The organism is Polaromonas sp. P3_A5, assembly GCF_056403055.1.
Window position 1 is genome coordinate 612269 of record NZ_JBFUGF010000001.1, and the last position, 57671, is coordinate 669939.

Below are 57671 nucleotides of genomic sequence, written 5' to 3' on the forward strand. Positions count from 1 at the left end.
GCATTGCACTGATCCTCTCAGGCTGGCGCGGCTTTTACACCTGGCTGGGCCGCGAAGGCCTGATCAGCGGCAACCCTGTGCAGGACGTGCGGGCGCCCAAAGCCCCCAAGCCCTTGCCCAAAGCCCTGAGTGTGGACGAAGCCGTGCAGCTGGCAGGCTACCAGGCCGATGCCGCCGATGGCGACCCGCAGCTGGAGCTGCGCGACCAATGCATCACCGAACTGCTGTACGGCTGCGGGCTGCGTATCGGCGAACTGGTGGGCCTGGATGTGAAGGCCAGTGCGCAGGCGCGCGGCTGGATCGACACGGATGCGGCCGAAGCTTATGTGCTGGGCAAGGGTTCCAAAAGGCGCAGCGTGCCGGTCGGCCGGGCTGCGCTGCAATCATTGCAGCAGTGGCTTGCCGCGCGGGCCAACTGGGCGCGTGAAGACCATGCGCTTTTTATCAACCAGCGTGGCACCCGCCTGACGCCGCAGCACATCCGGGTGCGGCTGAAGCAGCGCTCGCTGAAGGCGGGGCTGGCCACGCCGGTGCATCCGCACATGCTGCGCCACTCCTTTGCCAGCCATGTGCTGCAGTCCAGCGGTGATTTGCGTGCGGTTCAGGAGCTGCTGGGCCATGCCAACATCACGACCACGCAGGTCTATACCCGGCTGGATTTCCAGCACCTGGCCAAGGTGTATGACGCGGCGCACCCGCGGGCCCTGTCGAAAGCCGGAAAGGCCGGCGCGGGCGCGCCGGCATCACCAGGAAGCCTGGCGAAGCCCGACAAAGACGCTAAAGACAAAGCCTGAGCCTGGCACCAGCACTGGTGCCAGGCTCAGGCTGGACTGGGGCGGTCGCGCCTTGCCGGCCGTGCCGGTGGCATTTCCCCGAGCATGAACACCGCCCGCTTGCTGTCAGCCGGGGCGGCGGCCAGGCGCTCTTCAAGTTGGGTCAGCAGGCCCTGGGCGTTGGAGCCCTGGTAAGGCACCAGGGCGTACGCGACATGAACCTGTGCGACGCAGTCCACGTGCAGGCCCTTGTAGGGCATGAGGCAGCGCGCCACGATGCGCGGCCCGAGCGTGCCGGCGTCCTCGGCATTGAAGGGGCCTTCGACCAGCATGCCGAAGCGCCGCTCCGACAGCCGCGCAGCGCTGTCGATCTCGCGCGCGGTGGATAAAAGGCGTTCGGCCACGTGCAGCGGCAATTCTTCGGCGGCCTTGCGCCCGAAGTCGCGCTGGATCTGCTCGGAATTGACCAGGTCGATGATCATCACCGCGCTTTGGTGGCGCAGCCGTTCGGAACGCGCAATCATGCGGATCAGGCGCTCGGCAAACACGTGGCCGTTGATGAGACCCGTGGCCGGGTCCACCCGGTCCAGGCCCTGGATGCGGCGGATGTTTTCGCGCCGGTGCTGGCTGCGCAGCATCAATACCAGCATGGCGATGGGCAAATGCAGCGCCACGCCCAGCTGCATGCCGTGCTGCGTCAGGAAACCGATGGGCACCAGCTCGGCATTGCGGGCCATGGTCCATCCAGCGGCGGCCAGCACCGGCACATACGCCAGCATCAGCCAGGGCGCAAACCGGTCGCCGCGGCGCCAGGCCCAGCCCATGACCAGCACGCTGCTGAATTCCAGCAGCAGCACGATGGGGATGAACAGGCCCATGCGCGATGCAGATGGAACCAGCGCCAGCACCACAGCCGCCAGCACGCCCAGCGCGGCCTGGCCCGCCATCAGCCAATGCAGGCGCAATGAGCGTTCGGGCAGGGCCACCACCGCGGAAATGAACAACAGGGTGGCCGACACCGCCAGCATGGGCAGCACGGATGTCGAAATGTCGTTCCACCCCGGCCACGCCGGCCACAGGTGCAGCCCCGCGATGCCGGTGACGGTCGCCTGCGTCAGGCCCATCAGGGTCACGCAGAGGGCGTAGTAACCGTACGCGGTGTCGCGCAGTGAAATGGCGCCCAGCGCCGAGATCAGCGCCGCCAGCCCCGTCAGCCCGAAAAAGATGCCCAGGATCAGGGAAACACGCTGTTCTGAGTGGCTCAGGCGCCCCTCGCTGATGAACTGCAGTGGCGCGCTGAATGCGTGGCCGTTCTCCAGGCGCAAAAGGTAATGGGTGGGTACCTCGGCCGACAGCGCGATGGGCAGCAGGGGATGGCGGTGCGGCACTGGCCACTTGTCTACCGCCACCAGGTCGCCGGCGCGCTGCTCGTTCCACCGGCCGACACCGTCCGGGGTATACAGCGAAGCCCGGTCGATGGACGGGTAGGGAACCTCAAGGTACCAGCGCTCTGTGTCTGGCGCCGGCGGCACGTTAAAGCGCACCCACATGGCCTGGCCGCTGGTCACCGGGTAGATCGCATTGCCGTGTGTCGGCTTCCAGGGGATGTCGGGGGCGGCGGCAACCTGCTCGGGAGTGAACTGGCCGGTTGTGTCTATCCAGTAATCGCCCCAGTCCTGCAGTGCGACAGGTTCTGTCTGGGTGTCCAGGTCCAGTATGGTGCGCGACCGTGCATCCAGGCTGGTCAGCGCCAGCAGCGAGCCCATGAACAGGCTGATAACCAGCCCCAGCAACAGGGTGCGGACGGGGGCGGGCGTGCGCATGGCCGGGCTTGCCAGCGGCCCGTGTTTCTTCCATCGCCGCGAAAATGAGGTCAAAAACATTAACCTGCGATTGTCGCAAAACTTTCACGAAAATTACACCGAGCTGTCAAATCGCTGTCGGTCGGCTCATTTGCCCGGGTGGACGTCCGGTGCTCAGGAGGGGGCGATACCATCAGCCGCGACAATAGCGCCATGAAAATAATTCGACTGCGGGACGGCAAGGAGCGCTCATTGCTGCGGCGCCATCCCTGGATTTTTGACGGCGCCATCGCCAAAGGGGGCGGTGATGCGGGCGAGACTGTGCGGGTGGAAAGCCACGCCGGCGAATTTTTGGGCTGGGCAGCGTTCAGCCCGGCCTCCAGGATCCGGGCCCGGGTCTGGAGCTTTGACGAAGCCCAACGCATCGACGCTGCCTTCTTTTCAGCGCGCATCGCCCAGGCCCTGAAGGCACGGGAGCTGTTTGACATCCAGAGCGACGGGCGGCGGCTCATTCACGGCGAATCCGACGGCCTGCCAGGCCTGGTGGTGGATCGCTATGCGGACACGCTGGTGGCGCAGTTTTCCAGCTGCGGCGCAGAAAAATGGAAAAGTGTGATTGTCGAAGCCCTGCTTGCCCAAACCGGCCTGACGCGCCTTTATGAACGCTCCGACGCCAGCTCCCGTGCCCTGGAAGGTCTGCCGGAGGTCACCGGCTGGCTGGCCGGCTCGGGCGAAACCGGCATCACCATTACCGAACACGACTGGAAGCTCAGCCTGGACGTGGCCGAAGGCCATAAAACCGGCTTTTACCTGGACCAGCGCGACAGCCGGCAGAAGTTTGCCGCCTACACGCGCCGCCTGCGGTTCGGCCAGGTGCTCAACTGTTATTGCTATACCGGCGGCTTCACCGTGGCTGCGCTGGCCGGCGGCGCCGGGCACGTCACGTCGATCGATTCGTCCGGCCCGGCGATCGAACGGGCCCGGGCCAATGTGGCACTGAACGGCTTTGACGCCAGCCGCACCACCCTGCTGGATGCCGATGTCAACGCCTCGCTGCGCCAGTACCAGAAGGAAGGCCGGATGTTCGACGCCATCGTGCTGGACCCGCCCAAATTCGCGCCCACGGTGACGCATGCCGAGCGTGCCGCCCGTGCCTACAAGGACATCAACCGGTTGGCGTTGTCGATTCTGGCGCCCGGCGGCGTGCTGTTTACCTACTCGTGTTCGGGCGGGGTCAGCGCCGACCTGTTCCACAAGATCGTGGCTTCGGCCGGCATCGATGCGGGGGTGGACGCTTTCATCTCCGAGCGCATGGGTGGCGCACCCGACCATCCCATGACGGTCGCCTTCCCGGAAGGCGAGTACCTGAAGGGGCTCGTACTGGTGAAACGGGTGGGCGGCTGATTTTTATATAAATAGTGGCTGCAGGCTAATAAAGACGGGCGCAAGCAGCTATTAAAAATATAGCGGATACAGGACGGAAATTACCGGCCTGCGCTGTTTTTGGGGCCCCTGCGCTTGACACGACCTGTAAAGTAACTGCTGGCCAAGGTGGTATTCACGGGGGCTGCGTGGCGGGCTTGAACCCGCCGCTAAACTCCCCCACCTGTGTGGCTGCGACCTGCTTCGCCCTTCGCGCTACCCCTGCAATTCCTGTTTTTAGGTAACACCATGAGCTTGATCCCCGTCACCATCCTCACCGGCTTCCTGGGCTCCGGCAAAACCACGCTGCTCAAGCGCGTGCTGACCGAGGCGCACGGCCAGAAAATCGCTGTTATCGAGAACGAGTTCGGTGAAGAAAACATCGACAACGAAATCCTGGTAAATGACACCGAAGAAAACATCATCCAGATGAACAACGGCTGCATCTGCTGCTCGATCCGCGAAGACCTGCGCGAAACACTGCAGTTGCTTGCCGCCAAAAAGCGCAAGGGCCTGCTCGACTTTGAGCGCGTGGTCATTGAAACCACCGGGCTGGCCGACCCGGGGCCGGTGGCGCAGACGTTTTTCATGGACGAAGAAATTGCCGAGCAGTACCTGCTTGACTCGATCCTGACCCTGGTCGACGCCAAACACGCCGCGACCCAGCTCAACGACCGCCAGGAGGCGCGCCGCCAGGTCGGGTTTGCCGACCAGATATTCATCAGCAAAACGGACCTGGTGGCCAGGGACGAAGTTGACGCGCTGATGCACCGCCTGAAGCACATGAACCCGCGCGCGCCCCAGAAAGCGGTGCATTTCGGGGAAGTCGCCATCAAGGACGTGTTTGACCTGCGCGGCTTCAACCTCAATGCCAAGCTGGACATCGACCCCGACTTCCTCAAGGAAGACGACCATGCCGGGCATGACCACGATCATGACCATGAGCACGGGGAGCACTGTGATCACCCTTCACATGCGCACGACGCCAAGGACGGGCATGAGGGCCATGGCCACCATCACCACCACGACGATGACGTCAAGAGCTTTGTGTTCCGGTCGGACAAGGCTTTCAGCCCAGCCAAGCTGGAGGACTTCCTGGGTGCGGTCGTCAACATTTACGGCCCGCGCATGTTGCGCTACAAGGGCGTGCTGAATATGGAAGGCACCGACCGCAAGGTGATTTTCCAGGGGGTGCACCAGCTCATGGGCAGCGACCTGGGGCCCGCCTGGGCCGAGGGCGAGAAGAAAAACAGCAAGATGGTCTTCATCGGCATCGATTTGCCCAAAGATATTTTTCTGCAGGGCCTGGAGCAATGCCTGGTTTGAGGTAGGCTGTCCGCCTGTGGCCTGTAAAAGGCGGAGGGCTTCATGTTTGTCTCGATTCTCCAACGATTTGTTCCAAGGGTGCTACGGCAGGCTGCGCAGCCGCTACAATCGCGCGCCGACCAAAATACCCGGAAAATCAATTCGGGAGGCAAGCCAGGCACAAAATCGGCTACAAAGCGGATTGAAAGCCACCCAGGTGTGGTTTTCGAGGCTGGCAGGCGGCAGACAAACCAGGAAATCTGGCAACAGGTAGGGTTGAACTGCGCTGCAGCGGTTTGGCCAGGAAGCTGCCGCGGAGGGCCATGGGCCATTCCGGGGCTGCTTCCCAGAGGAGACACATTGTGAAAGCCCAAGCAAAAAAGACCAAGACACCTGCCAAACCGGCCGCCAAGCCTGCATCGAAAGCCAAGCCGGCGCCAAAGCCCGCCGCCAAAGCTGTGAAGAAAGCGGCCAAACCTGTTGCCAAAGCCAAGCCGGCACCCAAACCCGTTGCCAAAAAAGCCGCCAAGCCGGCTGTCAAGGCTGCTTCCACGAAAAAGCCTGCCACCGCAGCTGTCAAGAAAACCGCTGCCAAGCCCTTGCCCAAAGCAAAGGCCGTCGCCAAACCCGTCAAGCCCGTGCTCAAATCTCCCCCAAAACCTGCGGCAAAGCCTGTTGCAAAATCAGCTGCCAAGCCCGTTGCAAAACCGGCCGTAAAACCTGCAAGCAGCGCCAAGCCGGCCCCCGCCGCCGTGGTGGTACCCGCCCCGGCACCGGTCAGGGCCGGGCTGATGGCCCCGCCTCCACTGAAACCCGGCAGGCGCAGCTCCGCCCGCGTAGCCACCCAGTCACCCCCTCCCGCACCCATGGTGCCAACCCATGCGCCTGACGCAGCCAAAGCCAGTTACTCCACAATGACCGAACGCGTGATCGCGCCGCCACCCCAGGCGGCGGCCAAAAAAGACCCCAAGCTCGCCAACAACTGGAAGACCAAATCCGCCGAGCAGCTGACCGACGACGAAGTCAAGGCGATGCCGGACTCCGAGTACATGAACGAAAAGCAGCTGGCTTTCTTTCGCCACAAGCTGTCGGTGCTCAAGCAGGACATCCACAACAGCGCCGGTGAAACCACCGAGCATCTGCGGGAAGACACCGTTGTGGTGCCCGACCCGGCGGACCGCGCTACGATTGAAGAAGAACATGCCCTTGAATTGCGCACCCGTGACCGGGAACGCAAGCTGCTCAAGAAGATCGAACAGTCGATTGCCCGCATCGACTCCGGCGACTACGGTTATTGCGATGAAACCGGCGAACCCATCGGCGTAGGCCGGCTGATCGCCCGTCCCACGGCCAATTTGTCCCTGGAAGCACAGCAACGCCGGGAACTTAAACAGAAGATGTTTGGCGATTGATCCCAGATTACCGGTTGAAGTTTATTTAATCGTCCTGCCATGTCCAAAGAAGATACCGCTTCAGGCTTGCTCTCCAAGATGGTGAAGTTCGTCCGGAATCCGGCCACGAACTGGTCGGATCTGGACGGCGCGCAAACAGACCGCGACGAAGCCATGAGCAAGCAATTGCTCAAGGAAATGATTGAGCGCAAGCGGCAAAACGACTTCGTGCGCAAGCGCGAATTCGACATGCTGCGCAAGATGCGCAAGCGTGAAGCCATGGTGGGTGTGGGCCAGGACCCAGGCGGCCGGCCTTCGTTCTTCCAGAGCAGCATGCCCTCCAAGCCCGACGACAGGGCCACCACGCTCAAGAAGATCGACGAGATCGAAGCGCAGATGTCCATGCAGTGGTGGAAAACCAAGAATGGCGGCATGCCGGACAACTCGGTGCACGCGCCCTTGCATAGCCCATCGACGCAGGCGCCCCCCATGCTGGACAATGCATTGCCCACCGCATACAGGGCCACGGCGCCGGCAGGTTTGCAGCAGCTGAACGCAGCCAGGTTGGCCGCCGAGCAGCAGGCGGCCCGGGAAGCCGCTCACGAGCCCTCCCAGACCCAGCCCGATTCCCTGTCTGTTGCGCTGGCCGCAGCCCGATCTACGCCTCCCGCCCAACCTCCTGCCAAACCTCCTGCAATCGGCGGCCTGGCGGGTATCGGCGGCAGTTACGACAGCGGCGGCGGTTCCAGCTTTTCTCCTTCCAAGCTCACTGCGGTGGATGTGGAGGAAGTGGTTGCCCATGATGCAGAGCTGGAGGAGGCCGCTATCCGGTTTGCCAATGGCGACGATGCGGGTGCCGAAGCCGGCCTGCTGGAAATTCTTGCCCCCGGTGCCGTACGCGCGGGCCACCCGGATACCTGGCTGACCTTGTTTGACCTGTACCGGGCCACGGCCCAGCAGGATAAGTTTGAAACGGCAGCCATCCAGTTTGTCGAGCGGTTTGACCGTTCGGCACCGCAGTGGTTCTCCATGCCTGACATGGTGAAAATGCTCAGCGTTCCGGCGGCGGGCAAGGCTGCCGCCAATCCGAATGGTCCTGCTGTTGATTGGGTCTGTCCCTCTGTGCTGGGTATACAGACCGTGGCAGCCCTCAAGGCGGCCACCGCCAAGGCGCCCATGCCGTGGCGCCTGAACTGGAACAACCTCAAATCCATCGAACCTGATGCTGTCGAGCCTTTGTACAAGGTCTTCAGCGGGTGGGCGACCCAGCCTGTTCAGCTGCGTTTCATGGGTGATGCGCAGTTGCAGAAGGTACTGCAGAACGCCACCCCTTCAGGCAGCCGCGATACCGCCCAGCAATGGTGGCTTTTGCGCATGGAGGCGCTGCGTGTAACGCATCGCCCCGACGACTTTGAATTGGCCGCACTCGACTTCTGCGTTACCTACGAGGTCTCCCCGCCAGCCTGGGACAGTGCACGTTGCGAATACAAACCGATCGATGCGCAGGGCGGCGTCACGGATGGGTCGGCCATCATTGGCGACGTGTACCGTGATTCCGTGTCCTCCAGTCTGAGCGCCATTGATGGAGACACCCAGATGGATGCACCGAGTTCACAGATGAGCAATGTGCTGTCGGTCGAACTGTCAGGCCAGATCCAGGGTGATGCGATAGCGGTGCTGGACAAACTGGAAGTCAAGCTGATGGGTGCAGACATGATGCTGATCTCCTGTGCCAAGCTCATTCGCGTGGATTTTTCGGCTGCGGGAACGCTGCTGAACTGGGTGTCAGCCCGCGAAGAAGAAAACCGGTCAGTGCAATTCACGGAAGTCAATCGCCTCGTTGCAGCGTTTTTCAATGTGATCGGCATCACTGAGCACGCAAGGGTCACAGTCCGCATCGACTGACCTTGCGGCCTTTCTGCTGGCCGATTTGGGTAGTGTTGTCATGCCATTCGGCGTCTAGTCGGATTGGTCCGACAGGTCTTCCGGCGCCCTGTGCTTTCTGCACCGTATCCCTTCAAAAAACACGCTATCCCTGCGGTCACGCCCATTCTTGTTATGTGGCGGCCGTTACCTGCTATATTTTTCATAGCTATGCCATGCTTGCACTGTGTAAAAACAGGTTGCTGAGCGTTTGAATGGATGGAAATAGTTCCTCTTTTTTCCATTTTGGCGGGTGCTCAGTTGCTGGCGCTTAAAGCAATACTTTCAGTGCACCGTCTAAGTGCTTAATTTAGAACACTTTTTAATATAGGCCCTGGATCCGAAGATACTCCTAAGTCCTTGATTTCATTGAAAAAATTTGTTTCAAATCCCTTGTTTGCAAATGGTTTCCTGCTAAAGTGGGGAAAAGTGCAATTTAGTGGTGAAAAGTGTTTTTCAAGGGTTTGTAGCAGTGTTTCAAGGCGCTTCATCGTTAGTTCTCGATACCAAGGGTAGGCTCTCCGTGCCTACCAGGCATCGTGACGTGCTGAGCGCCACAGCTTCCGGCCAACTCACCATCACCAAGCACCCGCACGGTTGCCTCATGATTTTTCCCCGCAACGAGTGGGAGAAATTCCGCGACCGCATCGCTTCGTTGCCGATGCAGGCGCAGTGGTGGAAGCGCATCTTCCTCGGCAACGCAATGGACGTCGACATGGACGCCACCGGCCGTGTGTTGGTGTCGCCCGAATTGCGGGCGGCTGCCGGCATCAGCAAAGACACGGTGCTACTGGGCATGGGTGGTTATTTTGAGCTTTGGGACGCCGCCACCTACGCAGCCCAGGAGGCCGAGCAGATGAAGGGCGAGATGCCCGATGTCTTCAGAGACTTCTCGTTCTGAAAGAAGACGGTGAACGGCACATGGACACACCGCACCGTCTTGTTGAACGAAGCCATAGCGGCGCTTCTTGTCAACCCGGACGGCCACTACGTCGACGCGACCTTCGGGCGCGGCGGCCATTCGCGGTTGTTGCTGTCGCAGCTCTCACCCCAAGGGCGGCTTACCGCCTTCGACAAGGATCTCGACGCCATTGCCGAGGCGCACACCATCACCGACCCGCGGTTTTCCATCCGTCACGAGGGTTTCATGCATTTGGGTCTGTTGCCCGTCGCCAGTGCGGCCGGTGTCCTGATGGATCTGGGTGTGAGCTCACCGCAGATCGACAACCCGGTGCGCGGTTTTTCTTTTCGGCAAGAGGGGCCTTTGGACATGCGCATGGACACCACGCGTGGCCAGAGCGTGGCCGAGTGGCTGGTGGATGCATCCATAGAAACCATGGCGGAGGTGATTCGTGAATATGGCGAAGAACGGTTTGCTCAACAGATTGCAAAGGCGATTGATCGTCGCCGACAGGAACGGGGCCCTCTTCGAACCACCGCTGAGCTGGCCGAAGTCGTGGCTGGCGCGGTCAAAACCCGCGAGCCGGGCAAGGACCCTGCAACGCGCACATTTCAGGCTCTTCGGATTTTCATCAACGCCGAGCTTGAAGAGCTGCAACAGGCGCTAGCTGCGTCGCTGAAAGTTCTCCAACCGGGAGGCCGTCTGGTGGTGATCAGTTTTCATTCGCTCGAAGACCGCATCGTCAAGCAGTTCATCGCCGCACATTCGCGCGAGGTGTTCGACCGTCGCGCGCCTTTCGCCGAACCCAAGGCCATGCAGCTCAAGGCGCTTGGCCGCACCAAGCCCAGCGCAGAAGAGGTCGAAGGCAATCCGCGCTCGCGCAGCGCCGTGATGCGCGTCGCCGAACGCACGGGGGTGGCGGCATGAACCCCGTAGTACGCGAAGCGACAAACGTGGGGGACCTACAAAGGGCGACAGGCATTTCATGCCAGCCGGGGCCGCGGAACCGGCTTTGCCGGGCCGCAGGCGCGGCGGCCCCCTCGGGGGGCAGCGCAGTACGCGAAGCGACAAGCGTGGGGGTCATATCATGGCCAGGCTGAACCTCGTGTTGCTTCTCGCCGTGTTGGCCAGCGCGCTTTACCTCGTGCGCACTCAGTACGAGTCGCGACGCCTCTATGTCGAGCTGGAAAAAGCGACGGCCGAAGCCCGCAAAATCGAAATGGACAACGAGCGTTTGCAGGTGGAAAAGCGCGCCCAGGCTACGCCGCTGAAGGTCGAGAAGCTTGCGAAGGACAAGCTGCAGATGCGCACGGTGACACCTGCCATCACGCAATATGTGAGCTACAAGGACGCTCCGGTAACGGCGGCTTCGGCGCCGGAAGGGCCCAGGCCATGAGCCGCAGCGTGCTTTATTCGTCCAGCCCCCTGCTGGCCAGCAAGACTCCCGTCTGGCGCAGCAAATTCATCGTGGCCGGTATCGCGTTGGCTTTTGCCGGGCTAGCGGGTCGTGCGGCCTATATCCAGATTTTTGGCAATGAATTTTTCCAGCGCCAGGGTGAGGTGCGCTTTGCCCGCACACTGGAGCTGCCCGCCAACCGCGGCCGCATCCTGGACCGCAATGGGCTGATCCTCGCATCCAGCGTACCGGCATCCAGCATCTGGGCCATTCCCGAAGACGTCGAAGCCAGCAAGTCGCAACTGGCCGAGCTGGCCGTGCTGCTGGAAATGCCGCTGGTCGAGCTCAACAGAAAACTGGGCGAAGAGGACAAGACCTTTGTCTGGCTCAAGCGTCAGGTCGACGAGCCGGTGGCAAAAAAAATCCATGCCATGGGCATCAAGGGCATCTACCAGCGCAAGGAGTACAAGCGTCAATATCCCGAGGGCGAAACCGTGGCCCACGTGGTGGGCTTCACCAACGTTGAGGATCGCGGCCAGGAGGGCATTGAGCTGGCCTTCAACAAGGACCTGGCCGGTAAGGCCGGTTCGCGCCGCGTGATCAAGGACCGCCTGGGTCGTGTCGTCGAGGATGTCGGCGAACAGATGCCGCCTGTCGAAGGCAAGGACATTCAGCTGAGCATAGACAGCAAGGTGCAGTTCTTCGCCTACCAGAAGCTGCGCGACGCGGTCATTGCGCGCAAAGCCCGGGCCGGCAGCGTCGTGGTGCTGGACTCCACCACCGGCGAGGTATTGGCATTGGCGAACTATCCCAGCTACGTGCCCGACAGGCGGAAAAATCTGACCGGCGAGCAGTTGCGCAATCGGGCCCTCACCGATACCTTCGAGCCGGGTTCCACGATGAAGCCGATCACGGTGGCCATGGCGCTGGAGGCCGGTCGCATCAAGCCGCAAACCGTCATCGAAACCGGACCCGGCCGTTACAGCATCGGCGGCTTCACCATCAGTGACACCCACAACTACGGCACGCTGACAGTGGAAGGCGTCATCCAGAAATCCAGCAACGTCGGCGCGCTGAAGATCGCACAAAAGATGAGTCCGCAGGAAATGTGGGAGACCTACATGGCACTGGGTTATGGGCAAAAGCCGCAGATCCAGTTCCCAGGCGCGGTCACCGGACGTGTGCGACCCTGGAAGACCTGGCGCCCTGTCGAGCAGGCGACTATGGCCTATGGTTATGGGTTGTCGGCCTCGCTGTTCCAGATGGCGCACTCCTACACTGCTTTCGCGCATGACGGTCAGATCATTCCCGCCACCATGCTCAAAAGCAGCGAGCCCGCCGTGGGTGTACAGGTCTTTTCTGCAGAGAACGCGCATGCCGTTCGCCGGATGCTGCAAATGGCCGCCGCACCCGGTGGTACTGGCCCGTTGGCGCAAACGGTGGGTTATTCGGTAGGCGGAAAATCGGGAACGGCGCACAAGCAGGTCGGCAAAGGTTATGCCACCAACAAATACCGCGCATGGTTCACAGGCATGGCGCCTATCGAGGCCCCGCGCATCATCGTTGGCGTGATGATCGATGAGCCCAGTGACGGCAATTACTTTGGTGGCGTGGCCGCTGCACCTGTCTTCAGCGAGGTGGTGCAGCAAACGCTTCGCATGATGGGCGTGCAGCCTGACATGAGCGTCAAGCCCCAAATCACCACCCAGGCCGTGGAGGAGTCGTTTTGAGCATGCAACTCCACACCCCTGAACAAGCCGCCGGCTGGTTGCGCGAACGCGTGAGCGGCAGCCTGTGCACGGACAGCCGCAGGCTGACCCCGGGCGACGGCTTTGTCGCCTGGCCCGGCACCGTGACCGACGGGCGCAAGTTCGTGGGCAGTGCGTTGACTGCGGGTGCCACTGCCTGTCTGGTCGAACAGGAAGGCGCGGCCGCCTTCGGTTTCCAGGACGAAAAGATCGCCGAATACGCCGGTCTCAAGGCCGCCACCGGGCCTATCGCCGCCGTCTACTTCAACCAGCCGAGCCGGCAATTGCGGATTTCCGCTGTGACCGGCACCAACGGCAAGACCTCCACCGCCTGGTGGCTGGCGCAGGCTCTGGGCCGGCTGGGTCACAAATGCGGCGTCATTGGCACGCTGGGCATAGGTGAGCCTGGTGCCATGGTTTCCAACGGCCTGACGACGCCGGACCCGGTGCTGCTGCAACAGGAACTTCGGCGCTTCGCCGACCAGGGCTTTGTCGCCTGTACGCTGGAGGCCTCCTCCATCGGCGTGGTCGAACACCGCCTGGACGCGACCGCCATTGAGGTCGCGATATTTACCAACTTCACGCAGGACCACCTCGACTACCACGCTTCCATGCAAGCCTACTGGGAGGCCAAGGCCGCGCTGTTCGCTTGGCCGGGTCTGAAGGCGGCGGTCATCAATATCGACGATGCCAAGGGTGCAGAACTGAAGGAGTCGCTCGCGGGGAGCGGCCTGGACCTCTGGACGGTATCCTGCGCGGAACCGGCACGCCTGCAGGCGCGCAAGATCGAGCACGGCACCGAAGCATTGAGTTTTGAGGTGACCGAGGGTGCCGAAAGCCATACGCTGGCTGCCCGGCTGGTGGGCCAGTACAACGTGTCCAACCTGCTCGGTGTGCTCGCAGCCCTGCGCGCCATGGGTGTGTCGCTGGCCGATGCGGTCAAGGCCTGTGCCGGCCTGCTGCCCGTGCCTGGGCGCACCGAGACGCTGGCCGTCCCGGGCCGGCCGCTGGTGGTGATTGATTACGCCCACACGCCCGACGCTCTTGAAAAGGTGTTGCTCGCGCTGCGGCCGGCTGCGGCACACCGCAATGGCCAGCTCTGGTGCGTGTTCGGCTGTGGTGGTGACCGCGACACCACCAAGCGTCCGTTGATGGCGGCTGTAGCTGAAAAAAATGCCGACCAGGTGGTAGTGACCAGCGACAACCCGCGTAGCGAAAACCCGCTGGCCATCATTTGCCAGGTCTTGCTTGGCCTGAGCCGCCGCGATGCTGTGCACGTTCAGGCCGACCGGTCAGCCGCCATCACGCACGCCTTGAGCCTGGCTTGCCCCGAAGACATCGTGTTGCTGGCCGGCAAGGGCCACGAAAGTTATCAGGAAGTGGGCGGTGTGAAGCTTCCCTTCTCCGACCGCGAGCATGCGCAGGCGGCGCTCGATGCCCTGGCTTCGCCCAAACAAGGAGGCCGGCCATGATGCGCCTGCAGCAAGCCCTGGGCTGGTTGTCCGCTGCTCGCCTTGTGGGTGACGGCGGCGTGCAGGCCTTGCGGGTCAACACCGACACGCGCAGCCTGCAGGCGGGCGACCTTTTTGTGGCGCTCAAGGGCGAGCGCTTCGATGCTCATGATTTCCTCGCGCAAGCCAAGGCACAGGGCGCAGTCGCGGCGATTGCCCATCATGGTCTGGTGCAAGCTGGCCTGCCGGGGCTGGAAGTGCCCGACACGCGCCTGGCGCTGGGTCAACTGGCCGCCGGTTGGCGCTCGCAGTTCCGTCTGCCGCTGGTGGCTGTGACGGGCAGCAACGGGAAAACCACCGTCACGCAAATGATCGCGGCCATCTTGCGCGCCTGGAAGGCCAACAAGGCCTTCGCCACTGAAGGCAACCTCAACAACGACATCGGTGTGCCGCTCACGCTGCTGCGCCTGTCGGCCGAGCACGAAGTAGGGGTGGTCGAGCTGGGCATGAACCACCCGGGCGAGATCGCTTATCTGGCTGAAATTACCAGGCCCACCGTCGCGCTGGTCAACAATGCGCAGCGCGAACATCTGGAATTCATGGCCACGGTGGAAGCGGTGGCGCGCGAAAACGGCTCGGTATTTGCGTCGCTGGATGCGGGCGGCACGGCGGTCTTTCCGGCCGACGACGACTACACCCCCCTGTGGCGTGAACTGGTCGGCACGCGCAAGGTACTGACCTTCGCGCTCGCGGGCGCCGCCGACATCACAGCTACCGCGCAATGGGATGACGGCTGCTGGAAGGTGGTGGCTACGACCCCGGCGGGCAACACTGATTTCTCTTTGCACATCGCCGGCCGGCACAACGTCAAGAACGCCTTGGCCGCCGCGGCCTGCGCGCTGGCTGCGGGCGTTCCCCTGGCATCCATCTCCGTGGGCCTCTCGGCTTTTGTGCCGGTCAAGGGCCGTTCCCGTGCCATCGCCGTGGCCCTGCCGGGCCGGGTGTTGACGTTGGTCGACGACAGCTACAACGCCAATCCCGACTCCATGCGCGCCGCCCTGGAGGTCCTCGCCGAACTGCCCGGCCCGCGTCTGATGGTGATGGGTGACATGGGCGAGGTCGGCAACCAGGGGCCGCAGTTCCACGATGAAGCCGGCCGCCATGCACGCGCGCTGGGTATTGAAAAATTGTTCACATTGGGCGAGCAGTCAAAGCAGGCAGCGGCCGGATTTGGCGGTGCGCAGATTTTTGGCGGCATGGACGAACTCGCCGCCGCCGTGCTGGCCGAGCTGCCCCACACCGGCAGCGTGCTGGTCAAGGGTTCTCGCTTCATGAGGATGGAGCGTGTGGTCCAGGCCATCACGGCCAATGCGCAAGATCAAACACAACATCAACAACATCAGAAGGAAGAGCCCCATGCTGCTTAGTCTGGCCCAGTGGCTCCAGTCAATCTCCCCCGAATTCGGGTCCTTCAGGGTGTTCCAGTACCTGACGTTCCGTGCAGTCATGGCCGCGCTCACAGCCCTGCTGATCGGTCTGCTGGCGGGCCCCTTTGTGATCCGGCGGCTGATCTCGCTGAAGATCGGGCAGCCAATTCGGGAATACGCAATGCAGACCCATTTGAGCAAGAGCGGCACACCCACCATGGGCGGTGTGCTGATTCTGCTGTCCATCGGAATTTCCACATTGCTATGGTTCGATTTGTCCAACCGTTTCGTCTGGATCGTCCTCATCGTCACGTTGGGCTTTGGCGCCATAGGCTGGGCAGACGACTGGCGCAAGGTCGTGCTCAAAGACCCGGAAGGCATGCGGTCACGTGAGAAATATCTGTGGCAATCCATCATCGGCCTCATCGCGGCGCTGTACCTGGTGTTTAGCATCTCCGAGAGCTCCAACATGCGCGTGCTCGAACTGTTCTTCAGCTGGGTGCAGTCGGGCTTTGACGTGAACCTGCCGCCCAAAGCTGGCCTGCTGGTGCCTTTCGTCAAGGAAATCAGCTACCCGCTGGGCGTGTTCGGCTTCGTGATCCTGACTTACCTCGTGATCGTGGGCTCCAGCAATGCCGTCAACCTGACTGACGGCCTGGACGGCCTGGCCATCATGCCGGTCGTCATGGTGGGCTCGGCGCTCGGTGTGTTTGCCTACGTCACCGGCAGCTCGGTCTACTCCAAATACCTGTTCTTCCCGCACATCCCCGGCTCGGGTGAGCTGCTGATTTTTTGCTCGGCCATGGCAGGCGCCGGCCTGGCCTTTCTGTGGTTCAACACGCACCCGGCCCAGGTCTTCATGGGCGACGTGGGCGCGCTGGCGCTGGGCGCCGCGCTGGGCACCATCGCGGTCATCGTGCGCCAGGAAATCGTGCTGGCCATCATGGGCGGCATCTTCGTCGTCGAGGCGCTCTCCGTGATGATGCAGGTGACCTGGTTCAAGTACACCAAGAAGCGCTACGGCGAAGGCCGCCGCATCCTCAAGATGGCGCCGCTGCACCATCACTTCGAGAAAAGCGGCTGGAAAGAAACGCAGGTGGTCGTGCGTTTCTGGATCATCACCATGCTGCTGTGCCTCATCGGCCTTTCCACCTTGAAGCTCAGGTAACAGGCATGCGGCATTTACAAGACCAAACCGTGTTGATTCTGGGCCTGGGCGCGTCCGGCCTGGCCATGGCGCGCTGGTGTTCGCGCCATGGGGCGCACGTGACGGTCGCCGACACGCGCGAAGCGCCACCCTTGCTCGCCACCTTGCGCGAAGAGCTTCCGGGTGTGAAATTTGTGGGCGGTGTCTTCACGCCCGAACTGGTGCAGGGCACGTCCGTACGCGCCGTCTATCGCTCGCCCGGTCTGACGCCCGAGACCATCGCGTCCGTGGCTGATGCCGCGCGCGCCATGGGATTGCCTGTGGGTGGAGAACTGGATTTGTTCGCGCGGGCTTTGGCGGATCTGCGCGAGCCACCGACCATTGAGGTAGTCGAAGAATCCGACCAAGCTGTTGTAGCTCCCGAGCCAATGGCTGACGTGCCCTTGCCCGATGCGCCCGAAGCTGTTGACGAAGCCGCTGTAGCCGATGCCGCTGATTCACCCGAAGACCAGGCCGCTGTGGCGGCCGACACTTCAGGCGATCTGCAAGAGACGGTCATTGCCGCACCGGATGCCGCGGACGACGCGCCGGTTCCAGATGAAGCCGGTGAAGATGCCACACTGCCCGCGGCCCTGCTGGCCCTGGTGCAAGTCGAACCTGTGCCGGGCTACCGCCCCGCAGTGCTGGCCATCACTGGCACCAATGGAAAAACCACGGTGACCTCGCTGCTGGGCCAACTGGTGCAGCGCGCCGGAAAAACCGTGGCCGTGGCCGGCAACATAGGCCCGACGCTGCTCGACACGCTGTCGGCCCATATGGACGCCGAAACCCTGCCCCAAGTCTGGGTGCTGGAGCTGTCCAGCTTCCAGCTGGCCGATGTGCAAGGTTTTGAGCCGACGGCTGCCGTGGTGCTCAACATCACGCAGGACCATCTGGACTGGCACGGCGACATGGACGCCTACGTCGCGGCCAAGGCCAAGGTCTTCGGTGTCAGCACCTTTATGTTGCTCAACCGTGACGATGCCCGCGTGATGGCCATGCTGCCACCGCCTGTCAAGGTGCGCCTGAAGCCACCTCAAGTGCGCGCCCATGCGACCTTCGGTGCCGGCGAGCCGCAGCGTCCCGGCGACTACGGCATTGAAACCGTCAACGGCATGACCTGGTTGGTGCGCGCGGCCGAGGCCGACGAAACCATCAAGCGCCGCAAAGACGAAGAGGTAGAGCTGCACGTGCAGCGCCTGATGCCTATCGAAGCCCTGCGCATACGCGGGCGGCACAACGCCACCAACGCCCTGGCGGCGCTGGGCCTGGCTGTGGCTGCGGGCTGCAACCTCGCCCCCATGCTGCACGGCCTGCGCGAATACCGCGGTGAGCCCCATCGCGTGGAGTCGGTGGCTGTCGTCAATGACGTTGAATACTTCGACGACAGCAAGGGCACCAACGTGGGCGCCACCGTGGCGGCTCTGACAGGGTTGGGACTGGAGCGCAAGCTGGTGCTCATTCTGGGCGGCGAAGGCAAGGGGCAGGACTTCTCACCGCTGGCCGACCCGGTGCAACGCCACGTCCGGGCCGTGGTGCTGATAGGGCGCGATGCGCCTCTCATCAAGGAGGTCTTGCCCCGCAATATTCCAGTGTTCGACGCCGTATCCATGGAGGAAGCGGTCACCCTGGCCGCGCAGCAGGCACAGACCGGTGACGCCGTCCTGATGTCGCCGGCCTGTGCAAGCTTCGACATGTTCGACAACTACGAGCACCGGGCCAAGGTCTTTTGTGAAGCCGTGCAGGCGCTGGCGCAAGAACAGGGGCAAATGCTGTGACGGCTGCCGCACGCTTTTTCGGCTGGTTCTCCGGTTTCGGCAAGGCCGCGTCGGAAGTCCTTCCCGTGCGGCTTGGCGGACACAGCCGGCCACAGACGCTGGCCGCACCTCCTGTTCGCATGGCCGGTTTTGACCAGGCGCTGCTGTGGGTCACCGTGGCCTTGTTGATGTGGGGCCTTGTGATGGTGTATTCAGCTTCCGTGGCCATGCCCGACAACCCCAAATTCGCGCGCTATGCGCATACCCATTTCCTGCTGCGCCATGTGTTGTCGCTGGTGGTCGCTCTCATCGTTGCCGTCCTGGCATTCCAGGTGCCGCTGGCCACATGGGAAAAACTGGCGCCCTGGCTGTTTGTCCTCTCCCTGTTGCTGCTGATACTGGTCCTGGTGCCCTTTATCGGAAAAGGCGTGAACGGCGCCCGCCGCTGGATTTCGCTGGGCATCATGAACTTTCAGCCTTCAGAGCTCGCGAAATTCGCGGTGCTTCTCTATGCGGCCGATTACATGGTTCGCAAGATGGAAGTGAAAGAGCGCTTCTTCCGCGCGGTGATGCCCATGGCTGTGGCCATAGCAATTGTCGGATTGTTATTGCTGGCCGAACCCGACATGGGCGCGTTCATGGTGATCTCGGTCATTGCGATGGGTATTCTCTTCCTGGGCGGTGTCAATGCCCGCATGTTCTTTGTCATCGCGGCTGTGGTGGTGGTTGCCTTCAGCTTGATGGTGATGCTCAGCGAATGGCGGCGTGAGCGCATCTTTGCCTACCTCGACCCGTGGAGCGATAAATACTCCATGGGCAAGGGCTACCAGCTCTCCCACTCCCTGATTGCCTTCGGCCGCGGCGAGATTTTCGGTGTGGGTCTGGGCGGCAGCATTGAGAAGCTGCATTGGCTGCCCGAAGCGCACACCGACTTCCTGATGGCCGTGATTGGCGAAGAGTTTGGCCTGTTGGGTGTGCTGGCTGTGATCGGCATGTTCATGTGGATGACCCGCCGCATCATGCACATCGGTCGCCAGTCGATTGCCCTGGACCGCCTGTTTGCCGGTCTGGTGGCGCAAGGCGTTGGCATCTGGATAGGTTTCCAGACCTTCATCAACATTGGCGTGAACCTCGGTGCGCTGCCTACCAAGGGTCTCACACTGCCGCTGATGAGTTATGGCGGTTCGGCGATTTTGATGAACCTGATTTCTTTGGCCGTGGTGTTGAGGATTGACTATGAGAATCGCCTGCTCATGAGAGGAGGCCGCGCATGAGCAAGCAACACTGTGCTTTGGTGATGGCCGGAGGAACGGGCGGGCACATTTTTCCGGGCCTGGCAGTGGCTGAGGCCCTGCGGGAGCGCGGCTGGCGGGTGCACTGGCTGGGCGGGCGTGGCAGCGCAGTCCGCCCCAGCATGGAAAGCCAGCTGGTGCCGCCCCGCGGCTTCCCTTTCGAATCGATTGATTTTTCCGGTGTGCGAGGCAAAGGGCCGGTCACGCTGGCATTCTTGCCCCTGCGCCTGCTCAAGGCGTTTTGGCAAAGCATCCAGGTGGTACGCCGCGTCAAGCCCGATGTGGTGGTTGGCCTGGGTGGCTACATCAGTTTTCCGGCCGGGATGATGAGCGTGCTGTTGGGTAAGCCCCTGGTTTTGCACGAGCAGAACTCGGTGGCGGGTATGGTCAACAAGGTGCTGGCGAGTGTGGCTGACCGCGTCTTCACCGCATTTCCGGGCGTGTTGCCCAAAGCCGAATGGGTAGGCAACCCCCTGCGGCCAGCATTTACCCGGCAGCCCGGCCCGCAAGAGCGTTTTGCCGGACGCAGCGGTCCCCTGAAACTGCTGGTGGTCGGCGGGAGCCTGGGCGCCCGGGGGTTGAACGAGCTGGTACCCAAAGCCCTCGCACTGATCCCTGAAGCAGAACGACCACAGGTCCTCCACCAAAGCGGCGCGCTGCAGATTGAAGAATTGCGCGCCAACTATGCGGCGGCTGGCGTATCGGCCGAGCTCACGCCTTTCATTGAAGACACCGCGAAGGCCTTCGCCGATGCCGACCTGATCATTTGCCGCGCTGGCGCCAGTACGGTCACGGAAATCGCCGCGGTGGGCGCTGCGGCAGTGTTCGTGCCTTTTCCCGCTGCGGTCGACGACCACCAGACAGTCAACGCGAAGTTCCTGGTCGACCAGGGAGGCGGATGGCTGATCCAGCAGCGCGACCTCAGCGCCGGAATGCTGGCAGAAATGCTACAAAAAACAGAGCGGCTTGCGCTTGTCCAGAAAGCCTTACAGGCCAAAACGATGCAAAAAACTGAAGCCACGGCCCGTGTGGTGGCCGCTTGTGAGGAGCTGGCGACATGAAACACGCCATCAAAAACATTCACTTCATCGGTCTGGGCGGCGCCGGCATGTCTGGCATCGCAGAGGTGCTGCACAACCTGGGATACGTCATTTCGGGGTCTGACCTGTCAGACAGCCCAACGCTGCGACGCCTGGGCAAGCTCGGCATCAAGACCTTCGTCGGCCACACCGCCGGCAACCTTGAGATGGTCGACGCCGTGGTGACATCCACCGCCGTACAGGCCGACAACCCCGAGGTTCTGGCGGCGCGTGAAAAACGCATTCCCGTGGTGCCGCGCGCGCTGATGCTGGCCGAACTGATGCGCCTGAAGCAGGGCATCGCGATCGCGGGGACCCACGGGAAAACCACCACCACCAGTCTCGTCGCCAGCGTGCTGGCCGAAGGCGGCCTGGACCCGACCTTTGTCATCGGCGGGCGCCTCAACAGCGCCGGCGCCAACGCCAAACTTGGTTCCGGCGACTACATCGTGGTCGAGGCTGACGAATCGGACGCTTCATTCCTGAACCTGCTGCCCGTGATGGCCGTCGTCACCAACATTGACGCCGACCACATGGAAACCTATGGCCACGATTTCGGCAACCTCAAGAAGGCTTTTGTCGACTTCCTGCACCGCATGCCTTTTTACGGTACGGCGATCTTGTGCACCGACGACCCGGCCGTGCGCGACATCCTGTCGCAGGTTTCCTGCCCCATTACCAGCTATGGTTTCGGCGAAGATGCGCAGGTGCGCGCCGTCAATGTGCGGCCGGTGGGCGCACAAATGCATTTCACGGCACAGCGCCGCAATGGCGTGACCTTGCCCGACATGGACGTGGTGCTCAACCTGGCCGGCGAGCACAACGTGCTCAATGCCCTGTCGGCCATTGCCATTGCCGTTGAGCTCAACGTGCCCGACGCGGCAGTACAGAAAGCGCTGGCTGAATTCCGGGGCGTCGGACGGCGCTTCCAGAGTTACGGGGACATGCCGGCCAAGGGCGGCGGGCATTTCACCGTGATAGAAGACTATGGCCATCACCCGGTGGAAATGGCCGCGACGCTGGCTGCCGCGCGCGGCGCCTTCCCCGGCCGGCGACTGGTGCTGGCTTTCCAGCCGCACCGCTACACCCGCACGCGTGACTGTTTTGAAGATTTCGTCAAGGTCATCGGCAACGCCGATGCGGTTCTGCTGTCCGAGGTATATGCCGCCGGTGAAGCACCCATCGTGGCCGCAGACGGACGCTCGCTGGCGCGGGCTTTGCGCGTGGCCGGCAAGGTAGAACCTGTCTTTGTGGACGAGATCGATGCCATGCCGCAGGCCATCCTCGACAACACGCTGGATGGCGACATCGTGATGTGCATGGGTGCCGGATCCATCGGCATGGTGCCCGCAAGGGTTGCAGAAATGCTGGAGCCGGCAGGGCATGGCGGCACCAGGGAGGTCCGGACATGAAAGCAGACATGTTGAATTTTGGAAAAGTCGCCGTCCTGATGGGCGGGCTATCGGCCGAACGCGAAGTTTCGCTGATGTCTGGTAACGGGGTACTGAAAGCGCTTCGCTCGCGTGGCGTGGATGCCCACGCCTTCGATCCTGCCGAGCGCGACCTGAGCGAGCTGAAGGAGGATGGGTTCGAGCGTTGCTTCATCGCATTGCATGGACGCTTCGGCGAGGATGGCACGGTGCAAGGCGCGCTCGAATTGCTGGGCATTCCCTACACCGGCTCCGGCGTCATGGCTTCCAGCATGGCCATCGACAAGGTCATGACCAAGCGCGTGATGATCTCCGAAGGATTGCCGACACCTCAATACCGCCTGTTGCGCCGCGGCACTTATGGCGCTGCCGACATTGCCGCGTTGCCGGATGCGCTCGGCCTGCCGTTGATCGTCAAACCGGCACGCGAAGGTTCATCGATCGGGCTGACCAAGGTGACGGAACGCTCCGCCATGGCCGGCGCAGTGGCACAGGCCGAAAAACTCGATGCCGATGTCCTGTGCGAGCAATTCATCAGCGGTGACGAAGTGACCTGCCCGGTGCTGGGTACCGGTGCCGGCGCGCGCGCGCTGCCGGTCATCCGCATAGTAGCGCCCGACGGTAACTACGACTACCAGAACAAATACTTCACCGACAGCACCCAGTACCTGGTTCCCTGCGGGCTGCCCGAGGGCGAAGAGGCGGTCATCCAGCAGCTTGTGCTGGACACCTTTCGCATTCTCAATTGCCGCGGCTGGGCCCGCGCCGACGTGATGATAGACAAGGCCACGCGCAAGCCCTACCTGCTGGAGATCAACACGTCGCCGGGAATGACCGGGCATTCGCTGGTGCCCATGTCCGCCCGTGCGGCCGGAATCTCGTATGAAGACCTTTGCATCGAAGTGCTGAAGACTGCTTCGCTCGATCACCAGAAACACGGAGGAGCCGCCACTTGAGCAGAGCCCTGCCACTGCCGCCTTCCTTGCCGCTGGACGTCAAGCTCATGAACACCTTCTCGGTGGTTCTGGGCCTGGCGTTTGCCGCCATGGTTGCGTCACTGGCTGTGGCGTGGCTCATGCGCCAGTCCCTGTTCAGCCTGAGCGCGATCCGTGTGGAGGGCGACCTGGCGCACAACAACGCGGTGACGCTGCGGGCCAATGTGGCGCCCAGGTTGTCCGGCAATTTTTTCACGGTGAACCTGGGTGCCACGCGCGCGGTGTTCGAGTCTGTTCCCTGGGTGCGCAGGGCGCTGGTGCAGCGCGAATTTCCCAACCGGCTGAAGGTGGTGCTGCAGGAACACAAGCCGGTGGCGTTCTGGGGGGCTGAGGGCGATGCCCGGCTCGTCAACAGCTTTGGTGAAGTGTTTGAGGCCAACCAGGGCGACGTCGAGGCAGAAGACCTGCCGGTGCTCAATGGGCCGCCGGGTCAGGCGGCGCAGGTACTGCAGGCCTACCAGGCGCTTGCGCCGATGTTCGATGAAACAGATGCCACGCTGGAGCAATTGCAGATGACCGGCCAGGGTGGCTGGCGTGCCCAGCTGGACAGCGGCGCCGTGATCGAGCTCGGGCACGGGTCACTGGACGAAATACAGGCACGCACCCGCCGCTTTATTGCCACGGTGACGCAGGTGTCATCCCGGTACGGGCGGGACCTGGAGTCCGCCGACCTGCGTTACGGCAATGGTTATGCGATCAGGCTCAGGGGTGTCACCACGGGAAGCCCCGCTGACAAAGACGACGGAAAGAAAAAAAGGTAAACATATGGCCAAGGAATACAAAGATCTGGTGGTCGGGCTGGACATCGGAACCAGCAAGGTCATGGCGGTGGTGGCCGAGGTCATGCCGGGCGGGGAGCTCAAGCTTGCCGGCCTGGGCATCGCGGCGAGCAACGGGCTCAAACGCGGGGTGGTTGTCAATATTGACGCCACGGTGCAAAGCATCCAGCAGGCCCTGAAAGAGGCCGAACTGATGGCCGATTGCAAGATCGCCCGCGTCTACACCGGCATTACCGGTAGCCACATCCGCGGCATCAACTCCAGCGGCATGGTGGCGGTCAAGGACAAGGAAGTCACGCAGGCCGACGTGGCGCGCGTGATCGAGACGGCCAAGGCCATCAACATCTCGACCGACCAGCGCCTGCTGCTGGTGGAGCCGCAGGAGTTCGTGATCGACGGCCAGGACGTGCGCGAACCCATCGGCATGAGCGGCATACGCCTGGAAGCCAAGGTGCACATCGTGACGGGCGCCCAGAGTGCTGCTGAAAACATCATCAAATGTGTGCGGCGCTGCGGGCTTGAAGTCGATCAACTCATGCTCAATCCGCTGGCTTCGAGCCTGGCGGTATTGACACAGGACGAGCAGGAGCTCGGTGTGGCCATGGTCGATATCGGTGCCGGCACCACCGACGTGGCCATCTTCACCGGTGGCGCCATCCGGCACACCGCGGTGATCCCGATCGCCGGTGACCTGATCACCAGCGACATCGCGATGGCGCTGCGTACGCCCACCAAGGACGCAGAAGACATCAAGGTGGAAAGCGGTTACGCCAAGCAGCTGCTGGCCGACCCCGACACGCAGGTGGAAGTGCCGGGTCTGGGAGACCGGGGGCCGCGCATGCTGAGCAAGCAGGCACTGGCGGGCGTGATCGAGCCGCGCATCGAGGAAATTTTTTCGCTGGTCCAGCAGGTGATCCGCGAGTCGGGCTACGAAGAGGTGTTGTCTTCGGGCATCGTCATTACCGGTGGCAGTGCCGTCATGCCCGGCATGGTGGAGCTCGGCGAGGACATCTTCCTCAAGCCCGTGCGACGCGGCATACCGCGCTACAACAGTGCGCTGTCAGACATGGTGGCCCAGGCCCGGGCAGCCACGGTCATGGGCTTGCTCGAAGAAGCCCGGCTTGCGCGCATGCGGGGCTACAAGGTGTCGCAAAAGGCAGGCAGTGTGCACAACGCATTCGGCCGTGTCAAAGACTGGTTTGTGGGGAACTTCTGATGAAAACCTACTTCACTTTTATCGGCAGACCATCCCGTTGTATGCATTCCGGCGGGGCGGATCCCCCTGCATGAAGAAGCCATGTCAACCATAAATACAAATTTCCGATTATTGGCAACTGCAGTTTATTGATTAGGAGGCTCCCAATGAGCATCGAAATGATTGAAATCGAAGAATTTAACCAGGGCACACAGATCAAGGTGATCGGTGTGGGCGGCGGTGGCGGCAATGCCGTTGGGCACATGATCGAATGCGGCGTACAAGGCGTCGAATTCATCTGCGCCAATACCGACGCGCAGGCGCTCAGCCGCGGCAGCGCGCACAAGACCATCCAGCTGGGTGCCAGCGGCCTGGGCGCGGGCAGCAAGCCCGACAAAGGGCGCGATGCAGCCGAGCTGGCGGTGGACGATATCCGCAGCGCCATTGCTGGCGCGCACATGTTGTTCATCACCGCGGGCATGGGCGGCGGCACCGGTACCGGTGCGGCTCCTGTGATCGCGCGCGTGGCCAAGGAGATGGGCATCCTGACCGTCGGCGTGGTGACCAAGCCGTTTGATTTTGAAGGCGGGCGCCGCATGACCAATGCCGACCTCGGCCTGGCCGAACTCGAAGCCAACGTTGACTCACTGATCGTGGTGCTCAATGAAAAGCTGCTCGAAGTGCTGGGCGACGACGTCACGCAGGATGAGGCTTTTGCCCATGCCAACGACGTGCTGAAAAACGCCGTCGGCGGCATCGCCGAAATCATCAACGTGCCCGGCCACGTCAACGTCGACTTTGAAGACGTGCGCACCGTGATGGGTGAACCCGGCAAGGCCATGATGGGAACGGCCAAGGCCAACGGTCCTGATCGTGCGCGCATCGCCGCCGAACAGGCTGTAGCTTGCCCGCTTCTGGAAGGCATTGACCTGTCGGGCGCCAAAGGCGTTCTGGTGCTGATCACCGCGGCCAAGGGCTCGCTCAAGCTGAGCGAATCCAAGCTGGCGATGAACACCATCCGCGCATACGCTTCCCCCGATGCGCATGTGATCTACGGCACGGCCTACGACGATGAGCTGGGCGACGACATCCGTGTGACCGTGGTCGCAACCGGCTTGTCCCGCCAGGGCGTGCGCCGCCATGCGCCGCCGCTGCAGGTGCTGCGCACGGGTACTGACAACGTGCCGTTCAACGTCCCGACGCTGAACACAACGGCCAATGGCGCCGGCACGGCGCAGACGGCCATGGGATCGGCACAGCCTGACTACGGCAACATGTCGGTGCCCAGCGTGTGGCGCACCAACCGGACCCAGGCGGCGGCAAAAGTCGATGCCCTGGCTTCTGGCGGGATGGACGACTTCGAGATTCCTGCCTTTCTGCGCAAGCAGGCCGATTAAGGTTCTCGCAAGTGGATCATTAAAAGGGTGGACTGGTTGCAGTCCGCCCTTTTTTCTGGCCTTTCCAATTCGGAGCATCTCAGGAAGAAAGAGGTCGCCATGGACATGCGAGGGCTTTGCGCCGCGCTGGTCGTTCTTTTCGCACAACCTGCGGTTGCCCAGACCGCCAGGCCCGAGGCGGCCGAAAAAGTGAGTTGGCCCAGCATGGTGTGTGCGGGTACTCCCTTTGTCTGCAACAAGCTCCATGCGCAGGGCTACCTGTTCAGCCAGCCCGGGCAGACGAAGATTGTGCTGATCTCGCACGGATCGCAGGGTATCGACAGCCGCATGTTCGACTATGTGGACAGCCTTCAGAAGGAGGGTTTCGCAGCGCTGGTGATCGATCACTGGAAGCCTCGAGGCATCGACGTGACGCACAACGACTATCCGGCGGCATCGCGCAAAGGCGGTAACGAATTCAATATGGCCATTGACAGCCTCGCAGCTGCCGGCTGGTTGCGCGGCCGCGGTTTCGAGAAGGTCGGCAGCATCGGTGAGTCGCAGGGTGGCGGTGCCGCAGTCATGATGCAGCAGAAATTCGCCCACGCACTGATTGAGCGCAACATGCGGCGCTTGTACGCCGACGACTTCAACCTCAAACCCGTCGATGCGGTGGTGGGTTTGTATGGCTACTGCGGTTACCGCAATGCCCGGCGTGACGCCTACGTGAATTCCCCATTTCTTTTCATCACGGGTGAAGTGGACGACGAAACCCCGAGCCGGTACTGTGAACGCCACGTGGGCTGGATGAACGGGCGCGGCGGCAACGCGAAGATCGTGGTACTGGAAGGCGAGGGCCACAGTTTCGACGCGCCTTACAAACGGCAACGCAATGTCTTTGGGCCGCACTATGCCAAATGCGATGTTTTGGTCGACGAATCGGGCGTGACCGAACTTAACAGCGGCATCACCATGCCCGGCGACGACGTCAACGCCGTGATGGCCCGATGTGTCAGCAAGGTTTTCCACACGGGCTACTGGAAGAATCGCTTCGTCGCGGTGCCGCACTGGACGGCATTCTTCAGGCAGCACCTGTAGCAGGGCAAGACTTGTAGCACTTTGGCTATGGTGGCCATCAAAGACTCCAACTGCGGCAATCGGCTGCAACACTTAAAATCACCCATATGCTTCAGCAACGTACCCTTAAATCCCTGACCAAAGCCGTGGGCGTGGGCCTGCACAGTGGCCAGCGGGTGGAACTTACCTTGCGCCCCGCCGCGCCGGACACGGGCATCGTGTTTCGCCGTGTGGATTTGCCGCAGCCGGTGGACATCGCCATCTCCGCGCAGGCCGTGACGGACACACGGCTGGCTTCCACCATTTCCAGCGGCAACGCCAAGGTGCACACGGTAGAGCATTTGATGTCGGCTTGCGCGGGCCTGGGGATTGACAACCTGTATGTGGACATCACGGCGGAAGAGGTTCCCATTCTGGATGGTTCGGCTTCCTCTTTTGTATTTTTGCTGCAATCTGCCGGCATTGCGCTGCAGGCCGCGCCCAAGCGCTTTATCCGCGTGATCAAGCCTGTGGAAGTGCGCGAAGGCGAGGGCGCCACGGCCAAGTGGGCGCGTTTGAGTCCCTACGAAGGCTACAAACTCAGTTTTGAAATTGATTTCGACCACCCTGCGGTGGACTCCACCGGTCAGCGCGTGGAGTTCGACATGGGTTCGGGCGCCTACACACGCGACATCGCGCGGGCCCGTACCTTCGGTTTCACCAAGGATGTGGAAATGATGCGCGCCAATGGTCTGGCGCTGGGTGGCGGACTGGACAATGCCATCGTCATGGACGACTACAAGGTGCTCAACAGCGACGGGCTGCGTTACAACGACGAATTCGTGAAGCACAAGATCCTCGATGCCATGGGCGACCTCTATTTGCTGGGCAAACCGCTGCTGGCCGCCTACAGCGCATTTCGCTCCGGCCACGCAATGAACAACAAGCTGCTGCGCGAGCTGCTGTCGCACCAGGACGCCTACGAAGTCGTCACCTTCGAGGACGAGAAAAAAGCACCGCAGGGCTTCGCCACGCTGGCGCGTGCCTGGTAGGGCCGGCGGAACACGCCATGCTGCTGTTTCGCTGGCTCATCCTGCTGTTTTTGCTGGCCGCGGTGGTGTCGTTCATGTTTTACGCCGGTACTGGGCAGCCACGGTTCAAGCAGTTCGGGCTCACCATTCTCAAGTGGACGCTGATCGCCGCGTTTGGCTTTTTCGGCGTATTGGTACTTGAGCGTCTGGCATAGCGTCAGCCATCGTGACTGCGATGGCGGCCCAGCCGCTGCCTGTTGGCGATTGTCGGCTGGTCCGTTTTATGGTCCTTACCGCTATAGTTCGCTCATAACGATTTGCCCCTGCACCGGGCGGTAACGCTGAGGCGCCGTGTGCATGCGCCTGTGGTGTTCGATGACCTGCCCCCCGGCATAACTCCCGGAGATGACCCATGAGCTTCATCAAAGTCCTTATCGTGCTCGGCCTTGCTGGTTTTGGGTATCAATACTGGACCAAACACCGTGAGGGCCAGCCGGTGGTGGCCTCAACTGGCTCTGCGGGAAGCTCAGGTTCAAATGGATTTGTGGCGTTGCCCGGAACGAGCAGTACCGCTTCCAATGCGGTACAGGTTATTGCCGCCGAGGATTGCCCGGAAGAGGCGGCCCAGCGCGCAAATAGCCTGGCCGAGCAGCTTTCGGGCAAGGGGATTCCGGTTACCCGCACCCACAGTATCAGCTTCACCGTGACAAGTGGCGATGCCGCCGACGCCCAGCGCATCTCGTCCATCATGAGTGGCGAACTGCCCATAGTGCTGGTGCGCGGAAAAGCCAAGTCGAACCCTTCATTGGATGAGGTGGTCGCTGAATACCGCGGCCGCTAAGGCGCAGATCACCGCGATCTAACGGCTTCGTCCGTTCCTGTAGTTCCCCGTGGGTTTTGCGCCGGTTCCCGCCGCCGCAGCCAGCCTCTGCATCGCGGTACCGACATGGGCGTGGGTAATCGCCAGCCCCAGCGCATCGGCCGCGTCTTTGCCGGGCAGGGAGGGCAGCTTCAGCAGGCGCATCACCATCTCCTGCACCTCGGCCTTGCCCGCCTTGCCATAGCCCGCAACCGCCTTTTTGAGCTGTAGCGCCGTGTATTCGGCCACTGTCAGCTGGCGCGAGACCAGGGCCGTGATGCAGGCCCCGCGCGCCTGGCCCAGCAGCAGCGTCGCCTGCGGGTTGACGTTCACAAACACGATTTCGACAGAGGCCGCATCGGGCTGGTAGCGCTCCACCACTTCGCACACGCCCTCGAACAGCACCTTCAGCCGGCCCGGCAAATCGCTGCGTTCCATATGCGTGGTCTTGATGGTGCCGCTGGCCACATAACGCAGATGCTGGCCGTCCATGTCGATCACGCCAAAACCTGCGACCTGCAGGCCGGGGTCGATGCCGAGGATTCTCATATGCTATACATTTGATAGCTGCTCGCGCATGGTTTCATTGGGTTACAGGCCAAAATACCATCTAACTGAATGAAAAAATATGGGTGCGCCAAAGCACAGCGCATCCACGCGGTCCAGCAGGCCGCTGGCACCGGTGACGCCCACGCCGCGGTTCCCCCAGTTGGGAATACCGCGATCACGCTTGAGGGCTTTCATCACCAGGTGCCCGAGCGAGCCTGATACGCAGGCAATGAAGGCCATGGCCACCGCCTGCGCCGGCTTGAAGGGCGTGAGGCCCGCGAGCAGGCCGCCCAGCAGGCTGGCCCCAACGACGGCGATCAACCAGCTGGTCCAGTTAAAGCTCTTGCTGACATTGGGCGCGCTGCCCGGCCGTTGCAGTTTGCGGCCCACCAGGTGCTGGACGATCATGCAGCTTTGCACTACAAACACCAGGAAGAACACCAGAAAGGCGTTTTTGCCCTGGTAGTTGGGAAACTTCAGCAGCAGCAGGGCAGGCACATGGCTGATGCCGTAGACGCAGACCATGATGCCCCATTGCAGCTTGGCGTTGCGTTCGAGGAAACGGTGCGGGTCGTCGGCCAGCGCGCTGACCACCGGGATCGCCAGGAACACGTAGACCGGAATGAACACGGTCACCAGGTCAAAGTGCCGCGTGATGACCAGTGCAAACTGCACCGGCAGCACGACAAAAAAAGCCAGCACCAGACTGCGGTGGTCACCCTGCCGGGTGGGTGAAAGCGTGATGAACTCGCGCAGCGCAAAAAAGGCGACCATGCCGAACAGCACGGTCGCCACGGTTTCTCCCAGCGTCCAGCCGATCCAGAACACCGTGGACATGAACCACGAGGTGCGCAGCAGGCCGTTGAATTCTTTCAGCTTCTGGGTGTGCAGGTCGTCTTCATGGGTGTCCTTCAGCGACATCACGAAGGCGGCCACACTGATGAGTGTCAGGATGCCGAACACCAGCACGAACAGCAGGCCGACCTGGTGTGAGGGAGAAAGGTTGCGCAAAAAGGTGTTCATCAGGATTCCAGGCCTTGTGTCAGGTTTCCCTGAGATCCATGACGGCCTGGCGCGCACGCGTCAGGAATTCGCCCCGGTCTTCCCCGGCACCCAGCGCAATCGGCGCGCCGAAGGTGACCGAACAGAGAATGGGCACCGGCACGACTTCCCCCTTGGGCATGACGCGCTGCACATTGTTGATCCAGGCCGGCACCAGCACCACCTGCGGGAATTTGAGTGCCAGGTTGTACAGGCCCGCCTTGAATTTTTGCGGCTCTTCGTGGTTGCCGCGTGTGCCTTCCGGAAAGAGGATGATCGAGTCACCGCTGGTCAGGGCCTCGATCAGCGGCTCCAGCGGGTCCTGGTCGCCGGTCTTGGCACGGTCCACGTAAATCGCATTGAAGACCGCCGTGGTGATCCATTTCTTGAAAGGCGTTTTGGTCCAGTAGTCTTTCGCGGCGATCGGCCGCGTGATGCTGCGAAGCTCTTCCGGCAGCGCCGCCCACATCAGCACCAGGTCGGCATGGCTCTGGTGGTTGGCAAAATAAATACGCTGTTCCGCCTTGGGCGGGCAGCCTTGCCAGCGGGCCTGTGCACCGGTCAGCGTGCGGATCAGCCCCAGCAGGAAAAGCCCCATCAGCTTGGCCAGGATGGGAGAAAATTTGTCGTTCATGGGGTTCGGCCCTTTTTGCTGTTCAGCATTCAGGGCAGTTCCACACCGCCCATGCGGGCCGTGATGGTGCTGGCGCGCGAAGCCAGGTAGCCCGAGCCGGGCCGCGTTTCAAAGTATTTGGGGCGCGGCAGCATGACGGCCAGCCGCGCGGATTCATAGGCGCTCAGTTTTGACGCAGGCTTGCGATAGTAATGCTGCGCTGCGGCCTCGGCGCCAAAAATGCCTTCGCCCCACTCCACGCTGTTGAGGTAAATCTCCAGAATGCGCTCCTTGCCGAGCAGGGCTTCGAGCAGCAGCGTTAGCACCAGCTCCTGGCCTTTGCGGAGCAGCGTGCGCTCACCCGACAGGAAAAGATTTTTGGCGAGCTGCTGGGTAATGGTAGAGCCGCCAATGATTTTCACCGGTCTGGCGGGTGTCGCCGTTGCCTTGGCGGGAGCCAGGCGGCTGGCGGACTGTGCGGCGCGCAGCTCGGCCTTGGCGTTTTTGTCCCAGGCTTTCTCAAGTGCCTCCATGTCCACGCCGTCATGCTCGGCGAAGCTGGCGTCTTCCGATGCGATTACCGCACGCTTGAGGTTGTCCGGCAGGTCGTCGTAAGGCACCCATTGCTGCCGCCATTTGAGGGATCCGGTGTTGCGAACTACCAGGTAGGCTTCCGAGCGCTGAAAAGCGGTGGATTCCGGGTCCACCACGGCCATCATGGCAATGCGCGCCACAAAAAACAGTTGCAGCGCCAGACCTGCCAGCAGCCCGAGGCCGATGAGTCTGAAGAGCGCTTTCATGGCGTGCGTGCCTTCATGCCAGCTGCGCCCGCATTTCCCGCAATACCTGGGCAGAGGGCGGACGAACCCCGCGCCACAGCGCGAAGGCCTCGGCGGCTTGCTCCACCAGCATGCCCAGCCCGTCGCGCGGCGTCGCGCCGTTTTCCCGGGCCCAGGCCATGAAGCCCGCAGCTGGGGGGCCGTACATCATGTCGCAGGCCAGCGCGCCGGGCTTGAGTACGCTCGCCGGAACCGGCACACCCGCGCCCGCCAGGCTGCTTGCGCTGGCATTGACAATTACATCGAAATAGCCCTGCAACCCTTGTAAGTCGTGCGCGAGCAGCTCCGTTTTTTGTAGCAAACCTTGCATGGACGAGTGTGTCCGGTGCCGTGCCACCAGCACGTCGGCTTTCGCCCGCGTGCGGTTGACCAGCACCAGACGGCGTGGCCCGGCCCCCAGCAGGGCGGCCAGCGCGCCGGCACCGGCACCCCCCGCTCCGATCAGCAGCACGTCGCGCCCGGCCAGCGAAACACCGGCGTTGTTCTGGATGTCGTTCACCAGGCCTACGCCGTCGGTGTTGTCGGCGTGGATGGCGCCGCCTTGCAGCACCAACGTGTTGGCGGCCTGGGCCAATTGCGCCCTGTCGGTCCGTGTGCTTGCGGCTTCAAAAGCTTGCAGCTTGAAAGGCACGGTGACGTTGCAGCCTTTTACGCCGCCCCGTACCAGTTCAGCCAGTGTGGCGCCGAACGCCTCCAGCGGCACCAGCAGGCGTTCGTACTGCAGGGATTGCCCCGTGAGCTCGGCAAATCGTGCGTGAATCAACGGAGACTTGCTGTGCGCGATCGGGTTGCCCAGGACGTAGTATTTATCCATGGCGGGGCCGGGTGTTCATGTGCGTGGGGCTGAAAGCAGCAGTCGGGGCTAGCGGCTGGTGAGTTTGGTTTCAAGCGTGTCATCGCGCGTGAACTTGAAGCGCGACACCACCACGATCTGGTCCGCCTTGCTGCGCATCGCATCGCTGAACTTGCCGAAAGGCCCGGTGCCGCGCACGATGCTTTGCGCACGCCGGTCCAGCGTCAGGTTGCCCGAGGTCTGCACGACTTCCGTGTCGATCACGCTGCCGTCAAAATTCACCGTCACAATCATCGTGAGTTCACCGTACAGTTTTTTGCCGGCCAGCTCGGGGAAGTTCACCGTCCCCTTGTCTTCAATCTTGCGGCGCAGTTCGTCGTAATAAACGGCGTAGACCTCTTCACGTGTGGCCGGGCTGATGTAGCGCTTTTTCGGCCGTGCGTTTTCTTCGTTGATGCGCCGCTCGATTTCCGCCAGGATCTTGACGAGCTGCTTGCGTTTTTCCTCGCGCTCGGCCTGCGCCGGGTTGTTGGCGGGCTGTGTTGGGTCGGGCGGTGGCATGGAGGCCAGCTGCTTTTTGATTTGCGCGAGCAACTGGGTTTGCTGCTCCTGCAGAGAATCGACCTTGCGCTGGGCGTCTTCGGTGGCGTCGCCCAGCTCCATCAGGGCCGAAGGCGGCAAGGGGGAGGTGGCGCGGCCTTTTTCCATCTCGCCACCACCGGCCAGCGAGGCCTGCGCGATGGCTTTGGCAAAGTCAGGCTTTTCGTTGGACTTGGCGTTGACCAGGATTACTTCCAGCGGCGTGTCCTGAAAGACGCGGTTGAAGCGGTCCGGATCAACAAAACGCGCCGTCAGCAACACCGCATGAAAGGCGATGGAGGCGCCCAGGGCGATTTGCAGTGTGCTTGGTGACTTCACAGGAAGAGATTATCGGTGTTTATGAGCGTATTGCGGTGTTAACCGGCGACCGGAGCCGCCACAGCGGCATCGGTTTGTGGCTCATTGACATCGACTGCAATCGAGATCGGGCCGGCGGCCATCTCGGACTCGCCATCCTCCTCGCCCAGCGGATCAGGAGACTCATCCATCTCCACGTCCAGCCGCTCGACCACTGTGCCGGAAATATCCAGTGTGATCTCGTCGATCTCGCCCAGCTTTATACGCACTTTCGCGCCACGCGGCAGGCCCTGCGCACCGGCGGCCGGCAGCACCAGCGGCAACTCGTCGGCGCGCACCAGGTTGTCCTTGAAGGCGGTGGCGGTCAGCTCGGTGAGGCTGTTCTGCTGCAGGTATTTGAGTGTCCAGTAGCGCTCGATGCCGGCCTGGAAACCGTTGTAGGCGCTGTAGGCGGCATCAAAGCCCGAGATGATGGAAAACAGCTCGGCGTCCTTGGGCTTGAACGGCGCAGCCAGTGCCGCCGTGCGGCCATGGCGTGCGCAGGCAATGATTTGCCACTGGTTGACCAGGTCGGTGTAGCGGCGCAGTGGCGAAGTGCTCCAGGCATAGCTTTTGACGCCGATGCCCGCATGCGGCAGGGCCTTGGTGCCCATGCGCACTTTCACGCCGGGCAAGAGGCTGGCCTGGCTGCGGTAAATGCCAGGCACGCCGTGCGCGGCCAGCCACTCGCCCCAGGTGCTGTTCGCCAGGATCATGGCCTCGGCCACGATCAAATCCAGCGGTGCGCCGCGCTGGCGCGTACTGATGCTGACCGTCTCGTTGCCCTGGGGCTCGGCGCCTGTGGGGTTGTCCAGCCTGAAGTTGTAGTCTGGCCGGTTGAAGTTTTCTGGCTTGCCGCGCACGATTTCGCGCTGCGCCTTCAGATGTTTGGCCAACCGGTGCAGAAAGGTCAGCTCCACACCCCATTGCACGCCGGTAGGCGGATTGCTTTGCGCGGTTTCAAAAAAAGCCTCGGTGAAGGTGCTGTCCAGCACGTCGTGGCGCAGGTTGCTGACGATGGGCACCAGCTCCAGTCGGGTGGCGCTTTCCTTGATTTCGAGTGTGGCCTCATCCAGCGTGAGGTACAGCGACAGCGCAGGGCAGTTGCGGCCTTCCTGCAGCGTGTAGCTTTTGACGATTTCATCCGGCAGCATGGTCAGCTTGTAGCCGGGCATGTACACGGTGGAAAGCCGCGCGCGGCCCACGGTGTCGATCGGGCTGCCGGGCAATACGGCCAGGCCTGGCGCGGCGATGTGGATGCCAAGCGTGACAGTGCCGCTGCCCAGGCCCTGCACGGACAGCGCATCGTCGATCTCGGTAGTGGCTGAGTCGTCGATGGAGAAAGCCTTCACATCGGCCAGCGGCAGCTCGTCCTTGACTTCAGGCGCTTGCAGCGCCGGAAAGCCCGTGCCCTTGGGGAAGTTCTCAAACAAAAAGCGCTTCCAGTGAAACTGGTAAGGCGAAGCGATGGCACCGGCCTTTTGCAGCAAATCGAGCGGCGCGGTGTGCGTGGCGCGCGAGGCTTCGACGACTGCCTTGTATTCGGCGCTGTTCTTGTCGGGCTTGAAGAGGATTTTGTAAAGCTGATCGCGCACCGGCGCCGGGCATTCGCCGCGGCCCAGTTCTTCGGCCCAGGCGGTGATTTGCGCTGCGACCTGCTTTTTCTTTTCGATGGCGGCCAACGCCTGCTGCAGGATTTCCGCCGGTGCCTTCTTGAAGCGGCCCTTGCCGGCACGGCGAAAGTAGTGCGGCGCGTCATACAGGCGAAAGAGCGCGGCGGCCTGTTGCTCCAGCGAGGCGGCTTTGCCGTCGGCGCTGAAGTAATCGCGCGCCAGGTCGGCAAAGCCGAATTCGTCTTCGCTGGCGAATTCCCAGGCCAGATCCAGCTCAATATCGTGGCTCAGCTTTTGGCCGGCGGCCACCATCTCGGCAGGGGATGGCTTTTCAAACTTCAGCAGGGCATTAACGCCCTTGACCTTCACACGCTTGCCCGAGTCGAGCTCAACCTGCAGCGACGCATCGCTCTCGGACAAAATGCGGCCGGCCAGGAACTTGCCGGCTTCTTCAAACAATACAAACAAAACGGGATCCCTTTGGTGTCTTTGATGACTTGGGACTAGTGTAATCAGGGCTGCTTCAGAGAGATTTCAGGCCAATGCCAGGAAGTCGAGGATGGTCGGCAGATGCCGGTCAAAGTCGCTCAGTGCATGGTCACCGCCTTCCAGCAGCCGGATGTGAGCGCCCGCATAACGGGCCGTCATTTCACGCCAGTCCAGCACTTCATCCCCTTTGGCAATGATGGCGAGGTAGTTTTGCGGCGCTTTCAGCGGCCCGGCGTGCTGCGCTTTCAGCTCATCCACAAAGCGGGGCTCGAAGAAAAAGTGCTCTTGCGGGTTGTGCCAGGCCGTTTGCTCGCCGATGTAGCGGGCGAGGTCGCGCGCCGGCTCCACGGCCGGGTTGAGCAGCACGGCCTTGCACCCAGCCTGTTCGGCCACCGCAGTGGCGTAAAAGCCGCCCAGCGAAGAGCCGATCACGCCCATGCTTTGGTAGCCCGACTTGCCGGGCCAACCGGCAATTTCGTCCTTCACCATCTGCAGCGCGGCGTGCGGCGAAGGCGGCAGCTGCGGGCACCACCAGTGAACGGCGGGATGGCGCTGCTGCACGGCAGCGGCCATTTTCCGGGCCTTCACGGATTGCGGGGACGAGCGAAATCCGTGGAGATAGAGCAGGTGGGTGGTGCGCATGCCGCATGTTAGACGGGCCGGCCACCCCCAGGTTTTGCCGGAGCCGATTTCCCGGGTTTCGCGGTGTTTGATGCCGGTTTTAAGTGAAACAGGGTTTTTGGTCAATCAGGCCGGGCGCAAGCAGCTATGTAATTGATAGCAATGCCCGCTTTCGCGGGATGCCCGGCCACGCGTTTTCGGCTTCAAGGCTGACGGATAATCCGCGCATGGCCGCCGTTTTCGACAAACCCTCCCTTTATCAGCGAACCTTGCCTTTGCTCCAGGGCTTTGACGGCCTGCTGGCGTTTGCGGTGTTTTTGCTGGCCTGTGCAGGCCTCCTGATCATGTATTCGTCAGGGTATGACCACGGCACCCGGTTTGTTGACCATGGCCGCAACATGCTGATTGCCGGCGCCATCATGTTTGTGGTGGCCCAGGTTCCACCCCAGCGCCTGATGGCGTTTGCCGTGCCGCTGTACATCGCCGGCGTGGCCTTGCTGGTGGCGGTGGCGATTTTCGGCGTCACCAAAAAGGGCGCGCGGCGCTGGCTCAATGTGGGCGTGGTGATCCAGCCCAGCGAAATCCTGAAAATTGCCATGCCGCTGATGCTGGCCTGGTGGTTCCAGAAGCGCGAAGGCCAGTTGCGCCCGCTGGACTTCCTGGCCGCCGGGCTGTTGCTGGTCGTTCCGGTCGGGCTCATCATGAAGCAGCCTGATCTGGGAACCTCCCTGCTGGTGCTGGCCGCGGGGCTCGCGGTGATCTTTTTTGCCGGGCTGAGCTGGAAGCTGATCCTGCCGCCGGTGCTGCTGGGCCTCATTGGCGTGTTCCTCGTGGTGTGGTTCGAGCCGCAAATCTGCGCCGACGGCGTGCGCTGGCCCATCCTGCACGACTACCAGCAGCAGCGCATCTGCACGCTGCTCGACCCGTCGCGCGATCCGCTGGGCAAGGGCTTTCACATCATCCAGGGCATGATCGCCATCGGCTCGGGCGGCATCACCGGCAAGGGCTTTATGGCCGGAACGCAGACACACCTGGAGTTCATTCCCGAGCGCACCACCGACTTCATCTTCGCGGCGTACTCCGAAGAGTTCGGTCTGTTGGGCAATCTGTTGTTGATTGCTGCATTCATCTTCCTGATTTTGCGCGGACTGGCCATTGCGCTGGAGGCATCGACCCTGTTTTCGCGCCTGCTGGCCGGTGCGCTGACCATGATCTTTTTCACCTATGCTTTCGTCAATATGGGCATGGTCAGCGGCATCCTGCCCGTGGTGGGCGTGCCGCTGCCTTTCATCAGCTATGGCGGCACGGCCATGGTGACGCTGGGACTGGCCATCGGCATGCTGATGTCGATCGCCAAGGCCAAGCGCTTGGTGCAGAGCTAACAAGGAGGTTCATATGGGGTTTTTTGACTGGTTTGATACACGGGCCGCAAGTCAGTGCGGCATTTCGCTGGCGGAACTCGTGATCCGCGAGCTGCCGGCCAAAGAGTCGGTGAAAGAAAAGAAATTTGCGGAAAAAGCAGAAAAAACGCTGATAAAGATGTCGCATGAACTCGCTGCCTTTAAACGGGCCAACAAACTCAATACCTACCAAAAAGCCAAGCTGGGTAATGCCTTTTTGTGGACATTGAAAGACCGCGGCGTTAATGATGCCTATGCCGACGATTTGACGCGGTGGCTTTCCTTGCAGCTGTAGTTTTTCGGTTTTTGGGGCAGTATGTTCGGACTTTTGAAAAAAATCCTGCCGACCTCGTCGAGCGCGGTAGCCAGCGTTGGTGCGCCTGACAAGGATCGTTGCGCTGAACTCAAAAAGAATGGCAATGCCTTGTTGGCAGAAGGCAAGCTTTATGAGGCGGCTTTGTGCTACGGCGAGGCAACGAAGGCCGATCCGGAAGATGTCTTCGCATTGATCAATCTCGGATATGTATTAAGTGAGCAGGGTCACCTTCTGGAAGCCAAGGCGGCACTTGAACAGGCCGTAAGTCTGGATCCCACACAGCATGACGCGCATTTCATGTTGGGAACGCTCGCACAGCGGGAGGCAAACGTATCTCAGGCCATTCACCGATTCAAGAAGGTTGTGCTGCTTGCGCCAGAGTTTGAACCGGCCTATCGTGAATTGGGCTATGAACTCTTTCAACATGAGCAGATGACAGAGGCGGAAGAGATCATGCAGGAAGGCATTCGCCGATTTCCCGAATCAGTCGGGCTTCTCTGCAATCTGGGAAACCTGTACAGCGCCCAGAATTTGCCGCTCAAGGCGATAGCGCCCTACGAAAAAGCCCTTGCGCTGGAGCCGGAGAACGCCCAATTCATGAGCAACCTGGGGGCCGCGTACGAGGCCGCGGGAGATTTCGCACGGGCGATTCCGTTGATGCGGCGGGCACTGGATCTCAATCCAGGGGACGCAAATACGCTGGTTCACCTCGGTATTTCTTTGGGTGAACAGGGCTTCCATGATGACTCCATCAAATGCTACCGGACAGCCCTTGAGCTGGACTCCGGGCATTTTGCTGCCCATTTCAATCTCGGTTTTGGCGCCCTGCTGCATGGCGACTATGCAACGGGCTGGACGGAATACGAGTGGCGGCTCAGGAGCGCGAAAGAAAAAGATGTGAAAGAGCGCAAGGTCTTTGCCAAGCCTCTTTGGCTCGGTGGAGAGGTCATCGCCGGTCAAACGATCCTGCTCTCGTGTGAACAGGGGTTTGGGGACACCATCCAGTTTTGCAGATACGCCACGGAAGTGGCCGCGCTGGGCGCGCACGTGGTGCTTCAGGTGCAGGCGGGACTTAAAGAGCTGATGGGTACTCTTCCAGGGGTGACCCGCGTTCTGGAGGAGCATGAGCCCTTGCCGCCGTTTGATTGCTATTGCCCCTTGATGAGCCTTCCATTGGCCCTGGGGCATCATCGGACCGGGTTTGTGCCGGCGAGCTTGTCTTATTTGAAAGCCGATCCCGATAAAAAGGCGGCCTGGCAACAGCGGCTTGCTGCCATGGCTGGATCGGCTACCCCTCGGGTGGGCATTGTCTGGTCCGGCAACGCCAAACAGAAGCGCGACCGGCTACGCTCTCTGCGACTTGCGGAATTTCTGCAAGCCCTGCCCGACGGAATGCCGGCGATATGCCTTCAACCCGTGCTTCGTGAAGTGGACATTCCTGTCATGAAGACGCAACCTCACATCCTCCGTCCGGGCGAGGCGCTGAAGACTTTCGCCGATACGGCGGCGGTGATCGACTCACTTGATCTGGTCGTCACGTCGGATACCAGCGTGGCACACCTTGCGGGTGCTATGGGTAAACCGGTATGGATTCTGGTTCCCTACATCCCCGACTGGCGTTGGCTGCTGGAGAGAAGCGATAGCCCCTGGTATCCGAGTGCAAGGTTATTTCGCCAGGCCACGGCTGGGGACTGGCGTCAACCCCTGGAGCAGGTGCGCGAAGCGCTGTCAATGCGTTACCAGCCGCTAATTGCCTGAGTTCACTGAGGGCCCGCGCAAGGCATCATGACCGCGACTTGCCTTGCGACGGCCGGAACTCGGCGGGCAAAGCCCTGGGCCTCGTACCGGCCTGTGCACGGGCCCTGACGGGGCAGGGCAGACTGCCTACAATGGCCGCATGACCTTCCTTCGCTCCACGCCCGCTTCCACCGCCAACAAATCCACTGTCTCGTCCGCTGCGCGGCCGACCACGGAGTCCACATCCGGACGGCTGGAGATTGCCGAAAAGCTGCTGCTGGCGCCTTTCGGCCTCACGCAGGCGCATCTGAGCCGCGCGCTGGGCGAGATCACCTCCCACGGTGCCGATGATGCCGATCTCTACTTTCAGTACACCCGCAGCGAAGGCTGGAGCCTGGAAGAAGGCATCGTGAAAACCGGTTCCTTCAGCATTGACCAGGGCGTGGGCGTGCGCGCTGTCAGTGGCGAAAAGACCGCTTTTGCCTACTCCGATGACATTTCCGAGGCGTCGCTGCTGGATGCGGCACGCACGGTGCGCAGCATTTCTGCCGGCGGCAAGGCTGCCCGCGTCAAGACGGCCGTCCGCAAGGTGGCCGGCAGCCGCTCGCTCTACCAGGGCCTGGACCCGATCGCCACGCTGGACAGCACTGCCAAGGTTCAGTTGCTGGAGAAAGTCGAAAAGCTCGCCAAAGCCAAGGATCCGCGCATCGTGCAGGTGATGGCCGGGCTGGCCAGCGAATACGACGTGGTGATGGTGGCGCGCGCCGACGGCACGCTGGCCGCCGATGTGCGCCCGCTGGTGCGTCTGAGTGTGACGGTGATCGCCGAGCAAAAAGGCCGGCGCGAAGTCGGCTCGGGTGGCGGCGGCGGGCGTTTTGGCCTGGCCTACTTTGACGACGCCCAGATTACCGAATATGTGAACGACGCTGTGAAAGCGGCACTGACCAACCTGGATGCTCGCCCCGCGCCAGCCGGCGAAATGACGGTGGTGCTGGGTTCCGGCTGGCCCGGCATCCTGCTGCACGAAGCCATCGGCCACGGTCTGGAAGGTGATTTCAACCGCAAGGGCTCCAGCGCGTTTTCTGGCAAGATCGGCCAGCGCGTGGCAGCCAAGGGCGTGACGGTGCTGGATGACGGCACAATTGCGGATCGCCGCGGCTCGCTGAACGTGGACGACGAAGGCAACGCCAGCCAGCGCAACGTGCTGATTGAAGACGGCATCCTGAAGGGCTACATCCAGGATTCGCTCAATGCGCGCCTGATGAAGGTCAAGCCCACGGGCAACGGCCGCCGCGAAAGCTACGCCCATGTGCCCATGCCCCGCATGACCAACACCTACATGCTGGGCGGCGACAAGCAGCCCGAAGAAATCGTGGCCAGCATCAAAAAAGGCCTCTACGCCACCAACTTCGGCGGCGGCCAGGTCGACATCACCTCCGGCAAGTTCGTGTTTTCGGCCAGCGAAGCCTTCTGGGTCGAAAACGGCAAGATCCTGTATCCCGTCAAGGGCGCGACGATTGTCGGCAACGGCCCGGACGCGTTGACCCGCGTCACCATGATGGGCAATGACATGGCGCTGGACAGCGGCGTCGGCACCTGCGGCAAGGAAGGCCAGAGCGTTCCGGTGGGCGTGGGTCAGCCGACGCTGCGCATCGACGGCCTGACAGTGGGCGGGACGGCCTGATCCAGCCCGGATTGCCTCTTTTTTGACCTGTGCTACATTTCAGCTTATGAATTCGGCCAAGTTTTACTTCGGTTACTTTTGGTTCTCAAGCGCTTCCGGCGGTAGAGAGATCAACGCGTGACCCGATAAAACGCACCGATTCTCCAAAAACCGCCGGCCTCCGGCGGTTTTTTTTTGCCCGTTCAATTTTTAAATGCCCTGACTTGTGACGACCTGATTGATATCCCGAAAGAAAAGGAAAACAGCGATGAATGCCAAGCCCATCTCCGCCAGCGACAACTGGTATGCGAACGTCGAAAAAACCAGCCAGACCGACGACGAACGCATCAAGGACATCACCGTGTTACCCCCTCCCGAGCATCTCATCCGCTTTTTCCCGATCCGCGGCACCGCCGTCGAGACGCTGATCAGCAAAACCCGCAAAAGCATCCACAACATCATCCAGGGCAAGGATGACCGCCTGCTTGTCGTCGTCGGGCCGTGCTCCATCCACGACCCGATGGCTGCGCTGGACTATGCCCGCAAACTCGTCGAGCAGCGCAAGAAGTACGAAGGCACGCTGGAAATCGTGATGCGCGTCTACTTCGAAAAGCCGCGCACCACCGTCGGGTGGAAGGGGTTGATCAACGACCCCTACCTCGACGAAACCTTCCGCATCGACGAAGGCCTGCGCATCGCGCGCCAGCTGCTGATCGATATCAACCGTATCGGCCTGCCTGCCGGCAGCGAATTCCTCGACGTGATCTCGCCGCAATACATCGGTGACCTGATTTCCTGGGGCGCCATCGGCGCGCGCACTACTGAAAGCCAGGTGCACCGTGAACTGGCTTCGGGCCTCTCGGCGCCCATCGGCTTCAAGAACGGCACCGACGGCAACATCCGCATTGCGACCGACGCCATCCAGGCGGCGGCGCGGGGCCACCATTTCCTGTCGGTGCACAAGAACGGCCAGGTCGCGATTGTGCAGACCAACGGCAACAAGGACTGCCATGTGATTTTGCGCGGCGGCAAGGCGCCCAACTACGACGCGGCCAGCGTCGCGGCGGCTTGCAAGGAGCTCGAAGCCTCCAAGCTGCCGGCCACGCTGATGGTGGATTGCAGCCACGCCAACAGCTCCAAGCAGCATGAAAAGCAGGTCGAAGTGGCACGCGACATCGCAGGCCAGGTGGCCGGCGGCTCGCGCCATGTGTTCGGCCTGATGGTGGAAAGCCACCTCAACCCCGGCGCGCAAAAGTTCACGCCGGGCAAGGACGACTCGAAAGCGCTGGAATACGGTAAAAGCATCACCGACGCTTGCCTGGGCTGGAGCGACTCGCTGGACGTGTTGGAAGTGCTGTCGGCCGCCGTCCTCAAGCGCCGCGCCGGCAAGTAACCCGGCAAGTAAGCCACCGTGCGGGTTTGTGCGAATAGCCGCCAGGCCCGCAAGTCGCCGACCATGAACCCCTGATCAGGAGCCCATCATGCGCAGCGAAGTCAGTGTGACCTTCAAGGACGTGGCGCCCATCCGCCTGGACCTCAACGAAGTGCAGCCCATGCCGCACGATGTGGCAAGGGGGTGGCTGGACGACCAGTTCACGCAAATGGGCTGTGAGCCGCTTCGGCCCACGGGCAAGCTGCTGACCGCCGACAAGGTGGTGGTGGTGGCCCAGGCGGCTGGGCCGGTGAAGTTTGCCGAAGCCAAGTGGGCTCAGGAATTTGCCCGGGCGTCGAGCGCGGCGCTGGGCAAGCCGGTTGTGCATGTAGATGTCACAACATTAAGCATCAGCTTCTAGGTCCCCACGCCTCGCTTTTCATAAGCAATTTAGGCCTCTAGCCAGTGCCAATCATGCGCTGATTGCTACTAAATTAATAGCAAGATAAGTTTCAGTTCACGGCATTCTCGCCGTCACGCTTTCAGCGCCTGCAGCAGTTTTACGTGAATCCCGCCAAACCCGCCGTTGCTCATGCACAGCAAATGGTCGCCCGGCCGCGCTGCGGCCAGCACCTGCTCGAGCAGCTGGTCAATGGTGCCGGCCACTTGGGCGCGTTCGCCCATGGGGGCCAGCGCGGCGCGCGCATCCCAGTCCAGTCCGCCGGCGTGGCAGAAAGCCAGGTCGGCTTGCTCGAGGCTCCAGGGCAGCTGGGCCGTCATGGCGCCCAGTTTCATGGTGTTGCTGCGCGGCTCGAAGATGGCGAGGATGCGTTCGCTGCCCCGGCCGGCGCTTTGCAGCTGGCGGCGCAGGCCGTCTACCGTGGTGTGGATGGCGGTGGGGTGGTGGGCGAAGTCGTCGTACACGGTGATGTCGCCACCTTTGCGCGGGATCACGCCGCGCACTTCCATGCGGCGTTTGACGTTCTGGAACTCCGCCAGTGCCTGGGCCGCGGCCTCGGGCGCCACGCCCACATGCTCGGCCGCCGCGATGGCGGCCAGCGCATTGAGCTGGTTGTGCACGCCGCTGATGCCCCATTTCACATGGGCCACGGCCTCGCCAGCCTTGAGCACGTGAAAATCGTGCGGCTCGCCGTGGGCCATGAAGCCGCTCTTGTTCAGCAGGCCGTTGCCGAAGAGCAGTTGCTCACTCCAGCAGCCTTGGGCCAGCACGCGCTGCAGGCTGGCTTCGGCGGCATTGACGACCACGCGGCCTTGCGAAGGCACGGTACGCACCAGATGGTGGAACTGCCGTTCGATGGCCGCCAGGTCGTCAAAAATGTCGGCGTGGTCGAACTCAAGGTTGTTCAGGATGGCCGTGCGTGGGCGGTAATGCACGAACTTGCTGCGTTTGTCGAAAAAGGCCGTGTCGTATTCGTCGGCTTCAATGACAAAGGTATTGCCTTCGCCCAGCCGGGCGGATACACCGAAGTTCAGCGGCACGCCGCCGACCAGGAAACCCGGTTTCAGCCCGGCAGCTTCGAGAATCCAGGCCAGCATGGCCGTGGTGGTGGTCTTCCCGTGCGTGCCGGCCACTGCCAGCACATGGCGTGGCCCGGTCGGGTGGTGGGTCGGGTGGTGCAGCACGTGGCCCGAGAGCCATTGCGGGCCGCTGGTGTAGGGTTTGCCGCTGTTCAGGATGGCTTCCATGAGCGGATATTTCGCGCTGCCATCGGCAAGCCGGGCACGGGACACCACGTTGCCGACCACGAACACGTCGGGCTCGAAGGCCATCTGGTCGGCGCCGTAGCCCTCGATCAGCTCAATCCCCAAACCGCGCAGCTGGTCGCTCATGGGCGGATAGACGCCGGTGTCGCAGCCTGTCACTTTGTGCCCGGCTTCCCGCGCCAGGGCGGCCAGGCCCCCCATGAAGGTGCCGCAGATTCCCAGAATATGTATGTGCATGGCCTGTATTCTAGGCAGGGCTATCCGCGGGCCCCACAGACCTGGATCCGGTGGCTGCGCGGAAATTCAAGGAAAAAGCGCCTCCTGGTCAATGTGGACGGGCGCAACCAGCTATTGATTTCATAGCAACAGGGTGTGCCGTGGGCCGGGGTGAACTTTAGCGTCTGGCGGGAACCCAACCCGGGGCACAATCGCTTCGCCCGCACCCGTATCATTTATCCGCATCACCCATTGACCTTCGATTTGGCCTTGCCTGGTCGAAGCCAGCCGATCTTGACACCTCATACCCTTAAATCCGAAATCGCCGCCACGGCCGCCGCGCTGGTGGTGGAAGAAGGGCTGGAATATGGTCCGGCCAAACGCCGCGCCGTCAAACAGATGGCATTGCCCGCCCGTACCGAACTGCCGGGCAATGACGAGCTGGAAGACGCTGTCCGCGAATACATCGCGCTTTTCTGTGCCGACACCCAGCCCGCCGAGCTGGCAGCGCTGCGTGAACTGGCGCTGGTCTGGATGGAACGGCTAGTGCAATTTCGGCCCTACCTGGGCGGCGCCGTCTGGCACGGTACGGCCACGCGGCTGTCCGACATCTATATCCAGCTGTTTTGCGATGACCCCAAATCAGCCGAGATTGCCCTGATTGAGCACAATGTGGACTACGAGCCGCGTACCGTGACCGGCTTCACCGGTGACAGCGTGGAAGCGCTCAGTCTGCGAAGTGTGTGCAAACCTTTGAACGAGACGGTGGGCGTGCATCTGATGGTCTATGACCACGACGACCTGCGGGGCGCCCTCAGGCCCGACGCCAAGGGACGGACCCCGCGGGGGGACCTGGCTGCCGTGCAAAAATTGCTTTCCCCCCAACCCGGAACTTCAGACACGTGAACCGCAGAAACATGCTTTATGGCAGTGCCGCCGCCTTGGCCGGCCTGGCCGGTGCAGGCGTCGCCTGGTGGAAATTCCAGCCTCACGCGGTGGATGAAAAAGTGGTGGCGCCCACTCCCGGCAGTACATCTGGCAGCGCGACCGACGCATTCTGGAGCCTGAACTTCGACACGCCCGACGGCAAGAACCTGTCCATGAGCAGCTTTCGCGGCAAGCTGCTGTTGGTAAATTTCTGGGCCACCTGGTGCCCGCCCTGTGTGGAGGAGTTGCCATTATTGGATTACTTCTACCAGGAAAATCGCGATAAAAACCTGCAAGTGCTGGGTTTGGCTGTCGACCAGCCCAGCGCGGTGCGAACCTGGCTGCAAACCAAGCCGCTGCATTTTCCGGTCGGCATGGCCGGTCTGGGCGGAACCGATCTCAGCAAATCGCTGGGAAATCTCGCAGGCAGCCTGCCTTTTACCGCGGTGTTCAGCGCTTCCGGCGAACTGCTTCATCGCAAGATCGGCAAAGTCCTGCCGGAAGACCTGGCGCTCTGGGCCAAGCTCAATTAGCGGCAGAACATTGCTGATGGGCCGTGCTGCATCGAAACCTTCGGTAACAGTCGGGAACAGCTTCTAACGGCATCTTCCGCGGGGTTTTTGAGGCAGAGCGGCCAGCCGCCAGACGGTGGGGAATGGCCTCCGGCTTGATGTACACTCTGCGCTTTCCCGGGGTAAGCCGCCTGGCTCGTCCCCGCAGTAATTAACTGATAAGCGCTTTAAAGCGTAAAAGCAGAAAGTAAGTGAAAAAAGAAGGAAGATCGGTGGCCGCGTCAAGTGCCTTCCGTTTCCAGCCTTTCAGTCAAAAAAGCTGCGCCGAGATCCCGCGCCAGCATCTACCGTCGTTGGAGAGAACCTATGGATTTAAGAAAACTCAAGACCCTGATTGACCTCGTCTCAGAGTCCAACGTCTCCGAGCTGGAGATCACTGAAGCCGAAGGCAAGGTGCGTATTGTCAAATCCAGCGGCGCTCCCCTGGTGATGCAGCAGCCGGTTGCCATGGTAGCAGCTCCCGCAGCGGCGCCCGCGGCCGGCGCGCCTGCCGCACCGGTTGCCGAAGCAGCGCCCGCAGCCCCCGCCGGCCATGCCGTCAAGTCGCCCATGGTGGGCACTTTTTATCGCTCTGCCAGCCCCGGCGCCAAGCCTTTTGTCGAACTCGGCAGCGTCATCAAGGAAGGCGAAACCATCTGCATCATCGAGGCCATGAAGATCCTCAACGAGATCGAAGCCGACAAATCGGGCACCGTCACCAAGATCCTTTCGGAAAACGGCCAGGCTGTCGAATACGGCCAACCCCTCTTCATCATTGAGTAAGCGGGCGCCTTGCCTCCTTTCCAAACCAGGCTTACCGACGCATGTTCAAGAAAATACTGATCGCCAACAGGGGTGAGATTGCCCTGCGCATCCAGCGCGCCTGCCGCGAACTCGGCGTGAAGGCCGTGATGGTCTATTCCGAAGCTGACCGCGAGGCCAAATACATCAAGCTGGCCGACGAGTCGGTCTGCATCGGCCCGGCGCCTTCCAAAGACAGCTACCTCAACATGCCCGCCATCATCTCGGCCGCCGAGGTGACGGATGCTGAAGCCATCCACCCCGGATACGGTTTCCTGAGTGAAAACGCCGACTTCGCCGAGCGCGTGGAAAAAAGCGGCTTCAAGTTCATCGGCCCCACGCCGGAGTCGATCCGCATCATGGGCGACAAGGTCTCGGCCAAGCAGACCATGATCAAGGCCGGTGTGCCCTGTGTACCTGGCTCTGAAGGTGCCTTGCCCGATGACCCGGTCGTCATCAAGCGCACTGCCAAGCAGGTCGGCTACCCGGTCATCATCAAAGCGGCCGGCGGCGGCGGCGGGCGCGGCATGCGCGTGGTGCACACCGAAGCGGCTTTGCTGCACGCGGTGCAGACCACCAAGGCCGAAGCCGGCGCGGCCTTCGGCAATCCCGAGGTCTACATGGAGAAATTCCTGCAGAACCCGCGGCACATCGAAATCCAGATCCTGGCCGACCAGCACAAAAACGCGGTCTGGTTGGGTGAGCGCGATTGCTCCATGCAGCGCCGCCACCAGAAAGTCATTGAAGAAGCGCCGGCACCGGGCATCCCCCGCAAGCTGATTGAGCGCATCGGCGAGCGCTGCGTCGCGGCCGTCAAGAAAATCGGCTACCGCGGTGCGGGCACCTTTGAGTTCCTCTACGAAAACGGCGAGTTCTACTTCATCGAGATGAACACACGTGTCCAGGTCGAGCATCCGGTCACCGAATGGATCACCGGCGTGGACATCGTGCGCACCCAGATCATGGTGGCGGCCGGTGAAAAGCTGCCTTTTGCCCAGCGCGATATCCAGCTCAAAGGCCATTCAATCGAATGCCGCATCAACGCGGAAGATCCCTACAAGTTTGTCCCTTCGCCGGGCCGTATCACGACCTGGCACACACCGGGTGGGCCGGGTGTGCGGGTGGACTCGCACATTTACGCCAACTATTTTGTGCCGCCCAACTACGACTCCATGATCGGCAAGATCATTGTTCACGGCGATACGCGGGAGCAGGCGCTGGCCCGCATGAGCACGGCGCTGGCTGAAACCGTGGTGGAAGGCATCAACACCAATATCCCGCTGCACCGCGAGCTGATGGTGGATGCCAAGTTCATGGACGGCGGCACCAACATTCACTACCTTGAAGAGTGGTTGTCAAAGCGAGAGCGTTAGCCCCCACGGTGGATGTGGCCCCCACGGTCGCTCACTTCGTGTAGCTTCCTGCCCCCCGAGGGGGCCGCTGCGCCTGCGGCCCGGCAAAGCCGGTTCCGCGGCCCCTGCTTGCAAGGGTTGCCATTGTCGAAACCAACCAGTGCGCCTAAACCATGTTTGAACTGATCCTGCTGGCCCCTGTCGATGAAGTCGAAACCCTCAGCGAGGCGCTTGACGCGCTGGATGCGCTCAGCGTGTCGGTGGAAGACGCTGACGCGCAGACGCCGGCTGAGCAGGCGCTGTTTGGTGAGCCTGACATGCCGCCGCCCAAGCCGGGTTGGGAGCGTTCGCGCATCGTTTCAATGTTTGCCACCGAAGCCTTGGCACGAGACGCGGCCGGTGTGCTGGCGGCGCAAGATTTCTTTGCCGGCTGCAGCGTGGTGGCTGTTCAGCCTGTGCCGGAACAAGACTGGGTGCGCCTGACGCAGTCGCAGTTCACCCCGGTGGACATCACGCCCGAATTCTGGATCGTGCCGACCTGGCATGAGCCGCCTGCCGAGGCCAAACAAGTCATTCGCCTGGACCCGGGGCTGGCCTTCGGCACCGGAACCCATCCCACTACGCGCATGTGCCTGCGATGGATTGCAAGCCAGGGCTCAGACGGAAAAGATCTAGGTCGTGTCCTCGACTACGGCTGCGGCTCGGGCATCCTGGCCATTGGTGCGGCCAAGTTCGGCGGGCTGGACATCGACGCTGTCGATATCGACCCGGCTGCCGTAGAGTCGACGCGCGCCAATGCCGAAGCCAACCATGTGGCGCTCAACGCTGGCTTGCCCGACAAGGCGTCCGGTCAATACCGGACCGTGCTGGCCAACATCCTGGCCACACCGCTGAAAGTGCTGGCACCGCTGCTGTGCGCACATGTCGAAAAGGGCGGCCATCTCGTGTTGGCCGGCATTCTGGAGCGCCAGGCTGAAGAACTGAAAGAGGCCTACGCACCCTATTGCCAGCTCACCGTGCACGATGCGCAAGAAGGCTGGATCTTGATGACCGCCGGCTTCTGAGCCGGCTCAACCCGGTGCCTGGCGGTTTTCAGGCCGTCAGCGGGGGTGAGCCCCCTACAATACAGCGCTAAATGAGCCTGATTACGCGCTGCCCCGCATGTGGCACGATGTTCAAAGTCGTGACCGACCAACTCAAAGTCTCACAGGGCTGGGTGCGATGCGGGCATTGCGCTGAAGTCTTTGATGCGTCCGCGCATCTGCTGCCGCGTGACATGGCATCGCCCGTGCCCGCCGTACCGTTTGCGGTCGCGGACACCGAACCCATGCCGCTGCCGGAATTTGTCCCTTCTGCGCCGGCGCCGCCAGTCGTGGCTGTTGCCGCTGCTGCGGACCCACAGAAATGGGCGCCGGCCAGGTCATTTGCCGACCGGGTGCCGCTAAGGCCTTCCGGCACTGGCCCTGCCGATGATGCGCAGGACAGTGCGGCTGATTTTGACCCTGGACGCTGGAAGCGGGCTCAACAGGAACGTCAGCAGGATCCGATGGAACTGCCCGATAGCGTGTTGCCGGATGAGCCGCCAGCCCGCCGGCCGGTGATGGTGCGTCCGGCGGTCGATGATGATTCCAGTTTTGCCTTTTCGGACGTGGACTCCGGCATGCCGGATTCGCGCGTGGAGCACGATGTGTCTTTTGTGCGGGAGGCCAAGCGCAAGGCGTTCTGGAAACGGCCGCTGACCCGGTGGACTATGGCCTTGTTATCCCTGCTGCTGCTGGCCGTGCTGGTCTTGCAGTGGGCTGTCCAGCAAAGGGACACGCTGGCCGCCCTGGAGCCCCGGCTCGTGCCGGCGCTTCAGGGTATTTGCGGCCAGTTGCACTGTGACATTCGTGCGCCGCGGCATATCGAGTCGCTGGTCATAGACAGCTCCACCTTCAACCGCATCGGCCCTGATGCCTATCGCCTCAGTTTTACGCTCAAAAACACGGGTGTGACGCTTCTGGAAATGCCTTCCCTGGAAGTGACCCTGACCGATTCGCAGGACCAGGCCGTGGTGCGCCGCATCCTGACGCCGGCACAGTTTGGCGCCAAATCGCCGACCCTGGCCCCCCGCTCCGAAATGCCCGGCCTGGTCATCATGAAAATATCCGGTGATCCGGACACTGCAGCTGCAGCGTCGCCGCCGTCTTCTGCGCCGGCGGCTCCCTTGCGAGTGGCTGGCTATCGTGTCCTGGTTTTTTACCCCTGATTGAAACGAGAGAACTGAATGTCTGCTGTTATTTGTGGCTCCCTGGCGTTTGACACCATCATGACCTTTGAGGGGCGCTTTTCGGAGCAGATACTGCCCGATCAACTGCATATTCTGAATGTGTCGTTTCTGGTGCCGGCGCTGCGCCGTGAATTTGGCGGCTGCGCCGGCAACATCGCCTACAGCCTGCAGCAGCTTGGCGGCAAGCCGCTGCCCATGGCCACGGTCGGCAGCGACGGCGCTGAGTACGTGGAGCGCATGAAGACGCTGGGCATCAGCACGGAATTTGTGCGGCAGGTGGGCGACACCTACACCGCCCAGGCGATGATCATGACCGACCGGGACAACAACCAGATCACGGCTTTTCATCCGGGTGCCATGATGCAGGCCCATGTCACCCGCATTGACGCACGCGATGACATCAAGCTGGGCATTATCTCGCCTGACGGGCGCGATGCCATGCTGCAGCATGCCGAGCAGTTCAAGCTGGCTGGTATCCCCTTCGTTTTTGATCCAGGCCAGGGCCTTCCCATGTTTGACGGCAAGGAGCTTTCCCACTTTGTGGAACTTTCCACCTGGGTGACCGTCAACGATTACGAGGCCAAAATGCTGTGTGACCGCACGGGCCTGTCATGCGCCGAATTGTCCCGCCGGGTGCAGGGCCTGGTGGTGACGTTGGGCGCGGAAGGTTGCGAGGTCTGGATTGGCGGCGAGAAAACCCTCGTGCCGCCGGTGAAAGCCGAAACTGTGGTCGACCCGACGGGATGCGGCGATGCCTTTCGCGGCGCTTTGCTGTTTGGCCTGGAAAAAGGCTGGGCGCTGGACCGCTGCGCCGCGCTGGGCAACCGGGTAGGTGCACACAAGATCGCGACGCGCGGCGGCCAGAACTACACGCTGAATTCAGAGAAAATCGGCGATTGAGCGTGACTGGACGGGCGCAAGAAGCTATCGAATTAATAGCTACGCCCCCTTTCGCCTACTTCTCGCGGCGCTTTACGTGGGGCTATGGCTCGCGGTGGTCCAGTGCTTTCAGCCATTCATTCCACGCAGCCTGGCTTGCCGCTGCAGCGCTGACGCGCAACTGCTTGCGCCTTGAAGCCTCTCCGCGGGCCAGCGTGACCGCCTGCTGCGGAACGCCGAGGCAACCGGCCAGCCACTTCACCAGCGCCTGATTGGCTTTGCCGTCCACGGGCGGTGCCTGCAGCCGCAGGCGCAGCGCCTGCTGGCCGGCCTCTCCATGCAGGCCCATCATCTCGGTTTTGGCGGCGTTGGGCACCACATGGATGTCGATCAGAACGTCCCCATTCTTTTCCCGTCGCAGAAAAGGAAGTTCGGGCAGCGCGGGGAACGGTTTCATGGCTGGAGTGGTCCGGCGGCGGTAAACAGGGGTCAGGGGTGTCAATTGTGGATGGCCTCAGGAACGGCCCAGCCATGAAAAAAGCCCGACATCTTTCGATATCGGGCTCTAAGCAGAATTACCTTACTGCTTACGGCTTGCTGGCTGTCGGAAACGGCCAGGCAGCTTGCGGGTTCAGAGTAGTCTGAGCCGCAGGGGCAGCCGCTGCAGCGGGTGCTTTCGCAGCTTTGGCAGCAGGTTTTTTCGCGGCTTTCTTCGCAGCGGGCTTTTTCGCTGCTTTCTTGGCGGCAGGCTTTTTCGCAGCGGCTTTCTTCGCCGCTGGTTTCTTCGCTACCTTTTTCGCGGCCTTCTTGGCTGCTGGCTTTTTCGCTGCAGCTTTCTTCGCTGCTGGCTTCTTGGCCGCTACCTTCTTGGCTGCTGGCTTTTTCGCTGGCGATTTTTTCGCAGCTGGCTTTTTGGCCGCTACTTTTTTCGCTGGAGCTTTTTTAGCCGGAGCTTTTTTCGCTGCTGCTTTTTTCGCAGGAGCCTTCTTAGCCGCTACTTTTTTCGCAGGGGCTTTCTTTGGAGCAGCTTTTTTAGCCGCAGTTTTTTTCGCAGTTGCCATAGTTTTCTCCTTGATCACGTTGCAAAGAGCACTTCACGGTTGGAGTACGTAAAGCGATTCACGGCGTTGGGCCCCGGATAAACCGGTCCCAGCGCCGCGAACACAGGAGCAAAGCCCAACGCGCACTCTTCGGTGCTGTCACTGGTCATTGCAATTCTTGAAATCATTGTTCGCTTGTCTCGCGTATTTTTCTGGTCAATCAATCCCAGGAAAGGGCACCACCGGACTGGTACTCGATCACACGGGTTTCAAAGAAGTTACGCTCTTTTTTCAGGTCGATCATTTCGCTCATCCATGGGAACGGATTCTCCTCGTTGGGGAAGAGAGTTTCAAGTCCGATCTGCGTGGCACGGCGATTGGCAATGTAGCGGAGGTAGCCTTTGAACATGGACGCATTGAGGCCGAGCACGCCGCGCGGCATGGTGTCTTCGGCGTAGCGGTACTCCAGTTCGACGGCTTTCATGAACAATGCCTTGATTTCGGCCTTGAAGTCCGCCGTCCAGAGATGGGGGTTTTCCAGCTTGAGCTGATTGATCAGGTCGATGCCGAAGTTGCAGTGCATGGACTCGTCGCGCAGGATGTACTGGTACTGTTCGGCGGCGCCGGTCATCTTGTTCTGGCGACCCAGGGCAAGAATCTGCGTGAAGCCCACATAGAAGAACAGGCCTTCCATCAGACAAGCAAACACGATCAGCGACTTGAGCAGGGTCTGGTCAGCTTCGGTAGTGCCAGTTTTGAAGTGAGGGTCGGAAATCACTTCAATGAAAGGAATCAGGAACTGGTCCTTGTCCTTGATCGATTGCACTTCGTTATAGGCGTTGAAGATTTCGGCTTCGTCCAGGCCCAGTGATTCAGTGATGTACTGGTAGGCGTGGGTGTGAATGGCTTCTTCAAAAGCCTGGCGCAGCAGGAACTGGCGGCATTCGGGTGCGGTGATGTGGCGGTAGGTGCCCAGCACGATGTTGTTGGCTGCCAGCGAGTCGGCGGTCACGAAGAAACCCAGGTTGCGCTTGACCAGACGGCGTTCGTCTTCGGTCAGGCCGTTCGGGTCTTTCCAGAGCGCGATGTCGCGCGTCATATTTACTTCCTGCGGCATCCAGTGGTTGGCGCAGGTGGCGAGGTATTTTTCCCAAGCCCACTTGTATTTGAACGGCACCAGCTGGTTGACGTCGGTCTGGCCATTAATGATGCGTTTGTCGGAGGCCTTGACGCGTTGTGCCTTGGCGGGTGCGGCGGCAGACGTAGAAGGTGCTGCAGCTTGCACAGGTGCGAACGCGCCGTCGTTGAGCATGCGCACTTGCGCCTGGGGCTGCTCGGCAGTGTTCAAAGAAAGAGGCGGAAGTTCCATCGAGCGGCCTTCAGGCAAGCCGCTGTTGTGAGATGTTTGCAAAGATGGTTTGACTTCTTCGTCCCAGGTCAACATAGAGGTTTCCAATACTTTGGGATTATGAAAGCAGCGATACAAAATGAAAAGTGTTCATTCACATCGCTACAAAATTGTGTTGCTCAATTACATCGAATCGTGCGATGAAGCTCAGCGCACGATTCGGTGTTTTATTGGCAGGCCTCGCAACCTGGGTCATCGATTGCACAGAATTTGATGTCGGTCGCGGGCGATGCACTCATCTGCGCCTGCGCTGCGGCGGCTGCCGCTTCGAGCGCGCTCATGCCGCCGCCTGCCGTCGCGGTACCCGATGACACCGAGTTCATCTTGCCCGCGGTCACGGTCGACTTCTCGGCGTGCGTCGCGCTTTGCGTGCGCAGGTAGTAAGTCGTCTTGAGGCCGCGCAGCCAGGCCAGCTTGTAGGTGTCGTCGAGCTTTTTGCCCGAAGCGCCTGCCATGTAGATGTTGAGCGACTGTGCCTGATCAATCCACTTCTGGCGGCGCGCTGCCGCCTCGACAATCCAGGAAGTTTCAATCTCAAACGCCGTGGCGTAGAGCGCTTTGACGTCCTGCGGTACGCGATCGATCGGGCGCAGGGAGCCGTCAAAGTGCTTCAGATCCACCACCATCACGTCGTCCCATAGGCCCAAGCGCTTCAGGTCGCGGACCAGGTAATGGTTGATGACGGTAAATTCACCCGACAGGTTGGACTTGACCGACAGGTTGCCAAAGCAGGGTTCGATACAAGCATCCACCCCAATGATGTTGGAGATGGTGGCTGTGGGCGCAATGGCCACGCAGTTGGAATTGCGCATGCCGTCTTTGGCAATCTTCTTGCGCAAAGCGTCCCAGTCAAGGCTGGCGGAGCGGTCGACTTCCACATAGCCGCCGCGCTGCTCGGCCAGCATGTCCAGCGTATCCAGCGGCAGGATGCCCTTGTCCCAGAGCGAGCCTTTGTACGTGGCATATTTACCGCGCTCTTTGGCCAGTTCGGTCGATGCCCAGTAAGCGTGGTAGCAGACAGCCTCCATGGATTTGTCGGCGAACTCGACAGCTTCCTGGGAAGCGTAAGGCACGCGCAGCTCGTACAGGCAGTCCTGGAAACCCATGATGCCCAGGCCCACAGGGCGGTGGCGCATGTTGGAATCGCGGGCCTTCTTGACGGCGTAATAGTTGATGTCGATCACGTTGTCCAGCATGCGCATGGCCGTGGTAATGGTCTTTTTAAGCTTCTCGTGGTCGACTGCGCCGTCCTTCAGATGCTGGACGAGGTTGACCGAGCCGAGGTTGCAGACAGCAGTTTCGGTGTCGCTGGTGTTGAGTGTGATTTCGGTGCACAGGTTGGACGAGTGCACGACGCCGGTGTGTTGCTGCGGCGAGCGCACATTGCAGGCGTCCTTGAACGTGATCCAGGGATGGCCGGTTTCAAACAGCATCGACAGCATCTTGCGCCACATGTCGGTGGCCTGCAGCTTGCGGGATGGCTTGATTTCGCCGCGCTCGGCCTTGGCTTCGTAGGCGGTGTAGATTTTCTCGAAGTCCTTGCCGAACTTGTCGTGCAGGTCGGGTGTGTCCGACGGTGAGAACAGCGTCCAGCTGCCCTTTTCCATCACGCGGCGCATGAAGAGGTCGGGAATCCAGTTGGCGGTGTTCATGTCGTGCGTACGGCGGCGATCGTCACCGGTGTTCTTGCGCAGTTCCAGGAACTCTTCAATATCCAGGTGCCAGGTTTCCAGGTAGGCGCAGACGGCGCCCTTGCGCTTGCCGCCCTGGTTGACCGCCACGGCGGTGTCGTTGACGACTTTGAGGAAAGGCACGACGCCTTGCGATTCGCCGTTGGTGCCCTTGATATGGGCGCCCAGGGCGCGCACAGGCGTCCAGTCATTGCCCAGGCCGCCGGCAAATTTGGACAGCAGCGCGTTTTCCTTGATGGCGTCGTAGATGCCGCCCAGGTCGTCGGCGACGGTCGTCAGGTAGCACGACGACAGCTGCGAGCGCAGCGTGCCGGCATTGAACAGGGTGGGCGTGCTCGACATGAAGTCGAAGGACGAGAGGATTTCATAGAACTCGATCGCGCGTTCTTCGCGGTTGATCTCGTTGAGCGACAGGCCCATGGCCACGCGCATGAAGAAAGCCTGTGGTAGCTCGATGCGCTGTTTGCGCACGTGCAGGAAGTAGCGGTCAAACAGGGTTTGCAGGCCGAGGTAGTCGAATTTCAGGTCGCGTTCGGGCTTGAGCGCGGCGCCCAGGCGGGCCAGGTCGAACTGCTGGAGCTTTTCGTCGAGCAGCTCGTTTTGTACGCCCTTGGCGATGAACTGCGGGAAATACTCGGCGTAGCGAATCGCCATGTCTTCCTGACTGACTTCTTCACCCAGCACTTCGCGGCGGATGGTGTGCATCAGCAGGCGTGCGGTGGCGTAGGTGTAGTCAGGGTCTTTCTCGATCAGGGTGCGCGCTGCCAGGATGGACGCCTTGTAGACCTCGTCAATGGGCACACCGTCATAGAGGTTGCGCATGGTTTCCGCAACGATCGGGTCGGGCTTGATATCCGCGCCCAGGTTGGCGCAGGAGGCTTCAATCAACGCCTGCAGGTTGCGGATGTCCAGCGCGACGCGGTTGCCGCGGTCGGTCACATGGATCAGCGGCGCTGCGGGCGCCTGGGTTTGCGGCTGGCGTGCGCGCTCTTGCGTGCGCTTTTCGCGGTACAGCACGTAAGCGCGGGCGATCTCGTGGTGGCCGCCGCGCATCAGGCCCAGCTCGACCTGATCCTGAACGTCTTCTATATGAAAGGTTCCGCCGCCTGGGCGCGAACGCATCAGGGCGCGGATGACCGCCTGGGTCAGGCCGTCAACGGTTTCGCGGACGCTGGCCGAAGCCGCACCCTGCGTGCCATGCACGGCCAGGAAAGCCTTCATCATGGCCACGGCGATCTTGTTGGGTTCGAACGGCA

At 61.6% G+C, this 57671-nt stretch carries 52 protein-coding genes (2 of these 52 running past the window's edge); 37 read left to right on the forward strand and 15 right to left on the reverse strand.

Features of this window, described 5'->3' with window-relative positions; genetic code table 11:
• Window positions 1-794 carry the 3' portion of a tyrosine recombinase XerC gene (locus AC1DU8_RS02950; protein WP_477726427.1) on the forward strand. The gene continues 262 nt to the left of window position 1, outside the view, so 794 of the gene's 1056 nt are visible here — the last part of the coding sequence; its start codon lies beyond the left edge, outside the window; the stop codon is at window positions 792-794.
• Window positions 795-820: 26 nt separating this feature from the next.
• Here AC1DU8_RS02950 and AC1DU8_RS02955 read toward each other — a convergent pair whose 3' ends face one another.
• Window positions 821-2596, reverse strand: coding sequence for a sensor domain-containing diguanylate cyclase (locus AC1DU8_RS02955; protein ID WP_477726428.1), 1776 nt, complete (start codon window positions 2594-2596; stop codon window positions 821-823).
• A gap of 192 nt (window positions 2597-2788) precedes the next feature.
• Here AC1DU8_RS02955 and AC1DU8_RS02960 point away from each other — a divergent pair, with 192 nt between their 5' ends.
• From AC1DU8_RS02960 to AC1DU8_RS03070, 23 genes are all read left to right on the forward strand, one after another.
• Window positions 2789-3979, forward strand: a complete 1191-nt coding sequence (locus tag AC1DU8_RS02960; protein WP_457281111.1) for a class I SAM-dependent rRNA methyltransferase — start codon at window positions 2789-2791, stop codon at window positions 3977-3979.
• A 267-nt stretch (window positions 3980-4246) separates the two neighbouring features.
• Entirely contained in the window at window positions 4247-5323 is a 1077-nt protein-coding gene (locus AC1DU8_RS02965; RefSeq protein ID WP_477726429.1) for a CobW family GTP-binding protein, read from the forward strand.
• 341 nt (window positions 5324-5664) lie between these two features.
• Window positions 5665-6714: an RNA polymerase-binding protein DksA gene (dksA, locus tag AC1DU8_RS02970; protein ID WP_457281109.1), complete on the forward strand. Its 1050-nt coding sequence runs from the start codon at window positions 5665-5667 to the stop codon at window positions 6712-6714.
• A 39-nt stretch (window positions 6715-6753) separates the two neighbouring features.
• Window positions 6754-8598, forward strand: a complete 1845-nt coding sequence (locus tag AC1DU8_RS02975) for an STAS domain-containing protein (protein ID WP_457281108.1) — start codon at window positions 6754-6756, stop codon at window positions 8596-8598.
• 490 nt (window positions 8599-9088) lie between these two features.
• The gene (mraZ, locus tag AC1DU8_RS02980; protein ID WP_457281642.1) at window positions 9089-9517 is read left to right on the forward strand and encodes a division/cell wall cluster transcriptional repressor MraZ; all 429 of its coding nucleotides are present in this window, start codon (window positions 9089-9091) and stop codon (window positions 9515-9517) included.
• A gap of 9 nt (window positions 9518-9526) precedes the next feature.
• Window positions 9527-10444, forward strand: coding sequence for a 16S rRNA (cytosine(1402)-N(4))-methyltransferase RsmH (gene rsmH / locus AC1DU8_RS02985; RefSeq protein WP_457281107.1), 918 nt, complete (start codon window positions 9527-9529; stop codon window positions 10442-10444).
• A 160-nt stretch (window positions 10445-10604) separates the two neighbouring features.
• On the forward strand, window positions 10605-10913 hold the full coding sequence (gene ftsL, locus AC1DU8_RS02990) for a cell division protein FtsL (RefSeq protein WP_457281106.1): 309 nt from the start codon (window positions 10605-10607) through the stop codon (window positions 10911-10913).
• Complete coding sequence (locus AC1DU8_RS02995; protein WP_477666622.1) at window positions 10910-12643, forward strand: peptidoglycan D,D-transpeptidase FtsI family protein; 1734 nt, start codon at window positions 10910-10912, stop codon at window positions 12641-12643. The genes ftsL and AC1DU8_RS02995 overlap by 4 nt, the downstream gene beginning before the upstream one ends.
• 2 nt (window positions 12644-12645) lie before the next feature.
• On the forward strand, window positions 12646-14133 hold the full coding sequence (locus AC1DU8_RS03000) for a UDP-N-acetylmuramoyl-L-alanyl-D-glutamate--2,6-diaminopimelate ligase (protein ID WP_457281104.1): 1488 nt from the start codon (window positions 12646-12648) through the stop codon (window positions 14131-14133).
• Entirely contained in the window at window positions 14130-15539 is a 1410-nt protein-coding gene (locus AC1DU8_RS03005; protein WP_457281103.1) for a UDP-N-acetylmuramoyl-tripeptide--D-alanyl-D-alanine ligase, read from the forward strand. Before AC1DU8_RS03000 ends, AC1DU8_RS03005 begins: the two co-directional genes overlap by 4 nt.
• A complete protein-coding gene (mraY, locus tag AC1DU8_RS03010; RefSeq protein WP_457281102.1) occupies window positions 15529-16707 on the forward strand; it encodes a phospho-N-acetylmuramoyl-pentapeptide-transferase in 1179 nt (392 codons plus the stop codon). Before AC1DU8_RS03005 ends, mraY begins: the two co-directional genes overlap by 11 nt.
• A 5-nt stretch (window positions 16708-16712) precedes the next feature.
• Entirely contained in the window at window positions 16713-18503 is a 1791-nt protein-coding gene (gene murD / locus AC1DU8_RS03015; RefSeq protein ID WP_477666623.1) for a UDP-N-acetylmuramoyl-L-alanine--D-glutamate ligase, read from the forward strand.
• Window positions 18500-19756 (forward strand): putative lipid II flippase FtsW, encoded by a 1257-nt coding sequence (ftsW, locus tag AC1DU8_RS03020; protein ID WP_457281100.1) that lies wholly within the window; start codon window positions 18500-18502, stop codon window positions 19754-19756. Before murD ends, ftsW begins: the two co-directional genes overlap by 4 nt.
• The gene (gene murG, locus AC1DU8_RS03025) at window positions 19753-20835 is read left to right on the forward strand and encodes an undecaprenyldiphospho-muramoylpentapeptide beta-N-acetylglucosaminyltransferase (RefSeq protein ID WP_477666624.1); all 1083 of its coding nucleotides are present in this window, start codon (window positions 19753-19755) and stop codon (window positions 20833-20835) included. The genes ftsW and murG overlap by 4 nt, the downstream gene beginning before the upstream one ends.
• Window positions 20832-22265, forward strand: a complete 1434-nt coding sequence (gene murC, locus AC1DU8_RS03030) for a UDP-N-acetylmuramate--L-alanine ligase (RefSeq protein ID WP_477666625.1) — start codon at window positions 20832-20834, stop codon at window positions 22263-22265. Before murG ends, murC begins: the two co-directional genes overlap by 4 nt.
• Window positions 22262-23239, forward strand: coding sequence for a D-alanine--D-alanine ligase (locus AC1DU8_RS03035; protein ID WP_457281097.1), 978 nt, complete (start codon window positions 22262-22264; stop codon window positions 23237-23239). Before murC ends, AC1DU8_RS03035 begins: the two co-directional genes overlap by 4 nt.
• Window positions 23236-24039, forward strand: coding sequence for a cell division protein FtsQ/DivIB (locus AC1DU8_RS03040; RefSeq protein ID WP_457281096.1), 804 nt, complete (start codon window positions 23236-23238; stop codon window positions 24037-24039). Before AC1DU8_RS03035 ends, AC1DU8_RS03040 begins: the two co-directional genes overlap by 4 nt.
• A 4-nt stretch (window positions 24040-24043) precedes the next feature.
• A complete protein-coding gene (gene ftsA, locus AC1DU8_RS03045) occupies window positions 24044-25273 on the forward strand; it encodes a cell division protein FtsA (protein WP_431098281.1) in 1230 nt (409 codons plus the stop codon).
• Between the two features lie 146 nt (window positions 25274-25419).
• The gene (ftsZ, locus tag AC1DU8_RS03050) at window positions 25420-26649 is read left to right on the forward strand and encodes a cell division protein FtsZ (RefSeq protein ID WP_457281095.1); all 1230 of its coding nucleotides are present in this window, start codon (window positions 25420-25422) and stop codon (window positions 26647-26649) included.
• Window positions 26650-26748: 99 nt separating this feature from the next.
• Window positions 26749-27726, forward strand: a complete 978-nt coding sequence (locus tag AC1DU8_RS03055) for a dienelactone hydrolase family protein (protein WP_477666626.1) — start codon at window positions 26749-26751, stop codon at window positions 27724-27726.
• Between the two features lie 86 nt (window positions 27727-27812).
• Window positions 27813-28736, forward strand: a complete 924-nt coding sequence (gene lpxC / locus AC1DU8_RS03060; protein WP_457281093.1) for a UDP-3-O-acyl-N-acetylglucosamine deacetylase — start codon at window positions 27813-27815, stop codon at window positions 28734-28736.
• 17 nt (window positions 28737-28753) lie between these two features.
• The gene (locus tag AC1DU8_RS03065) at window positions 28754-28930 is read left to right on the forward strand and encodes a hypothetical protein (protein ID WP_457281092.1); all 177 of its coding nucleotides are present in this window, start codon (window positions 28754-28756) and stop codon (window positions 28928-28930) included.
• 197 nt (window positions 28931-29127) lie between these two features.
• A complete protein-coding gene (locus tag AC1DU8_RS03070) occupies window positions 29128-29556 on the forward strand; it encodes a hypothetical protein (protein ID WP_477666627.1) in 429 nt (142 codons plus the stop codon).
• An 18-nt stretch (window positions 29557-29574) separates the two neighbouring features.
• Here AC1DU8_RS03070 and ruvC read toward each other — a convergent pair whose 3' ends face one another.
• From ruvC to AC1DU8_RS03110, 8 genes are all read right to left on the reverse strand, one after another.
• The gene (gene ruvC / locus AC1DU8_RS03075; RefSeq protein WP_457281090.1) at window positions 29575-30123 is read right to left on the reverse strand and encodes a crossover junction endodeoxyribonuclease RuvC; all 549 of its coding nucleotides are present in this window, start codon (window positions 30121-30123) and stop codon (window positions 29575-29577) included.
• Between the two features lie 42 nt (window positions 30124-30165).
• A complete protein-coding gene (locus tag AC1DU8_RS03080; protein ID WP_457281089.1) occupies window positions 30166-31146 on the reverse strand; it encodes a phosphatidate cytidylyltransferase in 981 nt (326 codons plus the stop codon).
• 19 nt (window positions 31147-31165) lie between these two features.
• Window positions 31166-31798 (reverse strand): lysophospholipid acyltransferase family protein, encoded by a 633-nt coding sequence (locus tag AC1DU8_RS03085; RefSeq protein WP_457281088.1) that lies wholly within the window; start codon window positions 31796-31798, stop codon window positions 31166-31168.
• 29 nt (window positions 31799-31827) lie between these two features.
• Window positions 31828-32577: a transglycosylase domain-containing protein gene (locus tag AC1DU8_RS03090; protein WP_457281087.1), complete on the reverse strand. Its 750-nt coding sequence runs from the start codon at window positions 32575-32577 to the stop codon at window positions 31828-31830.
• 13 nt (window positions 32578-32590) lie between these two features.
• A complete protein-coding gene (gene aroE / locus AC1DU8_RS03095) occupies window positions 32591-33430 on the reverse strand; it encodes a shikimate dehydrogenase (RefSeq protein ID WP_477666629.1) in 840 nt (279 codons plus the stop codon).
• 48 nt (window positions 33431-33478) lie between these two features.
• On the reverse strand, window positions 33479-34327 hold the full coding sequence (locus AC1DU8_RS03100) for an energy transducer TonB (RefSeq protein ID WP_457281085.1): 849 nt from the start codon (window positions 34325-34327) through the stop codon (window positions 33479-33481).
• Between the two features lie 38 nt (window positions 34328-34365).
• Window positions 34366-36426 carry a ribonuclease catalytic domain-containing protein gene (locus AC1DU8_RS03105; protein WP_457281084.1) on the reverse strand — a complete coding sequence of 687 codons (2061 nt, stop codon included), beginning with the start codon at window positions 36424-36426 and terminating at the stop codon, window positions 34366-34368.
• Between the two features lie 66 nt (window positions 36427-36492).
• Window positions 36493-37089, reverse strand: a complete 597-nt coding sequence (locus tag AC1DU8_RS03110; RefSeq protein WP_457281083.1) for a YqiA/YcfP family alpha/beta fold hydrolase — start codon at window positions 37087-37089, stop codon at window positions 36493-36495.
• Window positions 37090-37295: 206 nt separating this feature from the next.
• On the opposite strand from AC1DU8_RS03110, the gene rodA reads away from it, so the two are divergent.
• The 6 genes from rodA (at window position 37296) to AC1DU8_RS03140 (ending at window position 43977) form a co-directional block, all read left to right on the forward strand.
• On the forward strand, window positions 37296-38450 hold the full coding sequence (gene rodA / locus AC1DU8_RS03115) for a rod shape-determining protein RodA (protein ID WP_457281082.1): 1155 nt from the start codon (window positions 37296-37298) through the stop codon (window positions 38448-38450).
• A gap of 13 nt (window positions 38451-38463) precedes the next feature.
• Entirely contained in the window at window positions 38464-38763 is a 300-nt protein-coding gene (locus AC1DU8_RS03120) for a hypothetical protein (RefSeq protein WP_457281081.1), read from the forward strand.
• Window positions 38764-38796: 33 nt separating this feature from the next.
• Window positions 38797-40542 carry a tetratricopeptide repeat protein gene (locus tag AC1DU8_RS03125; RefSeq protein ID WP_477702014.1) on the forward strand — a complete coding sequence of 582 codons (1746 nt, stop codon included), beginning with the start codon at window positions 38797-38799 and terminating at the stop codon, window positions 40540-40542.
• Window positions 40543-40681: 139 nt separating this feature from the next.
• A complete protein-coding gene (gene tldD / locus AC1DU8_RS03130; RefSeq protein ID WP_477666632.1) occupies window positions 40682-42205 on the forward strand; it encodes a metalloprotease TldD in 1524 nt (507 codons plus the stop codon).
• Window positions 42206-42452: 247 nt separating this feature from the next.
• Window positions 42453-43577 (forward strand): 3-deoxy-7-phosphoheptulonate synthase, encoded by a 1125-nt coding sequence (locus AC1DU8_RS03135; protein WP_477690277.1) that lies wholly within the window; start codon window positions 42453-42455, stop codon window positions 43575-43577.
• 88 nt (window positions 43578-43665) lie between these two features.
• Window positions 43666-43977, forward strand: coding sequence for a hypothetical protein (locus AC1DU8_RS03140; protein ID WP_477690276.1), 312 nt, complete (start codon window positions 43666-43668; stop codon window positions 43975-43977).
• 113 nt (window positions 43978-44090) lie between these two features.
• Here AC1DU8_RS03140 and mpl read toward each other — a convergent pair whose 3' ends face one another.
• Window positions 44091-45518 carry a UDP-N-acetylmuramate:L-alanyl-gamma-D-glutamyl-meso-diaminopimelate ligase gene (gene mpl / locus AC1DU8_RS03145; protein WP_457281076.1) on the reverse strand — a complete coding sequence of 476 codons (1428 nt, stop codon included), beginning with the start codon at window positions 45516-45518 and terminating at the stop codon, window positions 44091-44093.
• Between the two features lie 273 nt (window positions 45519-45791).
• Between mpl and AC1DU8_RS03150 the strand changes: the two genes are divergently transcribed.
• The 7 genes from AC1DU8_RS03150 to AC1DU8_RS03180 all read left to right on the forward strand — a co-directional run bounded on the left by AC1DU8_RS03150 (window position 45792) and on the right by AC1DU8_RS03180 (window position 52297).
• Window positions 45792-46403 (forward strand): hypothetical protein, encoded by a 612-nt coding sequence (locus tag AC1DU8_RS03150; RefSeq protein WP_457281075.1) that lies wholly within the window; start codon window positions 45792-45794, stop codon window positions 46401-46403.
• Window positions 46400-46957: a TlpA disulfide reductase family protein gene (locus AC1DU8_RS03155; RefSeq protein ID WP_457281074.1), complete on the forward strand. Its 558-nt coding sequence runs from the start codon at window positions 46400-46402 to the stop codon at window positions 46955-46957. Before AC1DU8_RS03150 ends, AC1DU8_RS03155 begins: the two co-directional genes overlap by 4 nt.
• Before the next feature lie 345 nt (window positions 46958-47302).
• Window positions 47303-47758: an acetyl-CoA carboxylase biotin carboxyl carrier protein gene (accB, locus tag AC1DU8_RS03160; RefSeq protein WP_457281073.1), complete on the forward strand. Its 456-nt coding sequence runs from the start codon at window positions 47303-47305 to the stop codon at window positions 47756-47758.
• A gap of 41 nt (window positions 47759-47799) precedes the next feature.
• Entirely contained in the window at window positions 47800-49149 is a 1350-nt protein-coding gene (accC, locus tag AC1DU8_RS03165) for an acetyl-CoA carboxylase biotin carboxylase subunit (RefSeq protein ID WP_457281072.1), read from the forward strand.
• 152 nt (window positions 49150-49301) lie between these two features.
• Entirely contained in the window at window positions 49302-50192 is an 891-nt protein-coding gene (gene prmA / locus AC1DU8_RS03170) for a 50S ribosomal protein L11 methyltransferase (RefSeq protein WP_477666634.1), read from the forward strand.
• A 71-nt stretch (window positions 50193-50263) separates the two neighbouring features.
• Entirely contained in the window at window positions 50264-51376 is a 1113-nt protein-coding gene (locus tag AC1DU8_RS03175) for a DUF3426 domain-containing protein (protein WP_477690274.1), read from the forward strand.
• Between the two features lie 18 nt (window positions 51377-51394).
• The gene (locus tag AC1DU8_RS03180) at window positions 51395-52297 is read left to right on the forward strand and encodes a carbohydrate kinase family protein (RefSeq protein ID WP_457281070.1); all 903 of its coding nucleotides are present in this window, start codon (window positions 51395-51397) and stop codon (window positions 52295-52297) included.
• 82 nt (window positions 52298-52379) lie between these two features.
• Here the strand turns inward: AC1DU8_RS03180 and AC1DU8_RS03185 are convergent, their stop codons facing one another.
• The 5 genes from AC1DU8_RS03185 to AC1DU8_RS03205 form a co-directional block, all read right to left on the reverse strand.
• Window positions 52380-52733 (reverse strand): DUF167 domain-containing protein, encoded by a 354-nt coding sequence (locus AC1DU8_RS03185; RefSeq protein ID WP_457281069.1) that lies wholly within the window; start codon window positions 52731-52733, stop codon window positions 52380-52382.
• A 130-nt stretch (window positions 52734-52863) separates the two neighbouring features.
• The gene (locus tag AC1DU8_RS03190; protein ID WP_431098248.1) at window positions 52864-53337 is read right to left on the reverse strand and encodes a histone H1-like DNA-binding protein; all 474 of its coding nucleotides are present in this window, start codon (window positions 53335-53337) and stop codon (window positions 52864-52866) included.
• 14 nt (window positions 53338-53351) lie between these two features.
• Window positions 53352-53486 (reverse strand): hypothetical protein, encoded by a 135-nt coding sequence (locus tag AC1DU8_RS03195; protein ID WP_457281068.1) that lies wholly within the window; start codon window positions 53484-53486, stop codon window positions 53352-53354.
• 50 nt (window positions 53487-53536) lie between these two features.
• On the reverse strand, window positions 53537-54760 hold the full coding sequence (locus tag AC1DU8_RS03200) for a ribonucleotide-diphosphate reductase subunit beta (RefSeq protein ID WP_457281067.1): 1224 nt from the start codon (window positions 54758-54760) through the stop codon (window positions 53537-53539).
• 131 nt (window positions 54761-54891) lie between these two features.
• Window positions 54892-57671, reverse strand: partial view of a ribonucleoside-diphosphate reductase subunit alpha gene (locus tag AC1DU8_RS03205; protein ID WP_457281066.1) — the 3' portion only. 130 nt of this gene lie beyond the right edge of the window; only the last 2780 of its 2910 coding nucleotides appear in the window; its start codon lies off the right edge, out of view; the stop codon is at window positions 54892-54894.

Coding starts and splice junctions, on each gene's coding strand:
- AC1DU8_RS02955 (WP_477726428.1), bottom strand. CDS start 2,596: ATGCGCACGCCCGCCCCCGTCCGCACCCTGTTGCTGGGGCTGGTTATC.
- AC1DU8_RS02960 (WP_457281111.1), top strand. CDS start 2,789: ATGAAAATAATTCGACTGCGGGACGGCAAGGAGCGCTCATTGCTGCGG.
- AC1DU8_RS02965 (WP_477726429.1), top strand. CDS start 4,247: ATGAGCTTGATCCCCGTCACCATCCTCACCGGCTTCCTGGGCTCCGGC.
- AC1DU8_RS02975 (WP_457281108.1), top strand. CDS start 6,754: ATGTCCAAAGAAGATACCGCTTCAGGCTTGCTCTCCAAGATGGTGAAG.
- ftsL (WP_457281106.1), top strand. CDS start 10,605: ATGGCCAGGCTGAACCTCGTGTTGCTTCTCGCCGTGTTGGCCAGCGCG.
- AC1DU8_RS02995 (WP_477666622.1), top strand. CDS start 10,910: ATGAGCCGCAGCGTGCTTTATTCGTCCAGCCCCCTGCTGGCCAGCAAG.
- AC1DU8_RS03000 (WP_457281104.1), top strand. CDS start 12,646: ATGCAACTCCACACCCCTGAACAAGCCGCCGGCTGGTTGCGCGAACGC.
- AC1DU8_RS03005 (WP_457281103.1), top strand. CDS start 14,130: ATGATGCGCCTGCAGCAAGCCCTGGGCTGGTTGTCCGCTGCTCGCCTT.
- mraY (WP_457281102.1), top strand. CDS start 15,529: ATGCTGCTTAGTCTGGCCCAGTGGCTCCAGTCAATCTCCCCCGAATTC.
- murD (WP_477666623.1), top strand. CDS start 16,713: ATGCGGCATTTACAAGACCAAACCGTGTTGATTCTGGGCCTGGGCGCG.
- murG (WP_477666624.1), top strand. CDS start 19,753: ATGAGCAAGCAACACTGTGCTTTGGTGATGGCCGGAGGAACGGGCGGG.
- murC (WP_477666625.1), top strand. CDS start 20,832: ATGAAACACGCCATCAAAAACATTCACTTCATCGGTCTGGGCGGCGCC.
- AC1DU8_RS03035 (WP_457281097.1), top strand. CDS start 22,262: ATGAAAGCAGACATGTTGAATTTTGGAAAAGTCGCCGTCCTGATGGGC.
- ftsA (WP_431098281.1), top strand. CDS start 24,044: ATGGCCAAGGAATACAAAGATCTGGTGGTCGGGCTGGACATCGGAACC.
- ftsZ (WP_457281095.1), top strand. CDS start 25,420: ATGAGCATCGAAATGATTGAAATCGAAGAATTTAACCAGGGCACACAG.
- AC1DU8_RS03055 (WP_477666626.1), top strand. CDS start 26,749: ATGGACATGCGAGGGCTTTGCGCCGCGCTGGTCGTTCTTTTCGCACAA.
- lpxC (WP_457281093.1), top strand. CDS start 27,813: ATGCTTCAGCAACGTACCCTTAAATCCCTGACCAAAGCCGTGGGCGTG.
- AC1DU8_RS03065 (WP_457281092.1), top strand. CDS start 28,754: ATGCTGCTGTTTCGCTGGCTCATCCTGCTGTTTTTGCTGGCCGCGGTG.
- AC1DU8_RS03070 (WP_477666627.1), top strand. CDS start 29,128: ATGAGCTTCATCAAAGTCCTTATCGTGCTCGGCCTTGCTGGTTTTGGG.
- ruvC (WP_457281090.1), bottom strand. CDS start 30,123: ATGAGAATCCTCGGCATCGACCCCGGCCTGCAGGTCGCAGGTTTTGGC.
- AC1DU8_RS03080 (WP_457281089.1), bottom strand. CDS start 31,146: ATGAACACCTTTTTGCGCAACCTTTCTCCCTCACACCAGGTCGGCCTG.
- AC1DU8_RS03085 (WP_457281088.1), bottom strand. CDS start 31,798: ATGAACGACAAATTTTCTCCCATCCTGGCCAAGCTGATGGGGCTTTTC.
- AC1DU8_RS03090 (WP_457281087.1), bottom strand. CDS start 32,577: ATGAAAGCGCTCTTCAGACTCATCGGCCTCGGGCTGCTGGCAGGTCTG.
- aroE (WP_477666629.1), bottom strand. CDS start 33,430: ATGGATAAATACTACGTCCTGGGCAACCCGATCGCGCACAGCAAGTCT.
- AC1DU8_RS03110 (WP_457281083.1), bottom strand. CDS start 37,089: ATGCGCACCACCCACCTGCTCTATCTCCACGGATTTCGCTCGTCCCCG.
- rodA (WP_457281082.1), top strand. CDS start 37,296: ATGGCCGCCGTTTTCGACAAACCCTCCCTTTATCAGCGAACCTTGCCT.
- AC1DU8_RS03120 (WP_457281081.1), top strand. CDS start 38,464: ATGGGGTTTTTTGACTGGTTTGATACACGGGCCGCAAGTCAGTGCGGC.
- tldD (WP_477666632.1), top strand. CDS start 40,682: ATGACCTTCCTTCGCTCCACGCCCGCTTCCACCGCCAACAAATCCACT.
- AC1DU8_RS03135 (WP_477690277.1), top strand. CDS start 42,453: ATGAATGCCAAGCCCATCTCCGCCAGCGACAACTGGTATGCGAACGTC.
- AC1DU8_RS03140 (WP_477690276.1), top strand. CDS start 43,666: ATGCGCAGCGAAGTCAGTGTGACCTTCAAGGACGTGGCGCCCATCCGC.
- mpl (WP_457281076.1), bottom strand. CDS start 45,518: ATGCACATACATATTCTGGGAATCTGCGGCACCTTCATGGGGGGCCTG.
- accB (WP_457281073.1), top strand. CDS start 47,303: ATGGATTTAAGAAAACTCAAGACCCTGATTGACCTCGTCTCAGAGTCC.
- accC (WP_457281072.1), top strand. CDS start 47,800: ATGTTCAAGAAAATACTGATCGCCAACAGGGGTGAGATTGCCCTGCGC.
- prmA (WP_477666634.1), top strand. CDS start 49,302: ATGTTTGAACTGATCCTGCTGGCCCCTGTCGATGAAGTCGAAACCCTC.
- AC1DU8_RS03175 (WP_477690274.1), top strand. CDS start 50,264: ATGAGCCTGATTACGCGCTGCCCCGCATGTGGCACGATGTTCAAAGTC.
- AC1DU8_RS03180 (WP_457281070.1), top strand. CDS start 51,395: ATGTCTGCTGTTATTTGTGGCTCCCTGGCGTTTGACACCATCATGACC.
- AC1DU8_RS03185 (WP_457281069.1), bottom strand. CDS start 52,733: ATGAAACCGTTCCCCGCGCTGCCCGAACTTCCTTTTCTGCGACGGGAA.
- AC1DU8_RS03190 (WP_431098248.1), bottom strand. CDS start 53,337: ATGGCAACTGCGAAAAAAACTGCGGCTAAAAAAGCTGCTCCAAAGAAA.
- AC1DU8_RS03195 (WP_457281068.1), bottom strand. CDS start 53,486: ATGACCAGTGACAGCACCGAAGAGTGCGCGTTGGGCTTTGCTCCTGTG.
- AC1DU8_RS03200 (WP_457281067.1), bottom strand. CDS start 54,760: ATGTTGACCTGGGACGAAGAAGTCAAACCATCTTTGCAAACATCTCAC.